Source organism: Micromonospora sp. NPDC048930 (genome assembly GCF_043197935.1).
Lineage (GTDB): Bacteria > Actinomycetota > Actinomycetes > Mycobacteriales > Micromonosporaceae > Micromonospora.
In genome coordinates this window covers 1-57,453 of the sequence record NZ_JBICUB010000029.1, presented here as the reverse complement: position 1 = coordinate 57,453, position 57,453 = coordinate 1, and the positions used below count along the sequence as shown (strand labels likewise).

Genomic DNA, 57,453 nt, shown 5'->3' with positions numbered 1-57,453 from the left:
ATGTGATCAACCTTCCGTTCGGGGGTTGGCGGCACACGCGACAGGGGGGGTGCGTGCGGGTACCGCTGGAAGAAGTCTTCGATGGGTGCCCGGCGGTCAACGGGGGTGACCTGCTCGGGCGGTCCGGGGGTGTAACCGTCGGCGGCGGGGAGTGATTCCCTCGGCCTGATCCGACGTCCCGGGGTGATGTAACGACCGGGGCTCGGGGGTGATTCCCTGGCTCACGGCTCGGACCGGTGGTGCGCGGGTCCGGGTGATGTAACGACCGGCCGGGGCCGGTCATTCCAACCGCCGCTGCCTCGCCCCGGGGGGCGGGATGCTGCGCGGCCCGCCATGTACAACGACCCCGCCCCCGGCATGATTCCGCCCCGACGGTGGCGCCGACCACCCGACCCGACCGGCCCGAAACCGGACAACACATGCCGCAACCCGCCGTCACGAACCGGACATCCACCCCAGGTGGGCGCCTCCGGAGGATAGGCGTTGCAGGGTGCACCCAGGCCGGGCGGGCTGACGAGGCGCTGAGCCCACTTGGGCCGGTCGGCAGAGCGCCCGACCGGACATTCCACTCACGCCGTCCGCTGTTCGAACGGTGAGTGGAACGCCATGGGTGTCTCGCGGGGCCTGAGATGTCCATGGCGTTCCACCGAGGCGCTGGTGGTCAGTGGGTGTCGGCCGTGGTGTCGCGGGTGGGTTGGGTGGGGATGGTGGGCGTCGCCGGCCACGGGACGTCGGGGGAGGGGTGGAAGGTGATGCCGGCGGCCGTCCAGCGCGGGCCGTGGCCGGCCAGCCGCTCGCGGAAGCCCGCCCAGTCGTGCGTCGGCCGGGGTGACCAGCCCAGCTCGGCGAGGGCGGGCAGGCGCGGGAAGAACATGAACTCCACCTCGGCCAGGGTGGTGACCGACTCGGTCCAGAGCGGCGCCTCCACCCCCAGCACGGCCTCGACCGGTACGCCGGTCAGGTGCGTGCCCGGATCCCAGTCGTACGCCCGGTGCACGTCGATGAGGCCGGCCCAGTCGTGCCCGATCGGGGTGTCCGGGGCGTACTTCATGTCCAGGTAGGCGCGGTTGCCGGGGGAGAGGATGACCCGGGCGCCGCGGCGTACCGCGTCGGCGGTCTCAGGGTCGTCGCCGTTGGTGCCCCACCACTGGAGCACCCGGCCGTCGACGTGCCCGGCCGGGGCGAGCTGGTGCCAGCCGACCACGGTCTTCCCGGTGTCCGCCACGATCCGTTGCGCCCGCTCGACGAAGCCGGTGTACGCCGCGCCCTTGACCTTGAACGCCTCGTCGCCGCCGAGGTGCAGCCAGGGGCCGGGGGTCAGCCCGGCCACCTCGCCGACCACGTCGGCGACGAAGTCGTACGTCCGCTCGTCGGCCGGGTCGACGTAGCTGAAGCCGACCTCGGTGCCGGTGTACGGCGGCGGCGGGATCTTGCCCGGCGCCAGCTCGGGGTACGCGACCAGGGCCGCGTTGGTGTGCCCGGGCAGGTCGATCTCCGGCACCACGGTGACGTGGCGACGGGCGGCGTACGCGACGATCCGGCGGTAGTCGGCGTTGGTGTACCAGCCGCCCGGCCCGCCGCCCACCTCGGTGGTCCCACCCACCTCGGCGAGTCGGGGCCAGGAGTCGACGGCGATCCGCCACCCCTGGTCGTCGGTGAGGTGCAGGTGCAGGTGGTTGAGCTTGTAGCGGGCCAGGTGGTCGACCACCCGCAGCACGTCCTCGACGCCGAAGAAGTGCCGGGCCACGTCGAGCATGGCGCCCCGGTACGGGAAGCGCGGCCGGTCGACGATCGTGCCCCCGGGCACCGCCCAGCGCTCGGTGACCGGGGTGGCGCTCTCGATGGCCGCCGGCAGGAGCTGCCGCAGCGTCTGCGCGCCGTGGAACAGCCCGGCCGGGGTCGCGGCGGTGATCCGGACCCCGTCCCGGGTGATGTCGAGGCGGTAGCCCTCGTCGCCCAGCTCCGCGCCGCTCGGCAGGCCATTGCCGGCTGCCGGGTCGGCCCACCCGCCGCCGGCAGCACCGGCCGCGTCGCCGGGAGCAGCGCCGGTGACCGGATCGGCCGCGCCGGCGGTGGTCGCGGTCGACACGGTGAGCGCCAGCGGGTCGCCGGGCTCGGCGTCCGCGGTGTCGGTGACCGGGAGCGGGTAGCCGGTGGCGGGGCGCAGCCACTCGGCGAGCTGCTCGGCGACGTCCCGGCCGGCCGCGCTGACCCGGATCGCCGCGTCCTCGGGGAGGGTGAAGTCGGTCGCCGGGTCCGGTGCCACGTGCTCGGGCGCGGGCACCACGTCACCGAGCCGGACCGGGGCGGGCGGGGCGAGCAGGTCGCCGGCCCGGCGGGCGGCGGTCCGGGCCAGGTCGGCGGCGGCCGGCTGCTGGGTGGGGAGGCCGGTGCGGTCGAGCGGTTCGGGACCGCTCTCGGACGGGGCGGTGGGGGTGGTGGGCACGGCGACGGCTCCGGGGTGTATTTGCGCGGGATATGGCAAAGGTGAGGTTCAGCGGAAACCAGTGCCGTCAAGAGTACGAGGGGAATCGGAATTGCGTGATCCTGCGCGTGGAAGCGTTCCCAAAAACCGGTACGGACGCGGATAGTGGTGATGGTTGTGCCGATTGTCACCGAACGGTCCCAGCCCACTCGATGTTCGCTTAACCTTCGCCCCACCGATCGCTGACGTGCCGGGATTACCGGTGGTCGCTCCCGGGGTATGTCCGAACTGAACCTTCGTTAAGTGTCAATGGCGCGCGTGGGAGGCTCTGGTGGCAGCGCAAGAGACGGTCGAGCACAAGTACGTCTACGACTTTGCCGAGGGCAACAAGGACCTCAAGGACCTGCTCGGCGGCAAGGGGGCCAACCTCGCCGAGATGACCAATCTCGGCCTGCCGGTCCCGCCCGGCTTCACCATCACCACCGAGGCCTGCAAGGCGTACCTGACGACCGGCCGGGAGCCGGACGGGCTGGCCGGGCAGATCGAGGCGCACCTGGAGTCCCTGGAACGGGAGATGGGCCGCAAGCTCGGCGACCCGGACGACCCGCTGCTGGTCTCCGTACGCTCCGGCGCCAAGTTCTCCATGCCCGGCATGATGGAGACCGTCCTCAACGTCGGCCTCAACGACCGGAGTGTGGTCGGGCTCAGCGCGCAGGCCGGCGGCAACGACCGGTTCGCCTGGGACTCCTACCGCCGCCTGATCCAGATGTTCGGCAAGACCGTCTGTGACGTGCCGGGCGAGGAGTTCGAGCACGCCATCGACGACGCCAAGCGGGCCAAGGGCACGGACAACGACCTCGACCTGGACGCCGACGACCTGCGCGGGCTGGTCGACTCGTTCAAGAAGATCTTCGCCAAGCACACCGGGCGGGAGTTCCCGCAGGAGCCCCGGGAACAGCTCGACCTGGCCATCCGCGCGGTCTTCGACTCGTGGAACGCCGAGCGCGCCGTGGTCTACCGCCGGCAGGAGCGGATCCCCGCCGACCTGGGCACCGCGGTCAACGTGGTGGCCATGGTCTTCGGCAACCTCGGCCCGGACTCCGGCACCGGCGTCGCCTTCACCCGCGACCCCGCCAGCGGGGCGCAGGGCATCTACGGCGACTACCTGGCCAACGCCCAGGGCGAGGACGTGGTCGCCGGCATCCGCAACACCGTGCCGCTGGAGGAGTTGCAGCGGATCGACAAGAAGTCCTACGACGAGCTGCTCGGCTACATGGCCCGGCTCGAGGAGCACTACAAGGACCTCTGCGACATCGAGTTCACCATCGAGCGCGGCAAGCTCTGGATGCTCCAGACCCGGGTCGGCAAGCGCACCGCCGCCGCCGCGTTCGTCATCGCGGGTCAGCTCGTCGACGAGGGCCTGATCGACCTGGACGAGGCGCTGCACCGGGTCAACGGGGCGCAGCTCGCCCAGCTGATGTTCCCCCGGTTCAAGCTCGACCACGAGTTCGAGCCGGTGGCCAAGGGCATCGGGGCGTCGCCGGGCGCGGCGGTCGGCAAGGTCGTCTTCACCTCCGCCCGCGCGGTCGAGCTGGCCGCCGAGGGCGAGCCGGTGATCCTGGTCCGGCGGGAGACCAACCCGGACGACCTGAACGGCATGATCGCCGCCAAGGGCATCCTCACCTCGCGCGGCGGCAAGACCAGCCACGCCGCCGTGGTGGCCCGGGGCATGGGCAAGACCTGCGTCTCCGGCGCGGACCAGCTGGACGTCAACATCCCGGCGAAGAAGTTCACCGTCGCCGGGCAGACCGTCAACGAGGGCGACGTCGTCTCCATCGACGGCACCACCGGCAAGGTCTACCTGGGCGAGGTGCCGGTCATGCCGTCCGAGGTGGTGCAGTACTTCGAGGGCACCCTCGACCCGGAGCAGACCGACGACCCGCTGGTCCGGGCCGTACACCGGATCATGACGCACGCCGACGCCACGCGGCGGCTGCGGGTCCGGACGAACGCCGACACCGGTCCGGACGCGGCGCGGGCGCGGCGGTTCGGCGCCGAGGGCATCGGCCTGTGCCGCACCGAGCACATGTTCCTCGGCGACCGGCGGGAGCTGGTCGAGCGGCTGATCCTCGCCGGCACCGACGCCGAGCGGGAGGAGGCCCTCGCCGCGCTGCTGCCGCTGCAGCGGGAGGACTTCATCGAGATCTTCCGGGAGATGGACGGCCTGCCGGTCACCATCCGGCTGATCGACCCGCCGCTGCACGAGTTCCTGCCCCCGCTGGAGCAGCTCGCGGTCAACGTGGCGGTCGCCCAGGAGCGCGGCGAGGACGTGGCCAAGGAGGAGGCGCTGCTCGCCGCCGTCCGGCGGATGCACGAGGAGAACCCGATGCTCGGCCTCCGCGGCGTCCGGCTCGGCCTGGTCATCCCGGGCCTGTTCGCCATGCAGGTCCGCGCGATCGCCGAGGCCGCCGTCACGGTCGTCCGGGCCGGCGGCTCGGCCTGCCCGGAGATCATGGTCCCGCTGGTCGGCGCCGTGCAGGAGCTGGAGACGGTACGCGCCGAGGCCGAGAAGATCATCGCCGAGGTGGTCGGGGACAGCGGTGTCGAGGTGCTGATCGGCACCATGATCGAGGTGCCCCGGGCCGCGCTGACCGCCGGGCAGATCGCCGAGGCGGCGCAGTTCTTCTCCTTCGGCACCAACGACCTCACCCAGATGGGCTGGGGCTTCTCCCGGGACGATGTCGAGGGCGCGTTCTTCTGGCGCTACCTGGAGCTGGGCATCTTCGGCATCTCGCCGTTCGAGTCCATCGACCGGGAGGGGGTCGGCCGGCTGGTCCGGATCGCCGCCGAGGAGGGCCGGGCCGCCCGGCCGGGACTCAAGCTCGGCGTCTGCGGCGAGCACGGCGGCGACCCCGACTCGGTGCACTTCTTCCACGAGGTCGGGCTCGACTACGTCTCCTGCTCGCCGTTCCGGGTGCCGGTGGCCCGGCTGGAGGCGGGTCGCGCGGCGGTGACCACCACGGGCTCCGACTCCCGCTGACCGGGTGACGAAACCGGGGCCGCCGGCGCTCAAGTCGGCGGCCCCGCTTCCGCCCGGCGGGCCATCTCCGCCCGCCGGGCGTAACCTGGGCTCGCCCGCGTACGAGTCGATCAGGAGAGGTGGCCGCATGACCAGCGTCTGGGAGAACCTGACCGTCGAGGCCCAGGACCCGTCGCGGCTCGCCCACTGGTGGGCCGAGGCACTCGGCTACCAGGTGATCAGCGAGAAGCCGGACGAGGTGGAGATCCGCCGCTCGCCCGACGCGCTGCCCGGCATCGTCTTCGTCCCGGTCGCCGCGTCCAAGGAGGGCAAGAACCGGCTGCACATCGACCTGCGCCCGGCCGACCAGGAGGCCGAGGTGGAGCGCCTGGTCGACATGGGGGCCCGGCACGTCGACATCGGTCAGGGCGAGGCGGACTGGACGGTGCTGTCCGACCCCGAGGGCAACGAGTTCTGCGTGCTCCGTGAGCGCCAGGGGTGAGCCGGGCTGACGACGGGGCGCGCCTCGTCGTCGAGGCGCCCAAGGACACCGGGTACGGGCGGTCGCCGTACGAGCGGGACCGGGCGCGGGTGCTGCACTCGGCGGCGTTCCGCCGGCTCGCCACCAAGACCCAGGTGCACACGGCTGGCACCGACGACTTCCTGCGTACCCGGCTGACCCACTCGCTCGAGGTGGCGCAGATCGCCCGCGAGATGGGCGCCCGGCTGGGCTGCGACCCGGACGTGGTGGACACCGCCGGGTTGGCGCACGACCTCGGGCATCCGCCGTTCGGGCACAACGGCGAGGACGCCCTGGACGCCCTCGCCGCCGACTGCGGCGGCTTCGAGGGGAACGCCCAGACGCTGCGGGTGCTCACCCGGCTGGAGGCGAAGGTGCTCGCCCCGGACGGCCACTCCGCCGGGCTCAACCTCACCCGGGCCTCGCTCGACGCGGTCAGCAAGTACCCGTGGCAGCGCCGTCCGGGCCGGCGCAAGTTCGGGGTGTACGCCGACGACCGTCCGGTCTTCGACTGGCTGCGCGCCGGCAGCCCGCCCGGTGAGCGGCGCTGCCTGGAGGCCCAGGTGATGGACTGGGCCGACGACGTGGCGTACTCGGTGCACGACGTCGAGGACGGCATCCACGGCGGGTACGTCAGCCTGCGCCCGCTGCTCGCCGACCCGGAGGAGCGCCGGGCGCTCTGCGCCGACGTGGCGGCCGCGTACTCCGGGGAGGCCCCCGAGGACCTGGGCGAGGTGCTGGCGGAACTGCTGGCCGAGCCGGTGCTCGCCCCGCTCGCCACGTACGACGGCAGCCACCGGGCCCTCGCCGCGCTGAAGACGACCACCAGCGTGCTCACCGGCCGGTTCGTCGCCACGGTGGTGGCCGCCACCCAGGAGCGCCACGGCCCCGGCCCGCACCGCCGGTACGCCGCCGACCTGGTGGTGCCGCGTCGGATCCGGGTCCAGTGCGCGCTGCTCAAGGGCATCGCGCTGCGCTACGTGATGCGCCGCCCCGGCGCCGGCCCCCGGTACGCCCGCCAGCAGGAGATCCTCGCCGAGCTGGTGGCCGCCCTGCTCGACCGGGCACCGGACGCGCTCGACCCGGTCTTCGCCCCGCTCTGGCGGGACGCCCCCGACGACGCCGCCCGCCTCCGCGTGGTGATCGACCAGGTCGCCTCGCTCACGGACCCGGCCGCCCTCGCCTGGCACGCCCGCCTGCTCCCCCCGGCCTGACCACCCGCCCCGGCCGGCACGGCGGGCGTCATCCATCGATGAGTGTGGTTATAATCGGCCATGCGTCGAGCCCTCGCCTGCCTGGCCGCCGTGCTCGTGGCCACCCCCGTCGTCGTCGCCGCCGAGGCGGCCTCCGCCGCGACCACGTCCCCGGCGCTCGTCATCGCCAGCGACTTCCCCGACCCGGACGTGATCAAGGTGGGTGGCACCTACTACGCCTACTCGACCAACAACGGCAACGGCAACGTGCCGGTCGCCACGGCCACCTCGCTCACCGGCCCGTGGACGCGGCGGCCGGACGCCCTGCCGACCCTGGGTGCCTGGGCCGACGGCGGCCGCACCTGGGCCCCCGACGTGTCCCAGCGCGCCGACGGCAGGTTCCTGCTCTACTACACCGCGCGCAGCCGCGCCGCCGGCCGGCAGTGCATCGGAGCGGCCCTGGCCAGCTCGCCGCTGGGCCCGTTCGCCCCGGTCGGCACCGGGCCGCTGGTCTGCAACGGCACCGAGGGCGGCGACATCGACCCGTCCAGCTTCGTCGACTCGACGGGCCTGCGCTACCTGCTCTACAAGGACGACGGCAACGCCATCGGCCAGCCGACGAGCCTCTGGCTCCAGCAGGTCGCCGCCGACGGCGTGACGCTCCAGGGCGGCCGCGTCGAGCTGTTGCGCAACGACCGCCCGGAAGAGGCCGGCGTCATCGAGGCGCCCGTGCTGACCAAGGTCGGGTCGCGCTACGTGCTCTTCTACTCCCTCGGCGGCTACGGCGGCGACGGCTACCAGACCAGCTACGCCACCGCGACCTCGCTCACCGGCCCGTACGCGAAGGCGTACCGGTCGCTGGTGACCACGGCGAGCGTGGACGGTGCCGTGCGGGGGCCCGGCGGCGCGGACGTCGTCCGGGAGGCCGGCGGCGACCATCTCGTCTTCCACGGCTGGATCAACAACTACTCCGCCCGTGGGATGTACGTGGCGGCGCTCGGCTGGGCCGGCGAGTATCCCGTGGTCCGGGGCAGCCGGGTGCGGTACGAGACCGAGCGGGGTGTGCTCAACCACTGCGCCGTGCGCAACACCAGCACCGCCTCACAGGGCCAGGTGGTGGCCTACATCGACTACGCCGACAGCTGGGTCGACGTCACCGTCTACGCCCCGCGCGCCGGTGGCTACACCGCGTACATCGCCTATGCCGCCGGGTACGGCGACGCCACGCACACGTTGACCGTCAACGGCGGCGCCGCCCAGGTTGTCAGCTATCCGAACACGGGCTGGGAGACCTGGCGGCAGGTCCGCGCCGACGTCACCCTGAACGCCGGGTTCAACACGCTGCGGCTGACCCACCGGGACCGCTGGGCCGAGCTGGACTACGTCGAGATCGCGTAGGGACGGGGCACCCCACCCCGGGCCGGCGACGTCGTCCCTGCTGCTTAGGCTAGCCTAAGTAGCATGACGGAGCGCCCGAAGAAGGTCACCGCCGCCACGGTCGTCCGGACCGAGCGGCCCACCCCGCACCTGATCCGGCTGGTGCTGGGCGGTGCGGAGCTGGCCGGCCTGCCGGTGGGCGCGTACACCGACCATTACGTGAAGCTGGTCTTCCCGCCGGCCGGGGTGGTCTACCCGCACCCGACGGACCTCGCCACCATCAAGCGGCAGTTCCCGGCCGAGCAGTGGCCGCGGCTGCGGGCGTACACCGTGCGGGCCTGGGACGCGGCGGCCGGTGAGCTGACCATCGACGTGGTGCACCACGGCGACGAGGGCCTGGCCGGGCCGTGGGCGGCCCGGCTGCGCCCCGGCGACCCGGTGCTCTTCACCGGCCCCGGCGGGGCGTACGCCCCGGACCCGACGGCCGACTGGCACCTGCTGGCCGGGGACGAGAGCGCCCTGCCCGCGATCGCCGCCGCCCTGGAGCGGCTGCCCGCCGGCGCGCGGGCGGTGGCCTTCGTCGAGGTCGACGGCCCGGCCGACGAGCTGCCGCTGGCCAGCGCCGGCGCGGTCGAGCTGCGCTGGCTGCACCGGGCCGGCCGGCCGGTGGGCGAGGCGCTGGTCGAGGCGGTCCGGGCGCTGGACTTCCCGCCCGGCCGGGTGCACGCCTTCGTCCACGGCGAGGCCACCTTCGTCAAGGAGTTGCGCCGGCTGCTGCGGATCGACCGCGGGGTGCCGCGCGACGACCTCTCCATCTCCGGCTACTGGCGGCGGGGCATGGACGACGAGGGTTGGCGCTCCACCAAGCGCGCCTGGAACGCCCAGGTGGAGGCGGAGGAGTCGGCGGTCCTGCCCGCCTGACCGGTCACGCTCCGCGCACCGCCAGCCGGTAGAGCTGCGGCAGCAGCCACGGGGCGATCCACTGCTGCACGCCCTCCGGGGTGAAGTGCAGCCCGTCGCTGCGTACCCGGACCCCGCCGGCCTCCCAGGTGAAGCGGCCCTGCGGGCAGACCCGCCGGTTGAGGTCGAGCACGGTGGCGCCGTGCCGGTCCGCCGTCGCGCGCAGCAACCGGTTCCACGCGTCCACCCGCGCCGCGTCGTCCTCCGGCCAGAGCCCGCCGTCCGGCCGCTCCGCCCGCCGGGTGTACGGCGCGGTCAGCAGCGCCACGTGCGCGCCCTTCCCGGCGGCGATGTCGATCGCCCGGTCCAGTTCGCCGGTGAGGTACCGGTCGAATGCCGGCTCGCCGACGTGCTGCCAGCGCCCGTCGAGCTTGCGGTCCATCAGCTCCCACCGGTCCAGCAGGATCACCGCGACGTCCGGGTCGTCGGCCCGGACGCCCCGCCGCCAGCGGTCGTCCCAGTGCTCGCAGCCGGGGTAGTTGGGGTGCGGCTCACCGATGTAGCGCAGCTCCGGGAGCCGGGCGATGCCGCAGCCCTGCACGGCCCGCACGCTGACCGCGAGCTTCTCCTGCTCGGGCAGGTAGCTGCCGAGCGACCAGGCCACGGAGTCGCCGAGGAAGGCCACCCGGGGCTGGCCGGGCTCGCGCCCCGGGCGGCGTACCGGGGGCACCGCGGTGGGGGAGCCGGCGGCGCCGGCCGTCGGGGTGGGGGCGTCGAGGGCGATCGCCGGGCGGGGGAGCGGGGCGGGGGGCACGGTGCCGAGGACCGCGACCGCGGCCACCCCGGCGACCGCCGTACCGGCCACCGCCGGCGCCGGGCGGGGCAGCCGCCGGGCCCGGCGGATCGGTCGCTCCACCAGCAGGTACGACCCGGTGGCGACGGCCAGCGTGACCGCGCAGCGGGCGGCGAGCAGGGCGATCCCGGCCAGCCCGGTCCGCTCGGCGGTGAGCCACTGGAACAGCGGCCAGTGCCAGAGGTAGACGCCGTACGAGATCCGCCCGAGCCAGACCAGCGGCGCCAGGGCGAGCAGCCGCGCGGTCGGGGACGCGGGGCTGACCGTGGCGTGCGCGATGACCGCGACCACCGCGAGGGCGGCCACGGTCAGGCCGCCCCGGTAGAGCCAGCCGTCGCCGCCCCCGGCGGTGGCCCAGAACCAGCCGGTCACCACCGCCCCGGCCAACGCCAGCGCCCCGAGGACCGGGTGGCGGGCCGGCCGGCCGGGTGCCGGGGCCGGATGGCTTCGCGGCGCGGGGGCGGCGGCCGGCATCCGGGCCAGCAGCACGGCGAGCGCGGCGCCGACCAGGAGGGCGACGGCCCGGGTGTCGGTGCCGTAGTAGACCCGGTCCACCGCGCCCGGGGCGAACAGCGCCGCGGCCGCGAGCGCCGAGCCGGCCGCTCCCAGCAGGACGACCGGCAGCACGGCGCGGCGCCGGAACGGGCCGGAGTCCCGCCGGGCCGTCCAGCCCAGCAGCGCGATCAGCAGCAGCGGCCAGAGCAGGTAGAACTGCTCCTCGATGCCGAGCGACCAGGTGTGCTGCAGCGGGGACGGGCTGCCGGTGGCGGCGAAGTAGTCGCCGTCCCGGTTCGCCATCCGCCAGTTGGCCACGTACCCGAGCGCGGCCAGCGCGTCCCAGCGCAGCGCGCCGAGTTCGGTGCCGGGCAGCACCTCCCGGGAGACCAGCAGCACCACGACGAGCAGCAGGAGCAGCGCGGGCAGCAGCCGGCGCACCCGCCGCCCCCAGAACGCGACCAGGTCGACCCGGCCGGTGTCCCGGTGCTCGGCGAGCAGCAGCGAGGTGATCAGGAAACCGGACAGCACGAAGAACGCGTCCACCCCGAGGAAACCGCCCGGCAGGGCGGCGACCCCGCCGTGGAAGGCGAGGACGGCCGCGACCGCGAGCGCGCGGAGACCGTCCAGGGCCGGTTGGTAGGGGACCCTGGCCCTGCTCGTACCCGACATGGGCCGGTTGTGCCCGTCGGTGACCGCCTTACACCCGGTCGCCCCGCCGCGGCGCGTATCTCAGGGGCGGGCCGGCGGGGGGCCGCCCGCGGGCTCGCCGCCGGCCGGGGCGGGGTCCGGGACGGCGAGGGCCCGGCGGTCGAGCACCGCACCGACGTGCCCGGCGGAGCGGGCGACGCGGCGGCGGATCACCCGCAGGTGTACGGCGACCGAGCCGGGCGCGACCAGCGCCGCGACCAGCGCGGCCAGCCAGGCCGGGCCGGCGAGCAGCACCGCCAGCGTGGCGGCCAGGCCGACCAGCGCGCTGTTCACCAGCGCGATCATGCCGGCCTGGCTGACCAGGTCCCGGAACCAGTGCCGGTGGAACGGCTCGGGGGCGAACGGCCCCGGGTCGTCCAGCGTCGGCATGACGATGAACGGGGTCAGCCCGGGCGCGCGGCGGGCCAGGTAGGTGCGGAGCACCGTGGCGGCGACCGCGTACCGGCGGCCCCGGTCGTTCAGCTCGACCTGACGGGCGAAGACGAAGACCCCGAGCAGCAGGACCAGCAGCCCGAGCCCGGCCAGCACGGCCGGCCCGACCCGGTCGCCGGGCCGCCCGGTGGTGATCAGGCCGGCCGACACCGCGGTCGCCCCGGACGCCACCGCCAGGAAGAAGGTGAACCGGGCGGTGGACTGGTCGTGCACCGTGCGGCTCAGCTCGCGCAGGTGCTCGTACTCGGCGAGCGCGATGGTCAGCTCCGTGTCGTCGGCCATCCGGCGTCCCCTTCCCGGTCGCGGGGCCCACCGTAACCAAGATCCGCCACCGGTCCCGCCCCGGCCGCGAGAGTGGGTGTACCTCGACATGTAGTAGAGATGCTACATTTCGCGGCATGACTGCGGTCGAACTGCCGGGAGTCGTCAGTGCTCCCCACCCGCCCGACGAGGACCTGGTCCTCGACGTCCGCGACCTGCGCATGCGGTACGGCACCGTCGACGTGCTGCACGGGGTCGACCTCACCGCCCGGCGCGGCGAGGTTCTCGCCCTGCTCGGGCCCAACGGGGCCGGCAAGACCACCACGATCGAGATCCTGGAGGGCTTCCGGATGCGCTCGGCCGGGGAGGTCCGTGTCCTCGGCGTCGACCCCGCCCGCGGCGACGAGGGCTGGCGCGCCCGGATGGGCGTGGTGCTCCAGTCCTGGCGGGACCACGGCAAGTGGCGGGTCCGCGACGTGCTCGTCCACCTCGGCACCTTCTACGCCCCGTACGCCACCGACCGGATCCGCCGGCCGTGGCCGGTCGACGAGCTGCTGGACGCCGTCGGGCTGACCGCGCAGGCGGAGAAGCGGGTGCACCAGCTCTCCGGCGGCCAGCGCCGCCGGCTCGACGTGGCGGTCGGCATCGTGGGCCGCCCGGAGCTGCTCTTCCTGGACGAGCCGACGGTCGGCTTCGACCCGGCCGCCCGGCGGGAGTTCCACGAGCTGGTGCACCGTCTCGCCGACCTCGACGAGACCACCATCCTGCTCACCACGCACGACCTGGACGAGGCGGAGAAGCTGGCCGACCGGATCCTCATCCTGGCCGGCGGCCGGATCGTCGCCGACGGCTCGCCGGACGAGCTGGCCCGCCGGGTCGCCGGGGACGCGGAGATCCGCTGGACCCGGGACGGGGAGCGCTTCGTGCACTCCGCCGCCGACGCCACCGGCTTCCTCCGCGACCTGCTCCGCCAGTACGGCGACGCGGTGCAGGAGCTGGAGGTCCGCCGGGCCAGCCTGGAGGACGCGTACATGGCACTGGTCTACGAGGAGGAGTCGGGGGTCCGGACCGGCCGGGCCGCCCGGGTGTGGCAGGGGAGCGACCGATGAACCCGACCGTGACGGCCGTCCGGGCCGGTCTCCAGCGCGGCGTGATCGAGCTGCGCAACACCTTCACCAACGGCCAGGACCTGTGGAACTACTTCTTCCCGACCGCGGCCCTGCTGGTCACGATGTTCTTCATGCGCGGCTCCACGGTGCCCGGGACCTCGTTCTCCCTCGGCGCCCGTACGCTGCCCAGCGCCCTCGGCATGGGCCTGGCCTTCGGCGGCATGCTGGTGCTCGCCTCGCAGCTGGTGATCGAGCGGGAGGACGGCACCCTGCTGCGCGCGAAGGCCACCCCGAACGGGATGCTCGGCTACCTGATCGGCAAGATCACGCTGATGTCGACGGTGGCGCTGGTGAGCATGCTCCTCCAGCTCGTCCCGGCGCTGTTCTATCTGGACGGGCTGCGGGTCACCAGCGCCTCCGCCTGGCTCACCCTGCTCTGGGTGGCGGTGCTCGGCCTGGTCGCCACCCTGCCGATGGGCGCGGTCCTCGGCTCGCTGATCGAGAACCCGCGCAACCTCGGGCTGGTCATGCTGCCGAACATGGGACTGATCGCCCTCTCCGGCATCTTCTACCCGATCAACGGCTACCCGGGCTGGCTGCAGGCCGTCGCCCAGGTCTTCCCGATCTACTGGCTAGGGTTGGGGATGCGTTCGGCGTTGCTGCCCGACAGCATGGCCGCGGTGGAGCTCGGCGGCTCCTGGCGGCACCTGGAGACGCTCGGCGTGCTCGGCGCCTGGGCGGTGCTCGGGCTGGTGCTGGCGCCGGTCGTGCTGCGCCGGATGGCCCGTCGGGAGTCCGGCTCGCGGGTGGCCGCGCGCCGGGAGCGCGCCATGCAGCGGGTCGGATGAGAGGGCGTCGATGAGCGAGACCGTGCACAACCGGATCGCGGTGCTGCGCGCCGAGCGGGGCATCTCCCGCCGGCAGCTCGCCGACGCGCTGGGCGTGCACTACCAGACCGTCGGCTACCTGGAGCGGGGTGAGTTCCGGCCCAGCCTGCACCTGGCGCTGCGGATCGCCGCGTACTTCGAGGTGCCGGTCGAGGTGGTCTTCTCCATCGAGCCCTTCCCCCGGATCGGCGAGGCTGACCGAGCCGTGGCGCACGGCGGTGCGACCAGCGACGCGGGCCGCTCCGCCTGACGACCGACCGCCGTGCCGGCCCGCCCGGCGCGGCGGTCGACGCGCGGTGTCCGCCACACGCCCGTCCCCCCGATCGCCGGATCGTCGGTCCGGCAGGGCAGGATGTACGCCGAGGAGGTGGCGGAGATGGCTGGCCGGATCCGGGACGAGGACATCGCGCTGGTCCGCGAGCGCACCTCGATCGCCGAGGTCATCTCCGACACGGTGACCCTCAAGTCGGCCGGCGGCGGCAACCTCAAGGGGCTGTGCCCGTTCCACGACGAGAAGAGCCCGTCGTTCAACGTCTCGCCGGCCCGCAACGTCTGGTACTGCTTCGGCTGCGGGGCCGGTGGCGACGCGATCAAGTTCCTGATGGACGCCGAGCACCTGAGCTTCGTCGAGTCCGTCGAGCGGCTGGCCGCCCGCGCCGGCATCCAGCTGCGGTACGTCGAGGACGACCGCGCGGCCCCGCGTACCCGGCCGCACCAGGGGCAGCGGCAGCGGCTGGTCGCCGCGCACGCCGCCGCCGTGGAGTTCTACCGCGCGCAGCTCACCACGGCCGGCGCCCGGCCGGCCCGGGAGTTCCTCGCCCAGCGCGGCTTCGACCGGGCCGCCGCCGAACGGTACGGCTGCGGCTTCGCCCCCGACGCCTGGGACCTGCTCACCCGGCACCTGCGCCAGCAGGGCTTCAGCCATGACGAGCTGGTCACAGCCGGGCTGTCCCGGCCGTCCCGTTCCGGCACCCTGATCGACCGGTTCCGCCGACGGTTGCTCTGGCCAATCCGCGACCTCACCGGGGACGTGATCGGGTTCGGCGCCCGCAAGCTCTTCGACGACGACGACGGCCCGAAATACCTGAACACCCCCGAGACCCCGATCTACAAGAAGTCGCACGTCCTCTACGGCATCGACCAGGCCAAACGAGAGATCGCCAAGCAGGGCAAGGTGGTCGTGGTCGAGGGCTACACCGACGTGATGGCCTGCCACCTGGCCGGCGTGACCACCGCCGTGGCGACCTGCGGCACGGCCTTCGGCTCGGACCACATCGGCGTGCTGCGCCGGCTGCTGATGGACACCGACGCGGTGGCCGGCGAGATCATCTTCACCTTCGACGGGGACGCCGCCGGGCAGAAGGCGGCGCTGCGCGCCTTCGAGGACGACCAGCGCTTCGTCGGGCGTACCTTCATCGCGGTCAGCCCCGACAACATGGATCCCTGCGAGCTGCGGCTGGCCAAGGGCGACCTGGCGGTCCGCGACCTGGTCGCCCGCCGGGAGCCGCTGGTCGACTTCGCGCTCCGCCACGTGATCAACCGGTACGACCTGGACACGGTCGACGGCCGGGTGGAGGCGATGCGCCGCGCGGCCCCGCTGGTCGCCAAGATCAAGGACCGGGAGAAGCGCCCGGAGTACGTCCGCAAGCTCGCCGGTGACCTCGGCATGGAGATCGAGCCGGTGCAGCGCGCCGTGCTGGCCGCCGCGAACGGGCAACCGGCCGGCGAGGCGGCCGCCCGGGCCCGGCCCGGCCCGGCCGCCCCGGCCGTGGACAGCCCGCAGTCGATGGTCGAGCGGGAGGCGTTGAAGCTCGCCCTGCAGGAGCCCGTGCTCGCCGGCCCGATGTTCGACGCCGTCGAGGCGGCGGAATACCGGCACCCCGTGCACCAGGTGGTCCGGGCGGCGGTCGCGGCGGCCGGCGGGGCGGCGACGGCCACCGGCGGCGCGGTCTGGATCGAGCAGGTCCGGGACGCCTGCGACGACCTGGCCGCCCAGGCGCTCGTCGGCGAGCTGGCGGTCGAGCCGCTGCGCATCGACGGCGAGCCCGACCCCCGGTACGTCTCGGTCACCATGGCCCGCCTCCAGTGGGGCTCGGTCACCGGCCGGATCAAGGACCTCAAGTCGAAGATCCAGCGGATCAACCCGGTGAGCAACAAGGACGAGTACTTCGCGCTCTTCGGGGAACTGCTCTCGCTGGAGCAGCACGCGCGGGCGCTGCGCGAGCAGGCCGCCGGAGGGCTGTGATGGGACTGTTCAACCGCAAGCCGAAGCTGCCACCGGCCGACCGGCCGCCGCTGGCCCCCGACGAGCGGGTGCTCGCCTGGGCCGCCGCCGGCAACGGCGAGGGCGACGGCGTGGTGGTGGCCAGCAACCTCGGGCTCTGGCTGCCCGGCCGGGGGCACCGGATCGGCTGGCACGACATCCTCAAGGCCGTCTGGTCCGGCCGGGAGCTCACCGTCACCCCCGCCGAGCGGGTCACCGAGCGGGACGGCTACCTCGTGGTGGCGGACTGCCCGGCCGAGACCTACCTGCTGCTCGACCCGGGCGACCTGCCGCACCAGGTGCGGGCGCGGGTCACCCGCTCGGTGGCGTACACCGCGCACCACCCGGTGCCCGGCGGCGCCGGCCGGATCGCCGCCCGCCGGGTGTCCGGCGTCGACGGGCTGACCTGGACGGTCCGGTACGACGCGGGCACGCCGGCCGACGACGAGGCGGTGGCCGCCGAGACGGACCGGCTGATCGCCGCCGCCCGCGCCGCCACCACCCCCGCCGACGTCTGAGCGTCAGCCGCTCCGGTAGTAGCGGTCCGCGCCCGGGTGCAGCGGGATCGGGCCCGTCCCGGACGCGCTCTCCCGGGTGAAGTTGGCCGCCTCCGGATGCACCTTGATCAGCTCACCCTGGTAGGTGAAGAGCAGCCGGGTCAGGTCGTACGCGAGCTGGTCCGGCATGTCCGCCCGCACCAGGATCACGTTCGACACGGTGATGGTCGGCGTGGCGCTCGGGGTGCCGTAGACCTCCTTCGGCAGCGACGACGTGGTGTAGACCGTGCCGTAGCTGGCGGCCAGCGGCTCGATCAGGTCGGCGATGGGCAGCAGCCGGAACGTGCCGGGCGCGCTGGAGAGCAGGTCCTTGATGCCCGGGGTGGGCAGGCCGCCGGAGAAGAACATCGCGTCCAGACTGCCCGCTCGCATCCGTTTCACCGTCTCCGGCAGCGACAGGTTCAGCCGCTGGATGTCCCGGTCCGGGTCGATGCCGCCGGCGGTCAGCAGCCGGCCCGCGATGATGTCCGTGCCGGACTTCGGCGAGCCGGTGGAGACCCGCTTGCCGCGTAGCTGGGCGAAAGTCTTGATCTTCCCGTCGGCCCGGACGATCACGTGGGTGTAGTTGCTGTAGATGCGGGCCAGCGCCCGCACCGGCTGCGACTGCCCGTCGAACGCGCCCCGGCCGGCGACCGCGTCCGCCGCCGTGTCGGCCAGGCTGAAGGCGATCTCCATGTCGCCGCTGGCCAGCCGGTTGATGTTCTCCACCGAGGCGCCGGTCGGCTCGGCCCGGGCCTCGTAGCCGGGCAGGTGGCGGCTGATCACGTCGGCGTAGCCGCCGCCGAGCTGGTAGTAGACCCCGGTGGTGTTGCCGGTGGCCAGGAAGATCCGCCCGCCGTGCCACCCCTGCGGGCCGGCGCTCGCCGCGCCGCAGCCGGCGACGACGACGGCCAGCAGGAGCGCGGCCACCAGCCGCAGGGGGCGGCGGATCACCGGCGGACCGCCGGTTCCAGTGCCTCGGCCACCCGCTGCACCAGCGTCGCCGTCTCGTAGCCGATCTGGCCCAGGTCGCAGCCGGGTGCGGCGAGCACGCCGAGGAGGGCCCGCTCGCCCACCGCCATCACCAGCATCACGCCGCCGTCCATGTCGACGATCTGCTGGCGTACCCGGCCGGCGGACATCAGCCGGGCGGCGCCCACGGTCAGGCTCGCCAGGCCGCTGATCACCGCGGCGAGCTGGTCCACCTGGTCGGGGGAGAGGTCCGGCGAGGCGGCCAGCCGCAGCCCGTCCTCGGACACCGCGAGGGCGTGCGACACGTCCGGCACCTGCTCGGCGAAGTTCGCCAGCAGCCAGTCGAGTCCGGCGGTCACGGATGAGGTCATCTGGGTCTCCCGTTGGGTGTGGTGTTCGGGGCACGGCGCATCGCGGTGGCCACGCCTTCGGCGAGGGCGGACAGGCGAGCCCGTACCACCTCGGGGTCGAGCAGGTCCGCCTCGGGGCGGGGCGGTGCCGCGGTGTTGGGCAGGGGAGCGGGGAGCTGGCCGCCCCGGGTGCGTCGGGGCAGGCCGGTCGCGGTGCTCTGCGGCAGCCCGGGGGCGTCCGCGGGGCGGACCCGGGTGGCGTGGGGCGCCAGCAGCGCGCCGCCGGCCGATCGCACGCTGGCCACCCCCCGGGCGGCGGCGGCCGGGGCGGCCCCGGCGATCGGCATGGGCACGGTGGGGCTGTGGTGCAGGGCGGCCGGGGTGGGTGGGGTGCTCACCACGTCGCGGCCGTCGGCGCGCGGGCGGAACCAGGGCACGCCCCGCCCGGTGAGCTGGCGGCGCTGGGCGGCCGGCCGCCGGGTGACCGACTCGACCCGGGTCAGCGCGCTCTCGGGCACCTCCACCTGCGCGACGATGCCGTTGCCGGTGTCGTGCAGCTGCACCCGGATCCCGTGCCGGGCGGCCAGGTGCGCCACCACGTGCAGGCCCATGCTGCCGGCCGCGGCGCTGGAGAGGGTGGCCGGCGAGGCCAGCCGCTCGTTGATCGCCGCCAGCCGGCTCTCGCTGATCCCGATGCCCTGGTCGTGCACCCGCAGGGTGAGCCCGTCGACCGTACGCCGGCCGTCCACCAGCACCGTCGAGTCGGGCGGCGAGTAGACGGTGGCGTTCTCCAGCAGCTCGGCGAGGAGATGCACCAGGTTGCCGACGGCCGTGCCGTGCACCGCCGCGGTCGGCACGTCGACCTCCACCCGGGGGTAGTCCTCGATCTCGGAGGCCGCCGCGCGGACCACGTCGTCGAGGCGCAGCGCGCCCTCGTGCCCGCGGCCCGGCTCGCCACCGGCCAGGACCAGCAGGTTCTCGCCGTTGCGGCGCAGCCGGGCGGCGAGGTGGTCCAGCGCGAAGAAGCGGGCCAGCGCGTCCGGGTCGGTCTCCTCGCGCTCGAACTCGTCCAGCAGGCGGAGCTGGCGGGTGATCAGGGTACGGATCCGCCGGGCCAGCGCCTCCGCCATCCGGGTCACGTCCAGCCGCAGCTCGGCCTGCTCGCCGGCGAGCCGCAGCGCGGCCTTGTTCACCGTGTCGAACGCCTCGGCCACCTGGGCCACCTCGTCGCGGCCCCGGCGGATGCCGGCGGTCAGCTTGCTCGCCGTGCCGTCCCCGGGACAGCCGTCGCCGGCGGCGATCGCGGTGATCCGTTCCGGCAGCTCGCGGTTGGCCATGGTGAGCGCGGCGACCCGCAGCCGGCGCAACCGGCGGCTGGTGCGGACCGCCAGCAGCAGGGCGGTGACCAGCGAGCCGAGCGCGACCGCGCTGGTCAGGGTGGCGGTGAGCAGCCCCCGCTGCCGGGCGGTACGGGCCAGCGCGCCGGCGTCCCGGTCCAGCTTCTCGGAGAGCTCCCGGCCGAGCAGGTTGTACCGGCGGATCGTCCCGCTCTGCGCCACGTACCAGGCGTCACCGTCGGCCTTCACCGCCGCCGCGGCGCCGTCGGTGTCCAGCACCCCGTCGCGCATCCGGCGCGCGGCCTCCACGTCGGCGCCGGACACCACCCGGTACCAGGCGGCGTCGGCCCCGCCGGTGGCGATCCGCAGGAACTCGGCCTGCCGCTGCTCCCGGGCGCCGCGCAGCCGGGCGAGCCCGGCCAGCTCGCCCGGGGCGAGGCTGCCCCGCACGAAGACGCCGCGCAGCAGGTCCCGTTCCAGGGACGCCAGGTGTTCCTGGGCGGCCACGGCGGCCACCTGCCGGGCCCCGTTGGCCAGGTCGGCGTCGCGCAGCTGGGCCGGGAGGGCGTCGGCGACGGCGAGCAGCGACTCGACCAACGTCACGTACGTCGGGTCGGCGCTGTCCCCGGCCAAGGCGAGCCGGCGGTTCGGTTCGAGCTGCTCGAGCTGGCCGTCCGCGTCGTTCAGCACGGGCCTCAGGTCCGGCGCGGCCCGGCGCGCGTCGGCGCTGGCGCTGCGGTACCGGTCGACGGCGGTGTCCACCCGGCGCCGCTGGGCGTCCACCAGCGGCCGGCCGGCCGTGCCGCCGCGCTGGCGCAGGGCCGCCGTCTCGCCCAGCTCGCGTTCCAGCTCGTGCACCAGCCGGACGGTGGCGGTGGCGGTGCCGGCGAGCACCCGGGCCCGGTCGGCGTCCCGGGAGGCGTCGAGCGCGGCGTCGGTCTGGGCGGCGCCGAGCACCACCAGGCCGACCGTGGCCACCAGGATCGGCGTGAGCAGCTGGGTGCGTACCGACCAGAGGCGTTCGGTGCGGTCCGCGGAGCGGTGGTGCCGGCGTACGCGGGCCGGGCTGGGCAGCGGCACGGAGGTCTCCCGGATCGGCGTGGGGGTGCCGGGCCCGGACGCGTCGTCCGGGCCCGGCGTCGTGGGATCAGGCGGCGCCCAGGTCCTTGAGCGCCTTCTCCGCCCCCCGGTGCAGCTTCACCGGGTCGGTCTTGCGGGCGTTCTCCAGGCTGATGCCCTTCGCGGCCGGGTTGGCCTGGGCGAGCGCGTCCTTCTTCTCGAAGACCGTCCGGGTGATCGCGCAGGCCACGTTGGCGTCGAGGTTGTCCCGGACCAGCAGCACGTTCGGCACCACGATGGTCGGCGTGTCGGCCGGGGTCTTGTACACGTCCTTGCCGATGGTGCCCGCCTGGTACGCCGGGTTGAGCTCGGCCATCTTCGGCAGCAGCGGGCTGATGTCCAGGAACTTGACCTTGTCGCCGGCGGTGGTGAAGAGGTCGGTGACCCCGCCGGTGGGCACCCCGCCGGACCAGAAGAAGGCGTCGATGCTGCCGTCCTTCATGCCGTCGACGGTCTTGGTCAGGTCGAGGCGCTGCGCCTGGATGTCCTTGGCCGGGTCGAGGCCGGCGGCGGTGAGCAGCCGGTTCGCGATCACCTCGGTGCCGGACTTGGGCGAGCCGGTGGAGACCTTCTTGCCCTTCATGTCGGCGACTGAGTTGATCCCCGCGTCGGCCCGGACGACCACCTGCGTGTAGTTGTCGTAGATCCGAGCGAGGGCCTGCACCGGCTGCGGCGAGGTGAAGCTGCCCTTGCCCTGGACCGCGTTGACCGCGGTGTCGAAGAGCGAGAAGGCGACGTCGTACTGGCCGGCGACGAGCTGCTCGACGTTCTGCACCGAGGCGCCGGTCTCGGCGGCGGTCCCGGTGAGCTTGCCGTCGGTGGCCCCGGAGAGCTGGCCGGCCAGCGCGTTGCCGACCACGTAGTAGACCCCGGTCGCGTTGCCGGTGGCGATGCCGACCCGGGTGTCCTTGGTGACCTTGCAGGTGATCTCGCTGGCGGCGTCGTCCGTGGCCGCGCCGTTCTGCCGGCCCCCGCACCCGGCGGTGCCCGCCGTGATCAGGGCCAGTACCCCGATGCCCGCGGCTATCCGTACGTCGATCCGACTCACTGAATTTCCTCCCCAGGGGTTCCGGATGGGACTGCCGGGGACGCGCCGGCCCGGCCGGCGGTCCTCCGTCGTACGAACACGCCCGCGACCAGCACGACGGCCAGCAGCGCGCCGATGGTGACGGGCACGGGCTCCAGCCAGAGCAGGGACAGCCCGGCGAGCGCGCCGACGATCCGCTCCGGCACGCCGGCCGGTCCGATCCCGGGCAGCCAGCCGCCCGCCGCGACCGCCAGCAGGGTGACGCCGACCGCGGAGACCACCGCGGCCACCGCGATCCGTTCCGGCCCGCCGATGCCGAGCAGCCCGAGGCCGGTCGGCGTGATCACGAAGGCGATCGGGATGAGGTACGCGGGCAGCGCGTACCGCAGGGTCTGCCACATGGTCGGGACCAGCCGGCCGCCGGTCACCGCCGCGGCGGCCACCGCGGCGAGCGCGGTCGGCGGGGAGACCTCGGACAGCACCGCGAAGTAGAAGACGAACATCGCGGCGGCGGGCGCGGTGACGCCGAGGTTCAGCAGCGCCGGGCCGATGATCACCCAGCCGATCACGAAGGAGGCGGTGACCGGCACGGCCAGGCCGAGCAGGGTGAGCGCGACGGCGGCGAGCAGCGCGGTGAGCGCCAGCACCACGGCCGGCTCGGAGCTGACCGCCTGGGCGCCGCTGACCAGCAGCGCGGCGGCCTGCGGGCCGAGCCCGGTCTTGGTGGTGGTGGCGGTGATGATGCCGGCGGCGGCGCAGACCGCGCTGACCGCGAGCACCCCGCGTACGCCGCCGCTGAGCGCCTCGACCAGGCGGGCCGGGGTGAGCCGGTGCCGCCGGTCCAGGAAGGACAGCGCGGCGGCGAGCACGGTGGCGACCACCACGGCCCGGGTCGCCGAGGCGCCGGTCGCGAGCACCACGATGATCACGATGAGCGAGAGGAAGTGGTAGCCGAAGCGGGCCAGCAGCCGCCAGGCCGACCCGGTGGCGATCACCACGGGGCGTACCCCGGAGCGCCGGGCGTCGATCTCCACCGAGAGCAGGATGCCCAGGTAGTAGAGGATCGTCGGGACGGTGGCCCAGCCGAGCACCTGCAGGTACGACACGCCCAGGTACTCGGCGATGATGAACGCGGCGGCGCCCAGCGTCGGCGGGGAGAGGATCGCGCCGACGCCGGCCGCGGCGAGCATCCCGCCGGCCCGCTCCGGCGGGTACCCGGCGCGCCGCAGGATCGGCCAGGTGACCGCGCCGATGCTGACCGTGGTGGCCGCGCCGGAGCCGGAGACGGTGCCGAGCAGGAAGCCGGAGGCGACCGCGGTCCGACCGGGGGCGGTGCGGGAGCGGCGGAACGCGGCGGCGGAGAGCTCCACGAAGAACCGCCCCGCGCCGGAGAGGTCCAGCACCGCCCCGTAGATGGTGAACAGCACGATGTACGAGGCGGCGACGTCCAGCGGGGTGCCGTAGAAGCCGCTGTCGGAGTTGTAGAACGCGTCCACGAGCTGCCCGAAGTCGAGCCCGGCGTGGGCCACCGGCCAGGACTGCGGCAGCAGGCCGCCGTAGTAGCCGTAGGCCAGGAAGAGCAGGCAGACCGCCGGGAGGATCCAGCCGGTGGTCCGCCGGCACGCCTCCAGCAGCAGGAGCAGCAGCGCGGTGCCCATCGCCACGTCCAGCGGGTCCAGCAGGCCCTGCCGGTCGAGGAAGGCGTCGTACCCGCCGCCGCCCGCGCCGATGGTCACCGGCAGCACCGGGTACAGGCAGCTCACCAGCGCGGCGAGGGCGAGCAGCCAGTCGACCGGGGTGGGGCCGCGCCGCTCCGCCGGGCCGTCCGGTGACCCGCCGGCGTCCGCCGCGTCGTCCGCCGCCGGGGCGCTCGCCGAGCGCCGGGGCAGGCGCACTCCCGAGGGGTACGCCAGGAACACCATCGGCAGTACGCCGGCCAGGAAAAAGATCAGGTAGTACTTGCTGCCCTGCGGAAGCGGAAAGAAGACCTGCCAGAGGGCGAGCAGGGCGATGGCGACAGTGACGCCGGTGAACAGCAGCCCGACCGGTCCGGACAGCACCCGGCCCGGTTTCTCGTCCTCGAACCGGGCCGCCAGTTCCCGGGTGTCGTGGTGCGCGCCAATCGGTCCGTCGTCGGCCCAGACCGGGTCGCCGACCGTTCCCTCGTCGGGCGGTAGCGACACCGGGTCGACGTCCACGTCGGACGCCGGGGTCTGCGCACCGGTTGACCGGGGCGTCGGAGGGGAGCCGTCGGAGGAGCGAACGGGCGACACGAGGGGGCACGATACGCGAATCGCACACACGATGGGAACATTGTCGATTGCGATTGCATTACGTGACGAAAATAGCGCTCCCATTACTCAGCGCACTCGTATTCAGAGTGGTTTTCGCGATACGGGGAGGGCGAATGCTCTTCACTTCTTGAATCACGCCACGTCCGAAAAGGATCTGTCCACAATGCCCGATTGATCCGGCATTGACTGCGGCCGTTGGCGGATACGCATCGTAACCGAAGTTACTCTCAGTGTGCGGTGCGGGCATGGGCGGTTAACCGGTCGAGGCTGTCGGACCGGGCGGCTAGGGTCGGCCGGTGACCACTGCGCAGCCACTCATCCAGGCCCGGGGGCTGGTGAAGCGGTTCGGCGACTTCACCGCCGTCAACGGCATCGACGTCGAGGTGCGCCCCGGTGAGGCGTTCGGCTTCCTCGGGCCGAACGGTGCCGGCAAGTCCTCCACGATGCGGATGATCGGCTGCATCTCCCCGCCCTCCGGCGGTGAGCTGCGCATCCTCGGCATGGACCCGGTCCGCGACGGGTCCGCGATCCGGGCCCGGCTCGGCGTCTGCCCGCAGCTCGACAACCTCGACCCCGAGCTGAACGTCCGGGAGAACCTCACCACCTACGCCCGCTACTTCGGCATTCCGCGCCGGGTGGCCCGGGAGCGGGCCGCCGAGCTGCTCGACTTCGTCCAGCTCGCCGAGCGCGCCGAGAGCAAGGTGGAGCCGCTCTCCGGCGGCATGAAGCGCCGGCTGACCATCGCCCGCGCACTGGTCAACAACCCGGAGATCGTGCTGCTCGACGAGCCCACCACCGGGCTCGACCCCCAGGCCCGGCACCTGGTCTGGGAGCGGTTGTTCCGGCTCAAGCAGCAGGGCGTCACCCTGGTCCTCACCACCCACTACATGGACGAGGCGGAACAGCTCTGCGACCGGCTGGTGGTGATGGACGGCGGCCGGATCGTGGCCGAGGGGTCGCCGCGCGCCCTGATCGAGGAGCACTCCACGCGGGAGGTGGTGGAGCTGCGCTTCGCCGCCGACTCGCAGGAGGCGTTCGCCGGCAAGCTGGACGGGCTGGGGGAGCGGGTCGAGGTGCTGCCCGACCGGATCCTGCTCTACGTGGCCGACGGCGACGCGGCGGTGGCCGAGGTGGCCGCGCGCGGCCTGGTCCCGGCCAGCGTCCTGGTCCGGCGCAGCAGCCTGGAGGACGTCTTCCTGCACCTCACCGGCCGCACCCTGGTGGACTGAACACCGCCAACGATCACCGGGTCCTCGCCCAGCTGACGAAGCGGTCGGAGAGGTTCTCCGGGGCGGCGCCGTGCAGGGCGGCGAGGTCGGTCATCGCCTCGCCCATGAGCGTGCCGAGGTAGATCAGCAGGTCGGTCCGGTTCTCGCGGTACTCCCCGAGCAGCGCCAGGCGGGCCGGGGAGCACGGCCACGCGGCGCCGCACACCCGGCAGCGCCAGGACGGGCGCGCCGCGACGTGCGGGCGGTAGCGGGGCATCAGCTCATGCCCTCCTCGCCGCGACGCGGCGACGGCACCCGGCGACCGCCGTTCGCCCGCCACTCCTGGGCGCGGGTCAGCCGTCCCGGGCGTCCGGGGCCGTCGACCGGGAAGACCTCCGTCGGGGCGGTCGCCCACGTCGGGCGCTGGTTGGGCGTACGCCGGGGGAGCGGAGTGGGCGGTGCCGGGCGCCGGCAGCGCCAGAATCTGAGTCGCATCGAGGTGGGCCTCCGGGTCAGGTGGGATGGGGGCGCCTGCGGACCTCGTTGTGCGCCGGCGCCCCCGGCCTGGTTCCGCCCGCCGTCCGATCCCGGGAGCGGTTCCGCTGCGTGACAGTCTGCTGAGGACCCGACTACGGTGGGAGGTCCCGCGCGCCGACGACCAGCGCGTACGGCGGCCCACGCCAGGCGGTACGAAGATGTACGGAGGCTGTCCGTGGAACTCTCGTCCATGCTGGACCACTTCGCGGAGGAGCTACGGCTCGCGCGGGCCACGAGCGGCATGTCCCAGACCGCGCTGGCCGAGGCCCTGAGCTATTCGGGCGCCCTGGTCGCCAAGGTGGAGACCTGCGAGCGCCGGCCGAGCCTGGACTTCGCCCGCCGGTGCGACGCGGTTTTCGGGGCGGACGGCCGGTTCGAGCGCATCCAGCGCCGGATCAGCCGGGAGACGGTCGTGCCCTGGTTCCGCGACTGGGCCGGCATCGAGCAGGAGGCCACGGCGCTGCGCACGTTCGAGCCGCTGTGCGTTCCCGGTCTTCTGCAGACCGAGGGATATGCACACGCCATCCATGCTGGCGGCGGGCTGTTCGCTGCGGACGAGATTGAGCGGCAGGTGGCGACCCGCCTGGACCGCCAACCAATACTCACCCGCGACCGGCCGCCGCTGCTCAGCGTCGTCGTGGACGAGTACGTGCTGCGCCGTCGCGTCGGTGGGCCTGACGTGATGCGCGAGCAGTTGCGGCACCTGGTGAAGCTGGGCTCAAACCTGCCCCGGGTCCGAATCCACGTCGTGCCGATGTCGGCTGGCGCGTACCCTGGGCTCGCCGGACCCTTCGTGATCGCCACCTTGCCCGGCGGCGACGACGTGGTCTACCTGGAGGGGCAGCGGCACGGGCAGGTGATCGACCGGGCCGACTTCGTGCAGCAGATGGTCGAGGTGTGGGAGTCGATCCGCGGCGAGGCACTATCGCAGCAGCAGTCCCTTGAGTTGATAGCGGAAGTGGCGGAGACATGGACCTGACCGGTGCCCAGTGGCGCAAGAGCACCCGCAGTAGCGGCCAAGGCGGCAACTGCGTGGAGGTGGCCGACAATCTCCCCGGCGTGGTCGCCGTACGCGATTCCAAGGACCCGGACGGGCCGGTGCTGGCCTTCGCCCCCGGCGCGTGGCGCGTGTTCGTCGCCCGGGTCGCCGAGCGGCCGTAGCGGCGATCGGTCCCGTTGCCCTCCCCGGCGCAGGACCGCTGCCTGTCCCTTGACGCAGAGTGACATGGCCGCCATCCGCGCCGACTTGCACACAGCGTGATCGTGCGGCGCTGCCAAGGATCAGGACATACCCGGCCCACCCGCCTCGCAGTCCCGCTGAGCTGCGTGTTTCTGACCGACCTCCGCCAGCCGGCACCACCCCTCACGCCGCCTTTGCTCTGCAGCCACGGACGCAGCACCTCACTCTGCGTGCCTGCTGCGTCCGTGGCTGCAGAGCAAAGGGAGCGGCAGCACCTGTCGTTCGTCGACTTTCAGGTGACGGACTGTGACCGATCGCGGTCGACCGTCCGAGGTGGTGTGCGTCGCCGCGCCGGGGGCCCGCGGCCGGCCGGGCGGTGGCTGGCGGTGGTCGGCGAGCCGGACCCGGCGGGGACGCTCGTCGGGTGAACCGGCGGTCCCGGGGGAGAGGCCGTTCCCAACACCGGACCCGGCCCGCCGGGAAAACCGGCACGACGGTCGCCGGGTGCACGTCGTAGGGTGGCCGGCGGCCTGTCGTACCCCGGCGGTAGGAAGGCCGGAGTGGGCGGCGAGCGGGGGTGGTCTGAGGTGAGCGTGGCGGAGCGGGCCGGGCCGGGCGTGGCCCGGGTGCCGGCGCTGGCGGTGCTGGCGCACTACCTGGTCGGCTACCGGCGCACCTGGCGGGCCGGCGTCTTCTCCTCGTTCCTGCTGCCGGTGCTCACCGTGGTCGGGTTCGGCGTCGGCGTCGGGGCGTACGTGGACCAGGGCGTCGGCGGGGTGCCCTACCTGGACTGGCTCGTCCCCGGGCTGATCGCCTCGACCGCGCTCCAGGTCGCGGTCTCCGAGTCGACCTGGCCGGTGCACAGCAACTTCAAGTGGATCAGGACCTACCACGCCCAGGTCGCAGCGCCGCTGCGGATCGGCGACATCGTCGCCGGCCACCTCGCCTTCGTGCTGTTCCGGGTGCTCACCAGCACGGTGGCGTTCCTGCTGGTGACGGCGCTCTTCGGGGCGGTGCGGTCGCCGTGGGCGCTGGCCGTCCCGGCGGTGGTCCTGCTGCTCGGCCTGGCGGTGGCCGCGCCGACCTTCGCGTTCAGCGCCGCCGTGCCCAGCGACAGCTACCTGGCGCTGCTGTTCCGCTTCGCGATCATCCCGATGACCCTCTTCGCCGGGGTGTTCTTCCCGGTGGAGCAGTTGCCGGGCGGTCTGCGCCAGCTCGCGTACCTGACCCCGCTCTGGCACGGCGTGGACCTGTGCCGGGCCGCCACGCTGGGCGTGGCTCCGCAGTGGTCGGTCACCGGTCACCTGCTCTACCTCGTCGCCTGGTCCGTCGCCGGCTGGCTGCTGGCCCGGCGGGTGTTCCGTCGCTCGCTCGTCGTCTAGGGGAGGGTTCCGTGGTCGGTCTCGTCCTGCCCCGGCTGGTCAGCTTCGAGGGGGCGCCGCGCCGCTCCGCGTCGGTGGCCGAGCGCAACCTGACCGCGCTCAGGAGCGCCTACTGGCTGGTGCTGCTCTCCGGCTTCCTTGAGCCGGTGCTCTACCTCTTCTCGATCGGCGTCGGGGTGGGCGCGCTGGTCGGCGACCTCACCCTGCCCAGCGGGCAGGTGGTGTCGTACGCGGCGTTCGTGGCCCCGGCGATGCTGGCCTCGTCGGCGATGAGCGGTGCGCTGTCGGAGACCACCTTCAACTTCTTCGGGAAGATGAAGTACATGAAGCTGTACGACGGGATCATCGCGACCCCGGTGCAGCCGTTCGAGATCGCGCTCGGCGAGCTGGGCTGGGCGATGATCCGGGGCAGCCTCTACTCGGCCGCCTTCCTGGTGATCATGGTGGTGCTGGACCTGACCACCGCGGCCCGGGCGGTCGCCGCCTTCCCGGCCGCGGTGCTGGTCGGCTTCGCCTTCGGCGCGCTCGGCATGACGGTCTCCACCCTGATGCGCAGCTGGCAGGACTTCGACCTGATGGGGTCGGCGCAGTTCACCCTCTTCCTCTTCTCCGGCACGTTCGTGCCGGCCGAGGCGTACCCGGCGGTGCTGCGCTGGGTGGTCGAGCTGACCCCGCTGTACCGGTCGGTGCACCTGATCCGGGGCATCTGCGTGGGCGCGTCCGGCTGGTCCTGGCTGCTGGACGTCGCCTACCTGGTCGTGCTGACCGGCGGGATGCTGGCGCTCGCCTCCCGGCGGATGGGGAGGTTGCTCTACAAGTAGGTGGTTAACCGGCCTGGTCGTCGGGCATCTCGGGAAGCGACACCGACGACGAGGGAGGGGCGATGGCCGCCGACGAGTCTTCCGCCCGGGACGGGCGCGACCGGGACCGGCCGGTCGGGCCGGACGAGGGGCCGGAGAGCCCGACGGAGCTGTCCGGCACCGGGTGGGTGGCGACGCTGAAGCGTACGGTCCGGGAGTTCCAGGAGGACAGCCTGATCGACTGGGCCGCCGCGCTCACCTACTACGGGGTGCTGTCGATCTTCCCGGGCGTGCTGGTGCTCATCTCGGTGCTGGGCCTGCTCGGCGACCGGGCCACCGAGGGCGTCAAGGACACCGTCAACCAGGCGGTGCCGGAGGAGAACATCCAGCGGATCATCGACACCGCGATCGAGCAGGCCGGCAGGTCCGGCGGCCTGGCCAGCCTGGCGGCGGTCATCGGTCTGCTGGCCGCCTTCTGGTCCGCCTCGGGCTACATCGCCGCCTTCATGCGGGCCTCCAACACCATCTACGACGTCCCCGAGGGGCGGCCGATCTGGAAGACCCTCCCGATCCGGCTCGGGGTGACCGCCGTGATCGGCGTGCTGCTGCTGGCCAGCGCCGTGATCGTGGTCTTCACCGGCGGCCTCGCCGAGCAGGCCGGCAACGCGATCGGGCTCGGCTCCACGGCCGTCACCGTCTGGAACATCGCCAAGTGGCCGGTGCTGCTCATCCTGGTCAGCCTGATGTTCGCGATCCTCTACTGGGCCTCGCCGAACGCCCGGCACGGCGGCTTCCGCTGGGTCAGCCCGGGCGGCGTGCTCGCCGTGGTCATCTGGCTGGTCGTCTCCGGCCTCTTCGCCCTGTACGTCGGCAACTTCGGCGCGTACAACAAGACCTACGGCGCGCTGGCCGGCGTGATCATCTTCCTGGTCTGGCTCTGGCTGAGCAACATCGCCATCCTGCTCGGCGCCGAGTTCGACGCGGAGCTGGAGCGCAGCCGGGCGATCGAGGCGGGGCACCCCGCCGGGAAGGAGCCCTACGTCGAGCTGCGCGACGACCGCAAGCTGAGGAAGAAGCGCAACTCGGCCACCCGCCGCTGACCCTCACGCCCCGCTCCGCCCCTGCCGCGCGCCCGCGTGACGGGGGCGGAGTGTTTTTCTAGATCCACTCCTGCTTTTGCTCAGATTGACAAAAGTTTGGACTGGATGTGCCGAAGCTATGGACACGTCGCCCCGAAGCCTCCTACTGTGTCGGACACGACACATCGCCATTGCGTCGATGTGAACGACTCCGATGCGGAGGTGAGTCCCGGTGCGGACGGTGGACCCCCTGCACGTACAGCTCCTGCGACTGCTCCGGGACGAGGGCGCGGTCTCCCGCGCCGAGCTCGGCGACCGGTTGCAGATGCCCCGCCCGCGCCTGCTCGCCGAGCTGGAGCGCCTGGTCGGCCTCGGCTACGTCGCCGAGGCCGGACTGGCGGCCTCCCGGGGCGGCCGGCGGTCCACTCTGGTCGAGCTGAGCCCGCACCTGCGCTTCGCCGCGGTGGACCTGGGCGCCAGCTCGATCGACGTCGAGGTGGTGAACGGCCGGCTGGAACCGGTGGTCGCCTACACCGAGCCGGCCGACATCCGTTCCGGGCCGAAGGTGACCCTCCAGCGGGTCAGCGAGCTGCTGCACAAGGCCAAGGTGGACGGTGCGTACGAGCGGCTCGACGCGGTCGGCATCGGCGTGCCGGGCCCGGTGAGCTTCCGGGACGGGGTGCCGGTGTCCCCGCCGATCATGCCCGGCTGGGACCGCTTCCCGGTCCGCGAGCTGCTCACCCGGGAGCACGGCTGCCCGGCGGTGGTCGACAACGACGTGAACATCATGGCGATCGGCGAGCGGCACGGCGGCGTCGCGCACTCGGTGGACGACTTCCTCTTCATCAAGATCGGCACCGGCATCGGCTGCGGCATCTACCTGAACGGGGAGGTCTACCGGGGGACCGACGGGTGCGCCGGCGACATCGGCCACATCCAGGTCGACCCGAACGGCCCGATGTGCTCCTGCGGGAACCTTGGCTGCCTGGAGGCCGTCTTCAGCGGCGCGGCGCTGGCCCGGGAGGCCACCGCCGCGGCCCGCGCCGAGGTCTCCCCGGCGCTCGCCGAGCGGCTGGCGGCGCGCGGCGCGGTGACCGCGCTGGACGTGGCGCAGGGGGCGGCCGAGGGGGACGTCACCTGCATCCAGCTCATCCGGGACGGTGGCCGGCGGGTCGGCAGTGTGCTGGCCGGCCTGGTCAGCTTCACCAACCCGTCGATGATCGTGATCGGCGGCGGGCTCGCCCAGCTCGGGCACATCCTGCTCGCCGAGATCCGCAGCGTGGTCTACCGCCGCTCGCTGCCGCTGGCCACCGGCAACCTGCCGGTCGTCCTGTCTGAGCTGGGCCCGCGTGCCGGCGTCGCCGGCGCCGCCGTGCTCGCCAGCGACCTGGCATTCGGGGAGGCGTCATGAGCGGGACGCCCACGGACCACGGGGGACCGAGCGGCCCGGGACGGCGCGGGACTGGCAGTGCCGGCCAGGGGGAGCGCGCCGTCCCGGGACCGACCGACCGCAGCGAGGAGGGCGACGTGACGAAGGCGCCGCTGGTGGAGGCCCCCGCCGACACCGTCGCGGGCGAGGTGGTGCTGCGTCTCACCGACGTGGTCAAGACCTTCCCCGGCGTACGCGCGCTGGACGGGGTGCAGCTGGAGGTGCGCGCCGGCGAGGTGCACTGCCTGCTCGGGCAGAACGGCGCCGGCAAGTCCACCCTGATCAAGGTGCTGGCCGGGGTGCACCGGCCGGACTCCGGCGAGGTCGAGTGGCGCGGCCAGCCCGCCGCGTTCGCCAACCCGCAGGCCGCGATGCGGGCCGGGATCGCCACCATCTACCAGGAACTCGACCTGGTCGAGGACCTGTCGGTGGCGGAGAACGCGTTCCTCGGCCACGAGCCGCGCCGGCTCGGCTTCGTCCGCCGCGGCCACATGGCCCGACGTACCCGGCAGATCCTGGCCCGGCTCGGCCACCCGGAGATCCCGCTCGGCCGGCTGGTGCGGCACCTGCCCGCCGCCGGCAAGCAGATCGTCAGCATGGCCCGGGCGCTCTCCCACGAGGCCCGACTGATCATCATGGACGAGCCGAGCGCCGTGCTCGCCCACGACGAGGTCGGCAACCTGTTCCGGATCATCCGGGAGCTCACCGCGCAGGGCATCGCGGTCATCTACATCTCGCACCGGATGGAGGAGATCCGCGAGATCGGCGACCGGGTCACCGTACTCAAGGACGGCCGGACCACCGCGGCGAACCTGCCGGCCCGCGACACCCCGACCCGGGACCTGGTCGCCCGGATGACCGGGCGGACCATCGAGTACGTCTTCCCGGACCGCCCGGCCGAGGACCGCCCCGGCGCGGAGCTGCTGCGGGTCGACGGGCTGACCCGGCACGGCGAGTTCGCCGACGTGTCGCTGACCGTGCGGGCCGGGGAGATCGTCGGCATCGCCGGCCTGGTCGGCTCGGGCCGCTCCGAGCTGCTGGAGACCATCTACGGCGCGCGGCGGGCGCAGGCCGGCACGGTCCGGATGGACGGCCGGACGCTGCGCCCGGGCAGCGTGGGCGCGGCGGTCCGGGCCGGCATGGGGATGGCCCCGGAGGAGCGCAAGAGCCAGGCGCTGCTGCTCGGCGAACCGATCTACCGCAACGTCACCCTGGCCACCTTCGGCCGGTACGCCCGCCTCGGCTTCACCGACGCCGGTCGGGAACGGGCCGAGGCGGACCGGATCGCCGACTCCCTCGAACTGCGGCCCCGGGACGTGCGCCGCCCGGTGCGCACCCTCTCCGGCGGCAACCAGCAGAAGGTGGTGGTCGGCCGGTGGCTGCTCGGGGACACCCGGCTGCTGCTGCTCGACGAGCCGACCCGGGGCGTCGACGTGGGCGCCCGGGCCGAGCTGTACCAGGTCGTCCGGGCGCTCGCCGCCCGGGGCGTCGGGGTGCTGCTGGTCTCCAGCGAGGTGCCCGAGGTGCTCGGCCTGGCCGACCGGGTGCTGGTGATGCGGGAGGGCCGGGTGGTCCGGGAGGCCCCGGCCGGCGAACTCGACGAGAACACCGTGCTCGACCTCGTCATGGCGGGGTCCCTCATGGAAGGCGCGCCGGCATGACCGAGCGATGCGCAGACAGCGACACGTGGACGGAGGCCGCGGCATGACCGACACGACACCCACCGCGACGCCGGAACGGGCGGCGGGGCTGCCGGCCCAGTCGCCGCCGGTCGACCCGGCCGAGACCGCCAAGGCCGACGCGCCGGCCCGGCTCTCCTGGTGGCGCGGCGACGGCGGGGAGGGCGCCAAGCGCAACCTCGGCCTGCTGGCCACCCTGGTGGTGCTGGTCGTCATCGGCGTCCTCACCCGACCCGACCTCTACGGCGACGCGAGCTGGGTGTGGGGCAACACGCTCACCATCCTCAAGCTCGCCTCGGTGGTCGGCGTGGTCACCGTCGGCATGACCTTCGTGATCATCGGCGGCGGCATCGACCTGTCGGTCGGCGCGATCGTGGCGCTCGCCGGGGTCTGGTGCACCACGGTCGCCACCCAGAGCTACGGCGCCGGCGGCATGATCTTCAGCGCGCTGACCGTCGGCCTGGCCGTCGGCGTGGTCAACGGCCTGCTCATCTCGTACGGGCGGCTGGTGCCGTTCATCGCCACGCTGGCCATGATGGTGGCCGCCCGCGGCCTGGCCGCCGAGATCTCCGACAAGCAGACCCAGGTCTCGAACAACCAGTTCATCAACGGCATCGCCAGCACGAACGTGCTCGGCATCCCGCTGCTGGTCTACATCCTCGCCGCGGTGGTGATCGCCGGCTGGGTGCTGCTCAACCGGACCACCTTCGGCCGCCGTACGGTGGCGGTCGGCGGCAACCCGGAGGCGGCCCGGCTCGCCGGCATCAACGTCCGCCGGCACACCCTGCTGCTCTACGGGCTCTCCGGCCTCTGCTGCGGCATCGCCGCGATCATGCTGACCGCGCAGGCCACCTCCGCCCAGGCGGCGATGGCGAACCTCTACGAGCTGGACGCGATCGCCGCCGCGATCATCGGCGGCACGCTGCTCAGCGGCGGGCGGGGCACCATCATCGGGTCCCTGCTCGGGGTGGTCATCTTCTCCACCATCACCAACCTCTTCGCCATCAACGGCCTCTCCACCGAGGCCCAGAACATGGTCAAGGGCGGCATCATCGTCGCCGCCGTCCTCGTCCAGCAGGTGCAGTTCGGCAGTCTCAAGCAGTTCCTCGCCCGTAACCGGGTCACCACCACCTGATCCCACCGCACGACCGGCGGCCACCTCGACAGCGACGGTGGCCGGGCCCAGCACACCCTTTTTCACCCCACCACCTCATCCAGGAGGCCGTCATGACAACGCAGGGTCGCGACCTGTCGCGCCGCCGGCTGCTCTTCGGCGGGGCCGCGCTCGGCGCCGGCGCACTGCTCACCGCGTGCACCAGCAACGAGCAGACCCCCACCGCCGCGCAGACCAAGGCGGCGGCGACCGGCGGCAACAGCGAGCCGGGCAAGAAGGTGACCATCGGCTTCTCCGCCCCGGCCGCCGACCACGGCTGGATCGCCGCCATCACCAACAACGCCAAGGCGCAGGCCGGGGCGTACTCGGACGTGGAGCTCAAGTCGGTGGAGGCCGGCGCGGACGCGGCGGCCCAGCGCGCGGCGCTGTCCACCCTGCTCTCCCAGAAGCCCGACGTGATCGTGCTGCTGCCGCACGACGGCAAGGAGCTCAACGCCTTCGGCCTGGAGGCGATGAAGGCCGGCATCCCGGTGGTCAACCTGGACCGGGCCTTCCCCGACGCGCGGGCCTACCGGCTCCAGATCAAGGGCGACAACTACGGCATGGGCGTGGCCGCCGCCACCTACATCGCCGAGCAGCTCAAGGCCAAGGGCGTCAGCAACCCGGTGATCGGGGAGATTCCTGGCATCGACTCGCTGGAGCTGACCCAGGAACGCTCCAAGGGCTTCGCCGACACCCTCGCCTCGTACGGGCTGAAGGTGGCCAACCGCCGCCCGGCCGAGTTCACCGCCGACTCGGGGCAGCAGGCCGCCACCGGCCTGTTCCAGGCGCTGCCCAAGATCGACGCGCTCTGGAACCACGACGACGACCAGGGCATCGGGGTCCTCGCCGCGGTCAACCAGGCCAACCGCAAGGAGTTCTTCATGGTCGGCGGCGCCGGCTCGAAGAAGGCCATGGAGGACATCCAGGCCGACAACACCGTCCTGAAGGCGACCGTCACCTACAGCCCGTCGATGGCCTCCTCGGCCATCTCGCTGGCCCGGCTCATCGGCCAGAACAAGGGCATGTCCGACCTGGTGGAGCTCCAGGTTCCGAAGGAGATCGTGCTCGCCTCCGAGACGATCACCAAGGAGAACGCGAGCAACTACCTGAAGCTCGGGTTCTGACACACGGGGGGAGACCCACCTTGTCCACTCACGACAACCTCCTGCGGGTCGGCATGGTCGGCTACGCGTTCATGGGCGCCGCGCACTCCCAGGCGTGGCGCACCGTGAACCGGGTGTACGACCTGCCGGCGCGGGTCCGGATGGCGCTCATCTGCGGCCGGGACGGCGGGAAGGTGGCCGAGGCCGCCGACCGGCTCGGCTGGGAGGGGCACACCACGGACTGGCGCCGGCTGGTCGAGTCCGACGAGATCGACGTGGTCGACATCTGCACACCGGGGGACAGCCACTGCGAGATCGCCATCGCCGCCCTGGCCGCCGGCAAGCACGTGCTCTGCGAGAAGCCCCTCGCCAACACGGTGGCGGAGGCCCGGGAGATGGCGGCCGCGGCCGCCCGCGCCCGGACAGCCGGAGTACGCGCGATGTGCGGGTTCAACTACCGGCGAGTGCCCGCAGTCACGATGATGCGGCAGCTCGTGGCCGACGGGCGGCTCGGCGAGATCCGGCACGTCCGGGCGGTGTACCTGCAGGATTGGATCGTCGATCCGCAGTTCCCGCTGGTCTGGCGGTTGCAGAAGGACAAGGCGGGCTCCGGCGCGCTGGGTGACATCGGTGCGCACATCATCGACCTCACCCAGTACGTCACCGGACAGCTGATCACCGGGGTCAGCGCGGCGACCGAGACCTTCGTCAAGGAACGGCCGTTGCCGGCCGGGTCGAGCGGCCTGGCCGCGCAGGCCGACGGCAACGGCCGGGCGATGGGCCAGGTCACCGTGGACGACGCGGCGGTCTTCGTGGCCCGGCTCGACGGCGGCGCGCTCGCCACGTACGAGGCGAGCCGGTTCGCCACCGGCCGCAAGAACGCCCTCCGGGTGGAGATCAACGGATCGCTCGGCTCGGTGGTGTTCGACCTGGAACGCCTCAACGAACTGGAGTTCTACGACGCCACCCGGCCGGCCGCCGAACAGGGCTTCACCCGGATCCTGGTGACCGAGGCGGAGCACCCGTACATGTCGGCCTGGTGGCCGCCCGGCCACATCATCGGCTACGAGCACTCCTTCACCCACGAGATGCGCGACTTCGTCGAGGCGGTCGCCACCGGCACCGACCCGACGCCGTCGTTCGCCGACGCGTTGCAGGTCCAGCTCGTGCTGGACGCGGTGGTCCGCTCCGCCGAACTGGCCGCGTGGACGGAGGTGGAGCCGACGCTGGCCGAACTGGCCGCCTGACCCGGCGCGGCGCCCCCGGCGCCGCCCGACCAGCCTCCCGGAGTCGACCGGCGAGGGCCCGCCGTGGTTGCGCCCCACGGCGGGGACGAGGTCGACCGCTCCGGGATGCGTGCCGCCGGAAGCCTCCGGACGGCACGAACCAGCACGGCCGTCCGGTGCGGCCGGACCGGGATTCCCCGGCCGCACCGGCCGACCGGCCCGACGAGGACCTGGGGAGGAAGCACGATGCGTACGGGTGTCTGGCTGGTGGGAGCGCGTGGCTCGGTCGCGACCACCAGCATCGTCGGGGCGCTGGCCCTGCGGGCCGGGCTCACCGGCCCGACCGGCTGCGTCACCGAGCTGCCGGAGCTGCGCGGGCCGGCCCTGCCCGCCTTCACCGACCTCGTCCTGGGCGGCCACGACGTGGTCGCCACCCCGCTGGCCAAACGGGCCGAGACGCTCGCCGCCGCCGGGGTGCTGCCCGGGCGGCTGGTCGACGCCCTCGCGGGTGAGCTGGCCGCCGTCGAGGAGGCGCTGCGGCCCGCCCCGACCGGCGGCACCCAGGCCGACCGGATCGACGCCGTGGCCCGCGACCTGACCGCGTTCCGGAGCCGGCACGGGCTGGACCGGGTGGTGGTGGTCAACGTCTCCGCCACCGAACCGGCCCCCGCCGCGCACCCGGCCCACCACGACCTCGCCGCGCTGCGGGACGCGCTGGCCGGCCCCGCCGACGTGCTGCCGCCCAGCTCGGCGTACGCGTACGCGGCGTTCACCGCCGGCTGCCCGTACGTCGACTTCACCCCGTCCACCGGCGCGCGGCTGCCGGCCCTGGCGGCGCTCGCCGCCGAGCGCGACCTGCCGTACGCGGGGCACGACGGCAAGACCGGGGAGACCCTGATCAAGTCGGTGCTCGCGCCGATGTTCGCGATGCGACACCTGGCCGTGCGCACCTGGTCCGGGGTGAACCTGCTCGGCGGCGGGGACGGCGCCACGCTCGCCGAACCGGCCGCGAACGCCGCCAAGGTGGCCAGCAAGCAGCGGGTGCTCGGGGAGACCCTCGGCTACGTCCCGCAGGGCGACACCCGGATCGACCACGTCGCGGAGCTGGGCGACTTCAAGACCGCCTGGGACCTGGTCACCTTCGCCGGCTTCCTCGGCACCGGGATGCGGATGGAGTTCACCTGGCACGGCTGCGACTCCGCGCTGGCCGCGCCGCTGGTGCTCGACCTGGCCCGGCTCACCGCCGCCGCGCACGCCGCCGGCCGGACCGGGCCGCTGGCCGAGCTGGCCTTCTTCTTCAAGGACGGGATCGACGCGCCCACCCACGCGCTGGCCGAGCAGTGGACCCTGCTCCGGGAGTTCGTCGCCGCCCTGCACGCCGGGGCGGCCCGATGAGCCGCCTCGCCGACCTCGCCGAGCTGGTCCGGGCGCCCGCCGCGCTCTCCGTACCCGGGGACGTGCTGGCCGGCGCGGCGGCGGCCGGCACGCTGGACCGGCGTACGCCCGCGCTGGCCGGAGCGTCGGTGCTGCTCTACTGGGCCGGCATGGCCGGCAACGACTGGGCCGACCGGCGGCTGGACGCCGTCGAGCGCCCCGAGCGGCCGATCCCGTCCGGCCGGGTCCGCCCGGCCGCCGCGCTCGGCCTCGCCGCCGGCCTGACCGCCGCCGGGGTCGCCCTCGCCACCGCCGCCGGCGGCCGCCGCGCCGCCGCCGTGGCGGTCCCGCTCGCCGCCGCCATCTGGGGGTACGACCTGCTGGCCAAGGACACCGCGGCCGGCCCGGCCGTGATGGCCGCCTGCCGGGGCCTGGACGTCCTGCTCGGCGCGAGCCCCGGGCCGGGTGGGTCCGGCCGGGGCACCGGTTCGGGCCGGTCGCGCCGTTCCGGCCGGAGCGTGGCGCGGACCGCCGGGCGGGCGGTCCCGGCCGGGCGCGGGCTGCTCCGGGCGGTGCCGGCGGCGCTGACCGTGGCCGCGCACACCTGGACCGTCACCGCGCTGTCCCGGCGCGAGGTCTCCGGCGCGGACCGGCGGTTGCCGCAGGCAACCCTGGCCGGCACCGCCCTGGTGGCGGCCACCGCGCTCGGCCGCGCCGACCCGGTCCCGATGGCGCTCGCCGCCGGCTACGCCACCCGCTACGGGGGCGCCCAGGCCCGGGTGCTCGCCGACCCGTCGCCGCCCCGGGTGCGTGCCGCCGTCGGCGCGGGCATCACCGGGCTGCCCGCGTTGCAGGGCGCGCTGACCGCCCGGGCCGGCGCCCGGCTGCTCGGCCTCGCCGTCGCCGCCGCCGCGCCGCTCGGCCGCCGCCTGGCCCGACTGATCTCGCCCACATGACCGGCTCGCCGCCTCCCGGACCGGACCGGCCGCCGCTCAGCCCGGCCGCCCTCCGCTTCGGGTACGGCACCAACGGCTTCGCCAACCACCGGCTCACCGACGCGCTCGCGGTCCTGGCCGACCTCGGCTACCACGGCGTCGCGCTCACCCTGGACCACGACCACCTGGACCCGTTCGCCCCCGGGCTGGCCCGCCGGGTCGCCGCCGTCGCCGGCCGGCTGAGCGCCCTCGGCCTCGGGGTGGTGGTCGAGACCGGGGCCCGCTACCTGCTCGACCCGTGGCACAAGCACGCCCCGACACTGCTGCACGACGACCCCGCCCTACGCATCGAGTTCCTCCGCCGGGCCGTCCGGATCGGCGCGGACCTGGGCGCCGAGGCGGTCTCCTTCTGGGCCGGCGTACGCCCGCCGGAGGTGCCGGCGGACGTTGCCCGCGACCGCCTGGTCGCCGGTTGCGCCACGGTGTGCGCCGCGGCGGAGGCGGCCGGCGTGCCGCTCGGCTTCGAGCCGGAGCCGGGGATGCTGGTCGAGGACATCGCCGGCTGGCGGTGGCTGCGGGACGCGCTCGGCGCGCCGCCGGCGTTCGGGATCACCCTCGACATCGGGCACTGCCGCTGCCTGGAGCCGGCACCGGTGCCCGACTGCGTGGCGGCGGTCGCCGCCCACCTGGTCAACGTGCAGATCGACGACATGCGCCGGGGCGTGCACGAGCATCTGGAGTTCGGCACCGGCGAGATCGACTTCCCGCCGGTGCTGCGCGCCCTCGCCGACGCCGGCTACCGCGGGCTGGTGGCGGTGGAACTGCCCCGGCACTCGCACGCCGCGCCCACCGTCGCCGCCCGCTCACTCGACTTCCTGCGCACCGCCGCCAAAGGCGGTGGCTGACCACCTGCCACCCGGCTCAGAGGGGAGACGGCATGACACCCGACCGACTGCGCGCCGCGCTGCACGGCGTACCCGATCCGCAGTGGCTGGACGCGGCGCTGCGCCGCGTCGCGACCGAACCCGTGGCGATCCCGCGGCTGTTCGCCGCCGCCGCCCGGCGGTGCGGTCGGGGGCCGCTGCCGGACCCGTCCGGATGGACCGTCGACGAGGCGGCCCGGGCGCTGCTGCTGGCCGCGCTCCCCGCCGACCACGCGGTGGTGGCCGACTCGCTCTACCGGCACGGCGACGCCGCCGAGAAGCGGGCCGTGCTGCGGGCCCTGCCGCTGCTGCCGATCGGGGCGGAGTGCGTGCCGCTGCTGCACGACGCGATCCGCACCAACGACACCCGGCTGGTCGCCGCCGCGCTCGGCCCGTACGCCCGGCACCTGGAGCAGCCGGCCTGGCGGCAGGCCGTGCTGAAGTGCGTCTTCACCGGCGTGCCGCTGGCCGTCGTCGACGACCTGGACGCCCGGGCGGACGGCGAGCTGGGGGCGATGCTGGCCGGGCTCGCCGCCGAACGGCACGCGGCCGGCCGGACCATGCCCGCCGACGCCACCGCCCTGCTCGACCGGCTCGGCGCCGGCTCGCACCCCACCACCGCCAGGGAGGCGTGATGCGCATCTTCGATCCGCACATCCACATGACGTCCCGGACCACCGACGACTACGAGCGGATGGCCGCCGCCGGGGTACGCGCGGTGGTGGAGCCCGCCTTCTGGCTCGGCCAGCCGCGCACCAGCGTCGACACGTTCGTCGACTACTTCGACTCGCTGATCGGCTGGGAGCCGTTCCGGGCCGGGCAGTTCGGCGTCCGGCACCACGCCACCGTGGCGCTGAACCCGAAGGAGGCCAACGACCCGCGCTGCCGCCCGGTGCTCGACCTGCTCCCGCGCTACCTGGACAAGGACGGCGTGGTCGCGGTCGGCGAGATCGGCTACGACTCGATGACCCCGGCCGAGGACGCCGCCTTCGCCGGGCAGCTCGCCCTGGCCGTCGGGCACGACCTGCCCGCCCTGGTGCACACCCCGCACCGGGACAAGGCACGCGGGGTCGAGCGCACCCTGGCGGTGGTCGCCGAGTCCGGCATCGACCCGGGCCGGGTGCTGGTCGACCACCTCAACGAGGTCACCGTGAAGCTGGTCCGGGACACCGGGTGCTGGCTGGGCTTCTCCATCTACCCGGAGACGAAGATGTCGCCGCCCCGGATGGTCGAGCTGCTGAAGACGTACGGGACCGAGCGGATGCTGGTCAACTCGGCCGCCGACTGGGGGCGCTCCGACCCGCTGCTCACCCGGGCCACCGGGGAGGCGATGCTGCACGCCGGCTTCACCGAGGACGACGTGGACCGGGTGCTGTGGCGCAACCCGGTGGAGTTCTACGGCCAGTCGGGCCGGCTGGACCTCACCGACCTGGACGCGCCGGCGCCCACCTTCGCCGGCAACTCCATCCTGCGCGGGGGCGAGTGATGCGGTTCCGGCACGCCGACGGCAGCACCGTCCACCTCGGCTACTGCACCAACGTCCACCCCGCCGAGGACCTGGCCGGCGTCCTCGCCCAGCTCGACACGTACGCGGTCAACGTCCGGCGGGCGCTCGACGTGGACCTGCTCGGCCTGGGACTGTGGCTGGCCGCCCCGGTCGCCGCCGAACTGGCCGCCGACCCGGCGGCCCGCCGCCGGCTCCGGCACGAGCTGACCGTACGCGGGCTCGAGGTGGTCACCCTCAACGGCTTCCCGTACGCGGCCTTCCAGGCGCCGGTGGTGAAGGGCGCGGTCTACCACCCGGACTGGACCACCCCGGACCGGCTCGGCTACACGCTGAACCTGGCCCGGGTGCTGGCCGACCTGCTCCCCGACGACGCGGCCCGCGGCTCGGTCTCCACCCTGCCGCTGGCCTGGCGTACCCCCTGGGACGCCGATCGGGCCGACGCCGCCCGACGCCGCCTCGACGAGCTGGCCGCCGGACTCGCGGCGGTGGAACGGGAGACCGGCCGGACCGTCCGGGTCGGCTTCGAGCCGGAACCGGGCTGTCTGGTGGAGTCCACGGGACAGGCGTCCGAGGTATTGTCAGCCATGGATACCGACCGGCTCGGGATCTGCGTGGACCTGGCGCACCTCGCCTGCGCCTGGGAGGAGCCGGTCGAGGCGCTGGGCCGGCTCCGCGCCGCCGGGCTGCCGGTGGTGAAGGTGCAGGTCTCCGCCGCCCTCGCCGCGACCGACCCGGCCGGGTCCGCCGAGGCGCTGCGCCGCTGGGTCGAGCCGCGCTTCCTGCACCAGACCCGGACCGCCGGCTGCGCGGGCGCCGCCGACCCGGCCCACCCGGCGTACGCGGCGGACGACCTGGACGCCGCCCTGGACGCACGCCTGCCCGGGCCGTGGCGGGTGCACTACCACGTACCGCTGCACGCCCCGCCCGAGCCGCCGCTGACCTCCACCATGCCGGTGCTGCGGGCGGCCCTGGCCGCGCTCTACGCCGGACCGGTCGCCGGCTGCGACCACCTCGACGTCGAGACGTACACCTGGGGCGTGCTGCCGGAGTCGCGGCGGCCGCGTACCGGCGGGGAGCTGGCCATCGGCATCGCCGCCGAGCTGGCCTTCACCCGCGCGGAGCTGGCCGCCCTCGGGCTGGCCACGACCGTGGGGGTGGGCCGGTGAGCGAGCGTCAGCGAGCGAACCTTCGACACAGCGTCGTCGTGCCTCAGGCCGGCGCCGAGCGGAGCGAGGTGCCGGCATGAGCAGGCGACTGGTGGTGCTGGACGTGGTGGGGCTGACCCCGCGGCTGCTGGCGCACATGCCCCGGCTGCGCGCGGTCGCCGAGTCCGGCTTCACCGCCGAGCTGGGCACCGTGCTGCCCGCGGTCACCTGCTCGGTGCAGTCCACCTTCCTCACCGGCGAACCGCCCTCCGGGCACGGCATCGTCGGCAACGGCTGGTACTTCCGCGACCTCGGCGAGGTGCTGCTCTGGCGGCAGCACAACGCGCTGGTCGGCGGGGAGAAGCTGTGGCAGGCGGCCCGGCGGGTGGAGCCCGGCTACCGGGTCGCGAACGTCTGCTGGTGGTACGCGATGGGCGCCGACGTGGACTGGACGGTGACGCCCCGCCCGATCTACCACGCCGACGGCCGCAAGGAGCCGGACTGCTGGACCGACCCGCCCGAGCTGCACGACACCCTGACCGACGCGCTCGGCACCTTCCCGCTCTTCACCTACTGGGGGCCGGGCGCCGGGCTGCCCTCGTCCCGGTGGATCTGCCGGGCGGCCGAGAAGATCCTCACCGAGCAGTCGCCCGACCTGACCCTGGTGTACGTGCCGCACCTCGACTACGACCTGCAACGCTTCGGGCCGTCCGGGCCGGAGGCCGCCGCCGCGGCGGCGGAGCTGGACGCGGTGCTGGCCCCGCTGCTCGACGCCGCCCGGGCACAGGACGCGACGGTGGTGGCGCTCTCCGAGTACGGCATCACCGACGTCTCCCGCCCGGTCGACGTCAACCGGCTGCTGCGCGCCGAGGGGCTGCTGCGGGTCTACACCCAGGCCGGCATGGAGTACCTGGACCCGTGGACGTCCCGGGCGTTCGCGGTCGCCGACCACCAGGTGGCGCACGTGTACGTCAAGGACCCGGCGGACGTGCCGGCGGTGGCCAAGCTGTGCGCGGCGCTGCCCGGGGTGGCCGAGGTGCTGGACGCCGCCGGCCAGGCCGGGTACGGGCTGGACCACGCCCGCTCCGGCGAGCTGGTGCTGGTGGCGGAGCCGGACGCCTGGTTCACGTACTACTACTGGCTCGACGACGCGCGCGCGCCCGACTTCGCCCGCCTCGTGGAGATCCACCGCAAGCCGGGTTACGACCCCGCCGAGTTGTTCTTCGACCCGGCCGCCCCGGGGGCCGCGAAGCGGCGGGCGGCGGTGGCCCTGGCCCGCAAGAAGCTCGGCATGCGGTACCTGATGAGCGTGGTCGGGCTGGACGCCGGGGCGCGGGCGGTCCGCGGCTCGCACGGCCGGCTGCCCGCCGACCCGGCCGACGGGCCGGTGCTGCTCTGCTCCGACCCCACCGCGGCCCGGGACCGGCTCGCCGCCACCGACGTGAAGGCCCTGCTGCTCCAGCTCGCCGGACTGGCCTCGGAGGCGCCATGACCCTCGCCGTCGCACCGACCGACCCGACCCTGCTGCGGGAACGCTTCGACGACGCGCTCGCCGCGTTCCTGCGCGAGCGGCGGACGGGTCGGTCGGACGACGGGACGCCGGCCGTCCACGCCGTGCTCCGCCGGTTCGTGCTGGCCGGCGGCAAGCGGCTGCGGCCGCTCTTCTGCTACTGGGGCTGGCGGGGCTTCGGCGGCCCCGACGGCCAGCCGATCGTGGTCGCGGCGGCGGCGCTGGAACTGTTCCACGCCTTCGCCCTGATCCACGACGACATCCTCGACGGCAGCGACCGGCGGCGCGGCGAGCCCACCGTGCACCGGGTCTTCGCCGACCTGCACGCCCGCTCCGGCTGGCGCGGCGACCCGGAGACGTACGGCCGGGACGCGGCCCTGCTCTGCGGCGACCTCTGCGCCGCCTGGTCGGGGCAGATGTTCCACGGCTGCGGGCTCGACCACGAGCGGATCCGGCGGGGACACGTCCTCTTCGCCCGGATGCGGGCCGAGGTGATCGCGGGGGAGTACCTGGACGTGGTGGGCACGGCCGGCGAGAGCTCGGTGGCCGACGTGCTCACCGTGATCCGGATGAAGACGGCCCGCTACACGGTGACCCGGCCGGTGCAGATCGGCGCCGCCCTGGCCGGCGCCGAGCCGGACACGGTGGCGGCGCTGGCGGACTTCGGCGACCCGCTCGGCGAGGCCTTCCAGCTCCGCGACGACCTGCTCGGCGTCTTCGGCGACCCGGCGGTCACCGGCAAGTCCAACCTGGACGACCTGCGGGAGGGGAAGTCCACGGTGCTGCTGGCGCTGGCCCGGGCCGCCGCCGACCCGGCGCAGGCGGCCCGCCTGCGGAGCCTGGTCGGCGACGCGGCGCTGGGAGCGGCGGGCGCGGCCGAGGTACGCGGGATCATCGAGGCGACCGGGGCGCGGGAGCGGATCGAGGGGATGATCCGGACCCGGGTCGAAGAGGCCCGTGCCTTGCTGGACCGGCTGCCGCTGGCCGAGCCCGCCCGCTCGGCGCTTGCCGACCTCACCACCCGCGCCGCCCACCGCCGCCACTGAGGTGCAAGGAAGGGCCCCCGGTTAACGCCTGGCGTGGTGAAGGGGCCCCTTCTTCACACCCCGCTCCAGTAGCCCCTTCCGCTTGCGGGGCAGCGGAAATAGAGTGGGGGCGGCGACCGCGAGGTGGCCGGTGACCCGCCGGGAGGCGCAACCCGACGGGCCCAGGCGCGACCGCGCCCACCGGTGCTCCGACGGGGTCGCCCGCACCCGGCCGCCCTCGCCCCGGTCCGCTACGGAATCCCCCATCACATCAGGGGAGAAGGACAATGGCGCGACCCATCACGCTCTTCACCGGCCAGTGGGCCGATCTTCCGTTCGACGAGGTCTGCCGGCTCGCCGCCGAGTGGGGGTACGACGGCCTGGAGATCGCCTGCTGGGGCGACCACTTCGAGGTCGACAAGGCGCTCGCCGACGACTCGTACGTGGACCGGAAGCGGGCCACCCTCGCCAAGCACAACCTCCAGGTCTTCGCCATCTCCAACCATCTCGTCGGGCAGGCGGTCTGCGACCACCCCATCGACGAGCGGCACCAGGACATCCTCCCCGCCCGGATCTGGGGTGACGGTGAGCCGGAGGGCGTCCGGCGCCGCGCCGCCGAGGAGATGAAGGACACCGCGCGGGCGGCGGCGAAGCTCGGCGTGAAGACGGTGGTCGGCTTCACCGGCTCGTCGATCTGGCACACCCTGGCGATGTTCCCGCCGGTGCCGCCGGCCATGATCGAGCGCGGCTACCAGGACTTCGCCGACCGCTGGAACCCGATCCTCGACGTCTTCGACGAGGTGGGGGTGCGCTTCGCCCACGAGGTGCACCCGAGCGAGATCGCGTACGACTACTGGACCACCAAGCGGACCCTGGAGGCGATCGGCCACCGGCCCGCGTTCGGGCTGAACTGGGACCCGTCGCACTTCGTCTGGCAGGAGTTGGACCCGGTCAACTTCATCTTCGACTTCGCCGACCGGATCTACCACGTCGACTGCAAGGACGCGAAGGTCCGTACCGGGGACGGCCGGCGCGGCCGGCTCTCCTCCCACCTGCCCTGGGCGGACCTGCGCCGCGGTTGGGACTTCGTCTCCACCGGTCACGGCGACGTGCCCTGGGAGGACTGCTTCCGGGCGTTGAACGCGATCGGCTACGACGGCCCGATCTCGATCGAGTGGGAGGACGCCGGCATGGACCGCCTGGTCGGCGCCCCCGAGGCGCTCCAGTTCGTCCGCCGGCTGGCCTTCGACGCCCCGGCGGCGGCCTTCGACGCCGCCTTCAGCAGCAGCCGGGACTGACCGCACGGCGCCGCGTGGGCGACCCGGCGGTGTCCGCGGGACCGGACACCGCCGGGTCGCCGATCCGCGCCTCAGCAGGGCGCGAAGACCTGCTCGCTGACCAGGCGGGCCGCGCCGATCAGGCCGGCCCGGTCGTCGAGGTCGGACAGGACGATCGGCATGCTCCCGGTGGCCAGCGGCGTCGAGCGCCGGTAGACCACGCCGCGGATCTCCGCGAGCAGGACCGGGCCGATGCCGGGCGCCGCCCCGCCGATGATCACGATGGCCGGGTTCACGAAGCTGACCAGGCCGACCAGCACCTGCCCGAGCCGCCGGGCGGCGTCCCGGATCAGGGTCTGGGCGCATCCGTCCCCGCCGGTCGCCGCGCCCGCCAGGTCGGCCATGGTCAGCGTGCCGGCCGCGGCCAGCCGCTCGGCGAGCGCCGCCGAACGCCCGGCCCGCGCGGCGGTCACCGCCTCGCGCAGCAGGGCGGCGTCCCCGCAGTACGCCTCGACGCAGCCGGAGTTGCCGCAGACGCAGAGCGGCCCGTCCTCGGTGAGCTGGAGGTGGCCGATGTCGCCCGCCCCGCTGGTCGCGCCCCGGTAGAGCGCCCCGCCGAGCACGAGCCCGCAGCCGACGGCGTCGCCGAGCTTGACGTAGAGGAAGTCGTCGAACGGCCGGCCGGTGCCGGCGTGCCGCTCGCCGAGGGCCATCACGTTGGCGTCGTTGTCGACCTGCACCGGGCAGCCCAGCTCGGCGGCGATGGTGTCGCGGACCGGGAACTGGTGCCAGCCGGGCAGGGCGGGCGGGGCGACCGGCGCGCCGTCGCGGACCGCGACGGGCGCGGGCAGGGCCACCCCGACCCCGGTCAACCGGGCCAGCCCCGCCTCGGCCCGCAGCTTGCCGAGGAGTTCCACCGCACGGCCGACCACCACCTCCGGCCCGAGCCGCACGTCGACCGGCTCGGTGTGGCGGGCGAGCACGGTCAGCTCCCCGTCGGTGAGCGCGACGTCGAGCCGTCCGCCGCCGAGGACGACCGCCCCGAACCGGACCTGCTTGCCGAGCCGGAGCAGCGACGACCGCCGGCCGCCCCGGGACGCTGCCGGCCCGGCGCTCTCCACCAGGCCGAGCCCGGTCAGCCGCTCCAGCTCGGCGGCGAACCGGGCCCGGGGCAGGCCCAGGACGTCGGCGAGCTCCACCCGCGAGCGCGGGCCGTCGTCGCGCAGCAGGCACAGCAGCCGCGCCTGGTCGGCGTTCTCCGGTCCGACCATGCTCATCGCGATCACCTCCCCCCGGAATGTGCCACACCCGCGTCACGACCGCGTGACGCGGAGGGGCCGCCCCCGGTTTCCCGGGGACGGCCCCTACGGTTCCGCGGGGTCGGTCAGCCCCGCAGGCTCGCCATGTGCTGGTAGCTGATCTCGGCGTAGCGCAGCGACCGGCCGGGGTCGGCGCTGCCGCCGGGCGCGGTGTCCTGCTCCCACATCGGGTTGTGGTAGCCCTTGGCGCCCATGTTGGCGAAGAAGCCGCCGTAGTCGATGTCGCCCTGGCCGAGCGGCACCATGTCGTACCCGTTGGTGGTGTTCGTGTTGATCTTGCCGTCCTTGGCGTGGAACAGCGGGAACCGGATCGGCTGGGCGGCGACCACGGCCAGCGGGTCGAAGATGCTGGTCTGGGTCACCCCGTCCGGGTCGGTGTAGCTGCGGTGCCGGTACTGCGCCACGTGCGCCCAGTAGATGTCCATCTCGAACCAGACCCACTCCGGGTTGGTCCGGGCGATGAAGTACTCCAGCTTGCGGACGCCGGAGGACCGGGTCGGCCGGCCCGCCGCGTCCAGCGGGCCGCTGTCCAGCAGGAAGTTGTACGCCGCGTCGTGGTTGTGGGTGTACAGCTTCAGCCCCCGGGCGGCGGCCATCTCGCCGAAGGTGTTCCACCGGTCGACGGCGGCGTCCCAGTCGGCCTTGTAGTTGCTGCCGGTCGGGTCGCTGCCGGTGCCGATGTGCGACATGCCGAGGATCTCGGCGGTGTCCAGGGTCTGCTCGAACTGCGCGATGGTGGTCGCGTTGACCGTGCCCGGGACCGAGGCGTGCGAGCCGTTGGCGCGCAGCCCGTTGTCGTCGAGGATCTTGCGGATCTCCTGTGGGGTGATCTGCCGGCCGAGGATCGAGGTGTGCTGGGTGTACCCGGCGAACTCGACCTCCTGGTAGCCGATCTCGGCGAGCCGGCCGAGCACCCGCTCGAAGCCGAACGGCACGCCGCTGCCGTCGTCGGCGGCGCCGATCCGGTCGCGGACGCTGTAGAGGATGATGCCGCGCTTGCCGGTCGGGACGAGCAGGCCGTTGCCTTCCGCTGCGGCGGAGGGGGCCCAGCCGGCCGCGCCGACGGCGACCGCGCCGGCCGCCCCGGCGAGGGTGCCGAGCATCCGGCGGCGGCTCATCCCGTGCTGTGTGTCGGTCATGTCGTGACAGCCTTTCGGAGGTGATGGTGGGTGTCGGGGGAGTCGGTGCGGGTGGGGGCCGCCACCGGCGGCCCCCACCCGGGCGTCACGGGGTGACGCCGATGCCCTGGCCGGTGAACTCGACCCAGTTGAGGTTGCCGAAGCCGCTGGCCGGACCGCCGCTGACGGTGGTGAAGACCAGGTAGAGCTTGTGCGTCCCGCCCGGGTCGGTGATCGGCACCGTGGTGCTGGTGAAGGCGTTGTTGCCGCTGGTCGCGTTGACCGTGGCGGTGGTCAGCAGCGGACCGGTGGGGGAGTCCAGCCGGAACTGGACGGCGAACCGGGGCTGCCCGGCGGTGGCGGCGCTGCCCCCGGAGGTGCGCAGCGTCACCGACTGCATGTTCGTCAGGTTCACGGTGTTGTTGATCGCGATCCAGTCGCCGTTGTCGAGGCTGCCGCGCTGCTGCCCGCCCCCGGTGTCCGCGCTGGTGCCGACCGTGGTGCCGGACTCGTCGGCGGCGAACTCGACCTCCTGCCGCTTGGCCTGGATGATCTGCTGGTCCACCGTGGTCAGCGCCGGCTGGCCGTTGGCCCCCTTGTCGGTGTACGACGCGCTGACCACGCCGTAGATGTAGCCGCCGTGGGAGGCGTCGTCCGCGTCCGTGGGCAGCACGCCCGAGCAGCCGAACTGGTTGGCCTCACCGTGCCCGTGGCTGTCGTGGCCGAGCACGAAGGTCACCTCGACCTTGCTGCAGTCGACCGGCCCGTCCTCCGGGTCGGTCACCGTGACCGTCCACGGGATGTCGTCGCCCCAGCTGAAGAAGCCGCCCTCGAGCGGGGTGTTGACGGTGACGGTCGGCGCGGTGTTGCCGACTGTGATGGTGGTGTTCGCCGACGCGGTCTTGCCGCTGGAGTCGGTCACCGTCAACCGGGCGGTGTAGACGCCGTTGGTGGTGTAGGTGAACGACGGGTTCGGGTCGATCGAGTCGGTGGTGCCGTTGCCGTCGAAGTCCCAGGCGAACCTGATGGAGTCGGCCGGGTCCGGGTCCTTCGAGCCCTCGCTGGAGAAGGCGACGGTCAGCGGCGCGATGCCGTTGGTCGGGGTCGCGCCGAGCACCGCGGTCGGTGCCCGCAGGCCCTTGACGTAGCTGAACTTCAGCATCGCCGCGTCCGGGTTGATGTTGAAGAACCCGTCGCCGTACGTCAGCAGGTAGAAGTTGCCGTCCTTGCCCCAGCGCATGTCCATCGGGTTGTCGCAGAGGAACGGCTTGGCCGGGGTGGTCGGCGCCTGCCCGCAGTTCAACACATTGTTGATCTTCAGGATGTCGCCCTTGTCGTCCAGCCGGATCTCCTTGAGGGTGTCCCGGGTGAACTCACCGAAGAAGATGGCGCCGTCGTAGTACTCGGGGAACTTCGTCTCCGACCTCAGCTCCGGGTCGTAGTCGTACTTCGCCGCGCCGTGCGGGCCGACGCCACCCGTGCCCAGCTCGGGGAAGAGCACGGGACAGGTCTGCGTGGGCGTGGACAGGTAGGACTCCGGGCACGGCGTCGGCGCCTGGAACGAGTACCACAGCTCGGACTTCTCCACCGGCTTCAGATCGGTCAGGCCGGTGTTGTGCCGCGAGGTGTTCTTCGGCGCCGCGCAGTCGAAGGGCGCGACCGGGGAGATGGGGCTGGTGGTCCAGTTCATCTCGATGTACGGCAGGTTCGGCTGCACGCACATCGGCCAGCCGTAGTTCGCCGGCTTGTCGACCACCATCATCCGGCCGGTGCCGGCCGGTCCCCGCCCGACCTGCGGGGTCGAGGAGTCGGGGGAGTAGTCGGTGATGTAGGCGACGTCGTTCTTGTCCAGGGTGATCCGGAACGGGTTCCGGAAGCCCATCGCGTAGATCTCCGGCCGGGTCTTGTCGGTGCCGGGCGGGTACAGGTTGCCCGCCGGGACGGTGTACGACCCGTCCGCGCCGACGGTGATCCGCAGGATCTTGCCGCGCAGGTCGTTGGTGTTGGCCGAGCTGCGCCGGGCGTCGACGAACGGGGCCTGGTAGACGCCGGTGGCGCTGACCGAGTCGTTGTGCGGCGAGAAGCCGCCGGACCCGCCGCCGCCGGCCGGGGTGTCGTCCCCGGTGACCAGCCAGAGGTTGTTCTTGGAGTCGAACGCGATGTCACCGGCCACGTGGCAGCAGGCGCCCCGGTCGACCGGCACCTGGAGGATCTTCTGCTCGGTGCTCAGGTCCAGCGAGGGCGTGTCGCCGTCGACGAACTTGAAGCGGGAGAGCTGGAAGTAGCCCTTCCACACGTCCCAGGCGTGCGGGTCGGTGCTGGTGGTCGGCGCGCCGCCGGTCGGGGTGTCCAGCGGGGGCGCGTAGTAGAGGTAGACCCACTTGTTGGTGGCGAAGTCGTTGTCGATCGCCGGGCCGTACATCCCGTCCTCGCTGTGGGTGTACACCGGGATCTGGGCCAGGACAGTGGTCTCGTTCGTCTCCGGGTTGTGCAGCCGTACACCGCCGCGCCGGTCGGTCTGGATCACCCGGCCGTCGGGGAGCACGTCGAAGCCGATCGGCTCGTTGACGTTGGGCTGCGCCCCGATGACCGTCATCTGGTAGTTGGCCAGCACGGTCGCGCCGCAGTCGCCGTTGGTCACCCCGGCCGCCCACTGGATCGCGCCGCCCAGGTGGGCCCGCAGGTCCGCGCTGTCGTAGCTGTCCGGGGTGGCGCCGAGTCCGGTGTAGAACGACCGGCCGCCCTGGTAGTCCTTGCACCAGGTGATCGGGTGGTCGAAGCCCATGGTGCCGCCGGTGTACGTCTTCTCGTCCACCGTGGCCAGCACGTGCGAGACGCCCCGGACGTTGGCCGCGAAGTTGTACCACCGGTCGGTGGTGCTCCACCGCTGCGGCAGTTCCTTCGAGGCCGGGTGGACCCGGTCGGCGACGGTGACGGTGGCCGTGCTGGCCGCCGACGGCGCGCCGGTGGCCCGGGTGCCGAGCACGTTGGTGAGGAAGGACCAGTCCGGTTCGGCCTCGATGGCGGAGTTGACGCCGACGAAGCCGCCGCCGTCGCGGTAGTACCGCTCGAAGGCCGCCTGCTGGGCGTCGTTGAGCACGTCGCCGGCGGTGTTGAGGAACACCACGGCACGGAACTGCTTCAGGTGCGACTCGTCGAACTTGCGGGGGTCGTTGGTGACCTCGACGGTGAAGCGCCGTTCCTGCCCGAGTTGCTGGATGGCCTGTACGCCGGCCGCGGTGGCGGCGTTGTTGCCGCTGGCCGACCGGGTGAAGATCAGCACCTTGTACTGGATGCCGTTGCTGTTGGGTGCGGGGGCGTTGAGCACCGGCGCGGCCTGCGCCGGGGTCGGAGTCTGCTCGGCCGTCGCGACGAGCGTCGCGCCGACGAGGGCGAGCAGGCTGAGATGGGTGGCGGCCCTGCGGCCGAACGATCTGCGCATCGAACCTCGCTCTGGTCGGGCGGGTCCGCCTCAGCGCCGGGACGAGGCTGAGGAGGTCGCTGGGGAGGTGACGAGAGCCTGGCCAGGTTCTACGCGAGACGATATTTGCGGACGGGACCAAAGAGAAGAGGTTGAAGCCAGAAGTTTTCGCCGAACCAGCTCCACTTTTGTTCAGGATGAGCAAAAGTGGGAGCGGGTGGGTGCTGTTCGGACAGATGGAAGCGGGCCGGTCGCCCGATGGCGACCGGCCCGCTGCCCGGATGTGTCAGAGGTTGCTGCCGCTGCTGCTCGTGCCGGACGACTTGGTGCTCGTGCTGGTGGTCGTCGAGCCGGTCGCGCTGGTCGACCCCGTGCCGGTCGAGCCGGACTTCGCGCCGACCGCGGCCGGCGTACCCGCGAACGGTTTGTCGGCGGCGGTCAACCCCTGCTTGTTGCCGTTGCCGCTGCTCAGCTTCTCGCCCAGCTTGGTCTGCCCCAGCTTGTCCTTGCCCTCGGCGTAGAGCCGGGTCGCCTGGGCCTGCGCGACACCGGCCGCCTCCTGGACGGTCGGATGGTCGAGCACCTTGCGGCCGCGGACCACCAGCTCCTCGTACTTCTCCCGGCCGGCACGGGCGCCCAGGACGAATCCCGCAGCCAGCCCGCCAAGAAACATGATCTTTCCGCGCATGGCGGCTCCTTCCGTACCTGACGCGCCGCCGTCCCCACCGGAGGCGTCCGGCGGGCACGACCATCTCGCGCCTGAGTCCTCTGTCGGCGGCTAACTACCCATCCTGCTCTCCGCTCATGCCTCCTTGTGCCGAGACGACGATTTGTCCGTATTGTCGGCGGGTCGCCGGGCTTGCCGGGCGGTCCCGGTGGATGGGGTAACCCCCTGGCGCGCCACCCCCCGATGTCCTGTACTCTTGTCCCCGTCGCACGGCGCGGAGAGATCCGGCAGCCGGGCGGTGCACGGTCCCCTGTAGCTCAATTGGCAGAGCAGCCGGCTGTTAACCGGCAGGTTATTGGTTCGAGTCCAATCGGGGGAGCTTCACTCCACACGACGCCCGTCGGCCTTCGCCGACGGGCGTTTCTCGTACGACCTCCCGCTCCCGCTCCCGGCCGGGTGGTTTCTGCCCGCCCGCGCCCTTCCGCCCGGCAGGATGGGCGATGTCGGCTTGGCACTCCCCTGCGTCGGTCGGTGCGTCGATTCGAGGTGGGTGGAGATGGCCGGAGGACTGAGCCGCTGGACGGCGACGCTGGTCGCCCTCGCGGTCGTGCTGGGCTGGCTCGTCGTCGGCGGGATCGCCGGGCCGTACTCGGGGAAGCTCGGCGACGTCGCCACCAACGACAATGCCTCCTTCCTGCCCGCGAACGCCGAGGCCACCCGGGCCCAGAACCTCTCCGCCGGCTTCGTCGCCAAGGAGACCACCCCGGCTCTCGTCGTCTACCAGCGCACCGCCGGGATCACCCCCGCCGACCAGCAGCGCGTCCAGGCCGACGCCGCCCGCTTCGCCCAGGTGCCGGGCGTGGTCGGCCCGCTGCCGCCGCCCATCGTCAGCCAGGACCGCCAGGCCGTGCAGGTGATCGTCCCGATCGACAGCTCCGAGGGCGAGCGGATCCGTGCGGTCGTCGACCGGCTGCGGGAGATCACCGGTACGGACCGGGATGGGCTCACCGTCGACGTGGCCGGGCCGGCCGGGCTGCTCGCCGACCTGATCCAGGTCTTCACCGCCATCGACGGGCCGCTGCTGCTCGTCACCCTCTTCGTGGTGCTGATCATCCTGCTGGTCGTCTACCGCAGCCCGGTCCTCTGGATCTTCCCGCTGCTCGCCGCCGGCATGTCGTACGGGCTGGCCTCGCTCTTCGTCTACCACCTCGCCAAGAACGACGTCATCAAGCTCAACGGGCAGGCACAGGGCATCCTCACCGTGCTGGTCTTCGGCGCCGGCACCGACTACGCGCTGCTGCTGATCGCCCGCTACCGGGAGGAACTGCACCGGCACGAGCGGCCCTGGGACGCGCTGCGGATCGCCTGGAAAGGCGCCGCCCCGGCCATCTTCGCCTCCGGCGCCACCGTCATCGTCAGCCTGCTCTGCCTGCTGCTGTCCAGCCTGAACTCCAACCGGGCGCTCGGCCCGGTCGCCGCCGTCGGCATCGCCGCCACCCTGCTGGTCATGCTCACCTTCCTGCCCGCCCTGCTGCTGCTCGGCGGTCGGTGGGCGTTCTGGCCGCGCCGGCCCCGCTTCGACCACGCCGACCCGCGCGCCGAGCACGGCATCTGGGGGCGGGTCGCCGGCTTCGTGGCCCGGCGGGCCCGGGCCGTCTGGCTGGTCACCGCGGTCGTCCTGGCCGCGCTCGCGGTCGGGGTCACCCAGCTCGGCGCCACCACCCTCGGCCAGTCCGACCTGTTCACCCACCGGCCCGACTCGGTGGCCGGGCAGGAGGTGATCGCCCGGCACTACCCGGCCGGCACCGGCAGCCCGGCCACCATCTTCACCGACCAGGCCGCCGCCCGGCAGGTCGCCCAGGTGGCCCAGGGCGTACGGGGGGTGTCCTCGGTCCGGCCGCTCACCGAGCAGGGCCAGGCCGGGCCGGTCGACCCGACCGCGCCGCCCAAGGTCGTCGACGGGCGGGTGCAGCTGCTGGCCACCCTTTCCGACCCGCCGGACAGCGACGGCGCCGAGCGGACCGTCCGCGACCTGCGCGCGGCGGTGCACAAGGTGCCCGGCTCGGACAGCGTGGTCGGCGGCTTCACCGCCATCAACGTGGACACCGCCGCCGCCGCCACCCGGGACCGCAACGTCATCATCCCGGTGGTGCTGCTGGTCATCGCGGTCATCCTGGCCCTGCTGCTGCGCGCCCTGGTCGCCCCGATCCTGCTGATCGCCACCGTGGTGCTGTCGTTCCTGGCCACCCTCGGCCTCTGCGCGCTGATCTTCCGGTACGTCCTCGACTACCCCGGCGTCGACCAGTCGTTCCCGCTCTTCGCATTCGTCTTCCTGGTCGCCCTCGGCATCGACTACAACATCTTCCTGATGAGCCGGGTCCGCGAGGAGTCGGTCCGGCGCGGCACCAGGGCCGGGGTGCTCACCGGGCTCGCCGTCACCGGTGGCGTGATCACCTCCGCCGGCATCGTGCTCGCCGCCACCTTCTCCGCGCTCGCCGTCCTGCCGCTGGTGGTGCTCGTCGAGCTGGGCGTGGCGGTCGCCGCCGGGGTGCTGCTCGACACCATCGTCGTCCGGTCGCTGCTGGTGCCCGCGCTCGCGTACGACATCGGGCCGAAGATCTGGTGGCCCGGCCGGCTGTCCCGGTCCAACCGCGACCGCGACCGGGCCGGCGCGGAGGTGGCCCATGCCCGTTGAGACCGACGTCGTCATCGTCGGCGGCGGCCTCGCCGGCCTGGCCGTCGCCCGCCGGCTGCACCGCGCCGGCGTGCCCTGGCGGCTGCTGGAGGCCGCCGACCGGCTCGGCGGCCGGGTGGCCACCGACGAGGTCGACGGCTACCTGCTGGACCGCGGCTTCCAGGTGCTCAACACCGCGTACCCCCGGCTCGGCGGCCTGCTCGACCTGGGCCGGCTCGATCTCGGCTGGTTCACCCCCGGGGTGCTGGTCCGCCGCGGCGACCGCCTGGACCGGCTGGTCAACCCGCTGCGCGACCCCGCCGGGGCGGCCGGCACGGTGACCGCCGGGATCGGTTCGGTCCGCGACCGGCTGCGCTTCGCCGCGCTGGCCACCGGCTGCGCCACCCTGCCCGTGGGCCGGCTGCTCGGCGCGCCGGAGACCACCAGCGAGGCGGCGCTGCGCCGGGCCGGGCTCTCCGACCCGTTCATCGAGGAGCTGCTCCGGCCGTTCCTCTCCGGCGTACTCCTCGACCGTGAGCTGGCCACCTCCAGCCACGTCCTCGCGGTGCTGCTGCGCGCGTTCGCCCGCGGCCGGATCGGCCTGCCCGCGCGGGGGATGGCCGCACTGCCGAGGGCCATCGCCGACCCGCTGCCCGCCGAACTGATCGAGCTGGACACCCCGGTCACCGAGGTCGCGCCCGCCCGGGTCCGCACCCGGGACGGCGAGATCGCCTGCCGCGCCGTCGTGGTCGCCGCGGACCCGCCGGCGGCGACCACCCTGCTGCCCCGCCTCCAACGAGTACGCATGCACGGCTACACGACCTACTACCACAGCGCCGACACCCCGCCCCTGGCCGAGCCGATCCTGCTGCTCGACGGGGAACGCCGGGAGTTGGTCGCCAACACGGTGGTGCTGAGCAACGCTGCACCCACGTACGCGCCGGCCGGGAAGCACCTGGTGGCCACCTCGGTGGTCGGCCCGCAGGCCCCGCCCGAGCCGGTGGTGCGGCGCGAACTCGACCGCCTCTACGGGCGCTCCACCGCCGACTGGACCCACCTCACCACCGTCACCGTCCCGGCCGCCCTCCCCGCCGCGCCGCCCCCGCAGGGCCGGCTGCGCAAGCCGGTCGCCCTCGGCGACGGGCTCTTCGTCGCCGGGGACCACCGGGACACCCCGTCGATCCAGGGGGCGCTGGCCAGCGGCTGGCGTACGGCGGGCGCGGTCCTGGCCGAGCTGCGCGCCGCGGGCTGAGCGGTGCCGCCCCGGGCGGGGACCACGGCGGGGATCGGCCTGCTGCGCGCTGTTATCCTCGCGTTGCCCATCGTGTCGGGCCGATCATCACGGCCGGCCCGTTCGGTGGTGGCCGGTGATCCGTTGGGCGGGTTACGATCCGGCGCGGTAGCGGGGCGGTAGCTCAGCAGGTTAGAGCAGGGGACTCATAATCCCTCGGTCGCGGGTTCGAGTCCCGCCCGCCCCACCACGCTGCACTGGCAGACATCGACCCTGGTAGCGGACTGGTCGGTGGTGTCGGGTGGCGTCACAGCTCGGCGATGGCTTCGGCGGTGGTGGGCGGCGTGCCCACGGCCTCGATGGGGATACGAGCGGCGGGCTGGGTTGTCAGGTGTGCGGCGCTGACGCGGTCGAGGCGGAGCCAGCGGATCGCTTGACGAAGGTGGCAGTGCCCGACGAGGTACCAGT

General features: G+C 73.6%; 47 protein-coding genes and 2 tRNA genes. 34 read left to right on the top strand and 15 right to left on the bottom strand.

Annotated features, from left to right (window positions below):
• Positions 1-661: 661 nt before the first annotated feature.
• On the bottom strand, positions 662-2,446 hold the full coding sequence (locus tag ACGFI9_RS36480; protein ID WP_393185527.1) for a beta-N-acetylhexosaminidase: 1,785 nt from the start codon (positions 2,444-2,446) through the stop codon (positions 662-664).
• Positions 2,447-2,756: 310 nt separating this feature from the next.
• Between ACGFI9_RS36480 and ppdK the strand changes: the two genes are divergently transcribed.
• The 5 genes from ppdK to ACGFI9_RS36455 all read left to right on the top strand — a co-directional run bounded on the left by ppdK (position 2,757) and on the right by ACGFI9_RS36455 (position 9,455).
• Positions 2,757-5,465: a pyruvate, phosphate dikinase gene (ppdK, locus tag ACGFI9_RS36475; protein ID WP_393185525.1), complete on the top strand. Its 2,709-nt coding sequence runs from the start codon at positions 2,757-2,759 to the stop codon at positions 5,463-5,465.
• A 127-nt stretch (positions 5,466-5,592) separates the two neighbouring features.
• Positions 5,593-5,946: a VOC family protein gene (locus ACGFI9_RS36470; protein ID WP_393185523.1), complete on the top strand. Its 354-nt coding sequence runs from the start codon at positions 5,593-5,595 to the stop codon at positions 5,944-5,946.
• Complete coding sequence (locus tag ACGFI9_RS36465; protein WP_393185521.1) at positions 5,943-7,178, top strand: deoxyguanosinetriphosphate triphosphohydrolase; 1,236 nt, start codon at positions 5,943-5,945, stop codon at positions 7,176-7,178. The genes ACGFI9_RS36470 and ACGFI9_RS36465 overlap by 4 nt, the downstream gene beginning before the upstream one ends.
• Positions 7,179-7,238: 60 nt before the next feature.
• Positions 7,239-8,555, top strand: coding sequence for a family 43 glycosylhydrolase (locus ACGFI9_RS36460; protein ID WP_393185519.1), 1,317 nt, complete (start codon positions 7,239-7,241; stop codon positions 8,553-8,555).
• Between the two features lie 63 nt (positions 8,556-8,618).
• Entirely contained in the window at positions 8,619-9,455 is an 837-nt protein-coding gene (locus ACGFI9_RS36455; protein ID WP_393185517.1) for a siderophore-interacting protein, read from the top strand.
• A 4-nt stretch (positions 9,456-9,459) separates the two neighbouring features.
• Here ACGFI9_RS36455 and ACGFI9_RS36450 read toward each other — a convergent pair whose 3' ends face one another.
• Positions 9,460-11,454, bottom strand: a complete 1,995-nt coding sequence (locus ACGFI9_RS36450; RefSeq protein ID WP_393185515.1) for an acyltransferase family protein — start codon at positions 11,452-11,454, stop codon at positions 9,460-9,462.
• 60 nt (positions 11,455-11,514) lie between these two features.
• Complete coding sequence (locus ACGFI9_RS36445) at positions 11,515-12,207, bottom strand: hypothetical protein (RefSeq protein ID WP_393185513.1); 693 nt, start codon at positions 12,205-12,207, stop codon at positions 11,515-11,517.
• Positions 12,208-12,323: 116 nt separating this feature from the next.
• Between ACGFI9_RS36445 and ACGFI9_RS36440 the strand changes: the two genes are divergently transcribed.
• The 5 genes from ACGFI9_RS36440 to ACGFI9_RS36420 all read left to right on the top strand — a co-directional run bounded on the left by ACGFI9_RS36440 (position 12,324) and on the right by ACGFI9_RS36420 (position 16,963).
• Positions 12,324-13,295: an ABC transporter ATP-binding protein gene (locus ACGFI9_RS36440; RefSeq protein ID WP_393185511.1), complete on the top strand. Its 972-nt coding sequence runs from the start codon at positions 12,324-12,326 to the stop codon at positions 13,293-13,295.
• Complete coding sequence (locus tag ACGFI9_RS36435) at positions 13,292-14,143, top strand: ABC transporter permease (protein WP_393185510.1); 852 nt, start codon at positions 13,292-13,294, stop codon at positions 14,141-14,143. The genes ACGFI9_RS36440 and ACGFI9_RS36435 overlap by 4 nt, the downstream gene beginning before the upstream one ends.
• 10 nt (positions 14,144-14,153) lie before the next feature.
• Positions 14,154-14,432: a helix-turn-helix transcriptional regulator gene (locus ACGFI9_RS36430; RefSeq protein WP_393185508.1), complete on the top strand. Its 279-nt coding sequence runs from the start codon at positions 14,154-14,156 to the stop codon at positions 14,430-14,432.
• Positions 14,433-14,534: 102 nt separating this feature from the next.
• The gene (gene dnaG, locus ACGFI9_RS36425; protein WP_393185506.1) at positions 14,535-16,427 is read left to right on the top strand and encodes a DNA primase; all 1,893 of its coding nucleotides are present in this window, start codon (positions 14,535-14,537) and stop codon (positions 16,425-16,427) included.
• Positions 16,427-16,963 (top strand): hypothetical protein, encoded by a 537-nt coding sequence (locus tag ACGFI9_RS36420; RefSeq protein WP_393185504.1) that lies wholly within the window; start codon positions 16,427-16,429, stop codon positions 16,961-16,963. Before dnaG ends, ACGFI9_RS36420 begins: the two co-directional genes overlap by 1 nt.
• Positions 16,964-16,966: 3 nt before the next feature.
• Here ACGFI9_RS36420 and ACGFI9_RS36415 read toward each other — a convergent pair whose 3' ends face one another.
• From ACGFI9_RS36415 to ACGFI9_RS36395, 5 genes are all read right to left on the bottom strand, one after another.
• Positions 16,967-17,935, bottom strand: a complete 969-nt coding sequence (locus ACGFI9_RS36415) for a TAXI family TRAP transporter solute-binding subunit (protein WP_393185502.1) — start codon at positions 17,933-17,935, stop codon at positions 16,967-16,969.
• Positions 17,932-18,324: a roadblock/LC7 domain-containing protein gene (locus ACGFI9_RS36410; protein ID WP_393185500.1), complete on the bottom strand. Its 393-nt coding sequence runs from the start codon at positions 18,322-18,324 to the stop codon at positions 17,932-17,934. Before ACGFI9_RS36410 ends, ACGFI9_RS36415 begins: the two co-directional genes overlap by 4 nt.
• Positions 18,321-20,720 carry a nitrate- and nitrite sensing domain-containing protein gene (locus ACGFI9_RS36405; protein ID WP_393185498.1) on the bottom strand — a complete coding sequence of 800 codons (2,400 nt, stop codon included), beginning with the start codon at positions 20,718-20,720 and terminating at the stop codon, positions 18,321-18,323. Before ACGFI9_RS36405 ends, ACGFI9_RS36410 begins: the two co-directional genes overlap by 4 nt.
• A 67-nt stretch (positions 20,721-20,787) precedes the next feature.
• The gene (locus tag ACGFI9_RS36400; RefSeq protein ID WP_393185497.1) at positions 20,788-21,807 is read right to left on the bottom strand and encodes a TAXI family TRAP transporter solute-binding subunit; all 1,020 of its coding nucleotides are present in this window, start codon (positions 21,805-21,807) and stop codon (positions 20,788-20,790) included.
• Entirely contained in the window at positions 21,804-23,984 is a 2,181-nt protein-coding gene (locus ACGFI9_RS36395; protein ID WP_393185531.1) for a TRAP transporter permease, read from the bottom strand. The genes ACGFI9_RS36400 and ACGFI9_RS36395 overlap by 4 nt, the downstream gene beginning before the upstream one ends.
• A 392-nt stretch (positions 23,985-24,376) precedes the next feature.
• Here ACGFI9_RS36395 and ACGFI9_RS36390 point away from each other — a divergent pair, with 392 nt between their 5' ends.
• Positions 24,377-25,309, top strand: coding sequence for an ABC transporter ATP-binding protein (locus ACGFI9_RS36390; RefSeq protein ID WP_393185495.1), 933 nt, complete (start codon positions 24,377-24,379; stop codon positions 25,307-25,309).
• 13 nt (positions 25,310-25,322) lie between these two features.
• On the opposite strand, the gene ACGFI9_RS36385 is transcribed toward ACGFI9_RS36390, so the two are convergent.
• Together ACGFI9_RS36385 and ACGFI9_RS36380 are read right to left on the bottom strand one after the other, a co-directional pair.
• Complete coding sequence (locus ACGFI9_RS36385; protein WP_393185493.1) at positions 25,323-25,565, bottom strand: flavin reductase; 243 nt, start codon at positions 25,563-25,565, stop codon at positions 25,323-25,325.
• Positions 25,565-25,783: a hypothetical protein gene (locus ACGFI9_RS36380; protein WP_393185491.1), complete on the bottom strand. Its 219-nt coding sequence runs from the start codon at positions 25,781-25,783 to the stop codon at positions 25,565-25,567. The genes ACGFI9_RS36385 and ACGFI9_RS36380 overlap by 1 nt, the downstream gene beginning before the upstream one ends.
• A gap of 217 nt (positions 25,784-26,000) precedes the next feature.
• Here ACGFI9_RS36380 and ACGFI9_RS36375 point away from each other — a divergent pair, with 217 nt between their 5' ends.
• The 19 genes from ACGFI9_RS36375 (at position 26,001) to ACGFI9_RS36285 (ending at position 46,576) form a co-directional block, all read left to right on the top strand.
• Positions 26,001-26,804 carry a Scr1 family TA system antitoxin-like transcriptional regulator gene (locus tag ACGFI9_RS36375; protein WP_393185489.1) on the top strand — a complete coding sequence of 268 codons (804 nt, stop codon included), beginning with the start codon at positions 26,001-26,003 and terminating at the stop codon, positions 26,802-26,804.
• Positions 26,795-26,986 (top strand): DUF397 domain-containing protein, encoded by a 192-nt coding sequence (locus ACGFI9_RS36370; RefSeq protein ID WP_393185487.1) that lies wholly within the window; start codon positions 26,795-26,797, stop codon positions 26,984-26,986. Before ACGFI9_RS36375 ends, ACGFI9_RS36370 begins: the two co-directional genes overlap by 10 nt.
• A gap of 606 nt (positions 26,987-27,592) precedes the next feature.
• Positions 27,593-28,387, top strand: a complete 795-nt coding sequence (locus ACGFI9_RS36365; RefSeq protein WP_393185485.1) for an ABC transporter permease — start codon at positions 27,593-27,595, stop codon at positions 28,385-28,387.
• 11 nt (positions 28,388-28,398) lie between these two features.
• Entirely contained in the window at positions 28,399-29,208 is an 810-nt protein-coding gene (locus tag ACGFI9_RS36360; protein WP_393185483.1) for an ABC transporter permease, read from the top strand.
• A 62-nt stretch (positions 29,209-29,270) separates the two neighbouring features.
• Positions 29,271-30,287, top strand: a complete 1,017-nt coding sequence (locus tag ACGFI9_RS36355) for a YihY/virulence factor BrkB family protein (protein ID WP_393185481.1) — start codon at positions 29,271-29,273, stop codon at positions 30,285-30,287.
• A 211-nt stretch (positions 30,288-30,498) separates the two neighbouring features.
• Positions 30,499-31,677: an ROK family transcriptional regulator gene (locus ACGFI9_RS36350; RefSeq protein WP_393185479.1), complete on the top strand. Its 1,179-nt coding sequence runs from the start codon at positions 30,499-30,501 to the stop codon at positions 31,675-31,677.
• Positions 31,678-31,793: 116 nt separating this feature from the next.
• Positions 31,794-33,356, top strand: coding sequence for a sugar ABC transporter ATP-binding protein (locus ACGFI9_RS36345; RefSeq protein WP_393185477.1), 1,563 nt, complete (start codon positions 31,794-31,796; stop codon positions 33,354-33,356).
• Between the two features lie 43 nt (positions 33,357-33,399).
• The gene (locus ACGFI9_RS36340) at positions 33,400-34,509 is read left to right on the top strand and encodes an ABC transporter permease (protein ID WP_393185475.1); all 1,110 of its coding nucleotides are present in this window, start codon (positions 33,400-33,402) and stop codon (positions 34,507-34,509) included.
• A 92-nt stretch (positions 34,510-34,601) separates the two neighbouring features.
• A complete protein-coding gene (locus ACGFI9_RS36335) occupies positions 34,602-35,654 on the top strand; it encodes a substrate-binding domain-containing protein (RefSeq protein WP_393185473.1) in 1,053 nt (350 codons plus the stop codon).
• A 20-nt stretch (positions 35,655-35,674) separates the two neighbouring features.
• On the top strand, positions 35,675-36,880 hold the full coding sequence (locus ACGFI9_RS36330; RefSeq protein WP_393185471.1) for a Gfo/Idh/MocA family protein: 1,206 nt from the start codon (positions 35,675-35,677) through the stop codon (positions 36,878-36,880).
• Positions 36,881-37,105: 225 nt separating this feature from the next.
• Positions 37,106-38,254, top strand: coding sequence for an inositol-3-phosphate synthase (locus ACGFI9_RS36325; protein ID WP_393185469.1), 1,149 nt, complete (start codon positions 37,106-37,108; stop codon positions 38,252-38,254).
• Positions 38,251-39,189, top strand: coding sequence for an SCO3242 family prenyltransferase (locus ACGFI9_RS36320; RefSeq protein WP_393185467.1), 939 nt, complete (start codon positions 38,251-38,253; stop codon positions 39,187-39,189). The genes ACGFI9_RS36325 and ACGFI9_RS36320 overlap by 4 nt, the downstream gene beginning before the upstream one ends.
• Positions 39,186-40,073: a sugar phosphate isomerase/epimerase family protein gene (locus ACGFI9_RS36315; RefSeq protein WP_393185465.1), complete on the top strand. Its 888-nt coding sequence runs from the start codon at positions 39,186-39,188 to the stop codon at positions 40,071-40,073. Before ACGFI9_RS36320 ends, ACGFI9_RS36315 begins: the two co-directional genes overlap by 4 nt.
• Before the next feature lie 32 nt (positions 40,074-40,105).
• Entirely contained in the window at positions 40,106-40,726 is a 621-nt protein-coding gene (locus ACGFI9_RS36310) for an EboA domain-containing protein (RefSeq protein WP_393185463.1), read from the top strand.
• Positions 40,726-41,577, top strand: coding sequence for a TatD family hydrolase (locus ACGFI9_RS36305; RefSeq protein ID WP_393185461.1), 852 nt, complete (start codon positions 40,726-40,728; stop codon positions 41,575-41,577). The genes ACGFI9_RS36310 and ACGFI9_RS36305 overlap by 1 nt, the downstream gene beginning before the upstream one ends.
• Positions 41,577-42,764 carry a metabolite traffic protein EboE gene (gene eboE, locus ACGFI9_RS36300; RefSeq protein WP_393185459.1) on the top strand — a complete coding sequence of 396 codons (1,188 nt, stop codon included), beginning with the start codon at positions 41,577-41,579 and terminating at the stop codon, positions 42,762-42,764. Before ACGFI9_RS36305 ends, eboE begins: the two co-directional genes overlap by 1 nt.
• A gap of 76 nt (positions 42,765-42,840) precedes the next feature.
• Positions 42,841-44,235, top strand: a complete 1,395-nt coding sequence (locus tag ACGFI9_RS36295; protein ID WP_393185457.1) for an alkaline phosphatase family protein — start codon at positions 42,841-42,843, stop codon at positions 44,233-44,235.
• Positions 44,232-45,299: a polyprenyl synthetase family protein gene (locus ACGFI9_RS36290; RefSeq protein WP_393185455.1), complete on the top strand. Its 1,068-nt coding sequence runs from the start codon at positions 44,232-44,234 to the stop codon at positions 45,297-45,299. Before ACGFI9_RS36295 ends, ACGFI9_RS36290 begins: the two co-directional genes overlap by 4 nt.
• A 266-nt stretch (positions 45,300-45,565) precedes the next feature.
• A complete protein-coding gene (locus tag ACGFI9_RS36285; protein WP_393185453.1) occupies positions 45,566-46,576 on the top strand; it encodes a sugar phosphate isomerase/epimerase family protein in 1,011 nt (336 codons plus the stop codon).
• Between the two features lie 71 nt (positions 46,577-46,647).
• Here the strand turns inward: ACGFI9_RS36285 and ACGFI9_RS36280 are convergent, their stop codons facing one another.
• The 4 genes from ACGFI9_RS36280 to ACGFI9_RS36265 all read right to left on the bottom strand — a co-directional run bounded on the left by ACGFI9_RS36280 (position 46,648) and on the right by ACGFI9_RS36265 (position 53,101).
• Positions 46,648-47,832: an ROK family protein gene (locus ACGFI9_RS36280; RefSeq protein ID WP_393185452.1), complete on the bottom strand. Its 1,185-nt coding sequence runs from the start codon at positions 47,830-47,832 to the stop codon at positions 46,648-46,650.
• 107 nt (positions 47,833-47,939) lie between these two features.
• Complete coding sequence (locus tag ACGFI9_RS36275) at positions 47,940-49,013, bottom strand: sugar phosphate isomerase/epimerase family protein (protein ID WP_393185450.1); 1,074 nt, start codon at positions 49,011-49,013, stop codon at positions 47,940-47,942.
• Positions 49,014-49,098: 85 nt separating this feature from the next.
• Positions 49,099-52,434: a ThuA domain-containing protein gene (locus ACGFI9_RS36270; protein WP_393185448.1), complete on the bottom strand. Its 3,336-nt coding sequence runs from the start codon at positions 52,432-52,434 to the stop codon at positions 49,099-49,101.
• Positions 52,435-52,699: 265 nt separating this feature from the next.
• The gene (locus ACGFI9_RS36265) at positions 52,700-53,101 is read right to left on the bottom strand and encodes a hypothetical protein (RefSeq protein ID WP_393185446.1); all 402 of its coding nucleotides are present in this window, start codon (positions 53,099-53,101) and stop codon (positions 52,700-52,702) included.
• Positions 53,102-53,386: 285 nt separating this feature from the next.
• Between ACGFI9_RS36265 and ACGFI9_RS36260 the strand changes: the two genes are divergently transcribed.
• From ACGFI9_RS36260 to ACGFI9_RS36245, 4 genes are all read left to right on the top strand, one after another.
• Positions 53,387-53,459, top strand: a tRNA-Asn gene (locus ACGFI9_RS36260).
• Positions 53,460-53,636: 177 nt separating this feature from the next.
• Positions 53,637-55,775: an MMPL family transporter gene (locus tag ACGFI9_RS36255; RefSeq protein ID WP_393185445.1), complete on the top strand. Its 2,139-nt coding sequence runs from the start codon at positions 53,637-53,639 to the stop codon at positions 55,773-55,775.
• Entirely contained in the window at positions 55,765-57,006 is a 1,242-nt protein-coding gene (locus tag ACGFI9_RS36250; protein ID WP_393185444.1) for an NAD(P)/FAD-dependent oxidoreductase, read from the top strand. The genes ACGFI9_RS36255 and ACGFI9_RS36250 overlap by 11 nt, the downstream gene beginning before the upstream one ends.
• 152 nt (positions 57,007-57,158) lie before the next feature.
• Positions 57,159-57,235 (top strand) — tRNA-Ile (locus tag ACGFI9_RS36245).
• 57 nt (positions 57,236-57,292) lie between these two features.
• Here ACGFI9_RS36245 and ACGFI9_RS36240 read toward each other — a convergent pair.
• On the bottom strand, positions 57,293-57,453 hold a 161-nt coding region (locus ACGFI9_RS36240; RefSeq protein ID WP_393185529.1), incomplete at its 5' end, for a WYL domain-containing protein.

Bases quoted from the DNA above. Each gene is read 5' to 3' on its own strand.
- ACGFI9_RS36470 (WP_393185523.1), top strand. From the start codon at position 5,593: ATGACCAGCGTCTGGGAGAACCTGACCGTCGAGGCCCAGGACCCGTCG.
- ACGFI9_RS36460 (WP_393185519.1), top strand. From the start codon at position 7,239: ATGCGTCGAGCCCTCGCCTGCCTGGCCGCCGTGCTCGTGGCCACCCCC.
- ACGFI9_RS36455 (WP_393185517.1), top strand. From the start codon at position 8,619: ATGACGGAGCGCCCGAAGAAGGTCACCGCCGCCACGGTCGTCCGGACC.
- ACGFI9_RS36450 (WP_393185515.1), bottom strand. From the start codon at position 11,454: ATGTCGGGTACGAGCAGGGCCAGGGTCCCCTACCAACCGGCCCTGGAC.
- ACGFI9_RS36445 (WP_393185513.1), bottom strand. From the start codon at position 12,207: ATGGCCGACGACACGGAGCTGACCATCGCGCTCGCCGAGTACGAGCAC.
- ACGFI9_RS36440 (WP_393185511.1), top strand. From the start codon at position 12,324: ATGACTGCGGTCGAACTGCCGGGAGTCGTCAGTGCTCCCCACCCGCCC.
- ACGFI9_RS36435 (WP_393185510.1), top strand. From the start codon at position 13,292: ATGAACCCGACCGTGACGGCCGTCCGGGCCGGTCTCCAGCGCGGCGTG.
- ACGFI9_RS36430 (WP_393185508.1), top strand. From the start codon at position 14,154: ATGAGCGAGACCGTGCACAACCGGATCGCGGTGCTGCGCGCCGAGCGG.
- dnaG (WP_393185506.1), top strand. From the start codon at position 14,535: ATGTACGCCGAGGAGGTGGCGGAGATGGCTGGCCGGATCCGGGACGAG.
- ACGFI9_RS36420 (WP_393185504.1), top strand. From the start codon at position 16,427: ATGGGACTGTTCAACCGCAAGCCGAAGCTGCCACCGGCCGACCGGCCG.
- ACGFI9_RS36410 (WP_393185500.1), bottom strand. From the start codon at position 18,324: ATGACCTCATCCGTGACCGCCGGACTCGACTGGCTGCTGGCGAACTTC.
- ACGFI9_RS36385 (WP_393185493.1), bottom strand. From the start codon at position 25,565: ATGCCCCGCTACCGCCCGCACGTCGCGGCGCGCCCGTCCTGGCGCTGC.
- ACGFI9_RS36380 (WP_393185491.1), bottom strand. From the start codon at position 25,783: ATGCGACTCAGATTCTGGCGCTGCCGGCGCCCGGCACCGCCCACTCCG.
- ACGFI9_RS36370 (WP_393185487.1), top strand. From the start codon at position 26,795: ATGGACCTGACCGGTGCCCAGTGGCGCAAGAGCACCCGCAGTAGCGGC.
- ACGFI9_RS36355 (WP_393185481.1), top strand. From the start codon at position 29,271: ATGGCCGCCGACGAGTCTTCCGCCCGGGACGGGCGCGACCGGGACCGG.
- ACGFI9_RS36340 (WP_393185475.1), top strand. From the start codon at position 33,400: ATGACCGACACGACACCCACCGCGACGCCGGAACGGGCGGCGGGGCTG.
- ACGFI9_RS36335 (WP_393185473.1), top strand. From the start codon at position 34,602: ATGACAACGCAGGGTCGCGACCTGTCGCGCCGCCGGCTGCTCTTCGGC.
- ACGFI9_RS36325 (WP_393185469.1), top strand. From the start codon at position 37,106: ATGCGTACGGGTGTCTGGCTGGTGGGAGCGCGTGGCTCGGTCGCGACC.
- ACGFI9_RS36320 (WP_393185467.1), top strand. From the start codon at position 38,251: ATGAGCCGCCTCGCCGACCTCGCCGAGCTGGTCCGGGCGCCCGCCGCG.
- ACGFI9_RS36315 (WP_393185465.1), top strand. From the start codon at position 39,186: ATGACCGGCTCGCCGCCTCCCGGACCGGACCGGCCGCCGCTCAGCCCG.
- ACGFI9_RS36310 (WP_393185463.1), top strand. From the start codon at position 40,106: ATGACACCCGACCGACTGCGCGCCGCGCTGCACGGCGTACCCGATCCG.
- ACGFI9_RS36305 (WP_393185461.1), top strand. From the start codon at position 40,726: ATGCGCATCTTCGATCCGCACATCCACATGACGTCCCGGACCACCGAC.
- eboE (WP_393185459.1), top strand. From the start codon at position 41,577: ATGCGGTTCCGGCACGCCGACGGCAGCACCGTCCACCTCGGCTACTGC.
- ACGFI9_RS36295 (WP_393185457.1), top strand. From the start codon at position 42,841: ATGAGCAGGCGACTGGTGGTGCTGGACGTGGTGGGGCTGACCCCGCGG.
- ACGFI9_RS36290 (WP_393185455.1), top strand. From the start codon at position 44,232: ATGACCCTCGCCGTCGCACCGACCGACCCGACCCTGCTGCGGGAACGC.
- ACGFI9_RS36285 (WP_393185453.1), top strand. From the start codon at position 45,566: ATGGCGCGACCCATCACGCTCTTCACCGGCCAGTGGGCCGATCTTCCG.
- ACGFI9_RS36280 (WP_393185452.1), bottom strand. From the start codon at position 47,832: ATGAGCATGGTCGGACCGGAGAACGCCGACCAGGCGCGGCTGCTGTGC.
- ACGFI9_RS36275 (WP_393185450.1), bottom strand. From the start codon at position 49,013: ATGACCGACACACAGCACGGGATGAGCCGCCGCCGGATGCTCGGCACC.
- ACGFI9_RS36270 (WP_393185448.1), bottom strand. From the start codon at position 52,434: ATGCGCAGATCGTTCGGCCGCAGGGCCGCCACCCATCTCAGCCTGCTC.
- ACGFI9_RS36265 (WP_393185446.1), bottom strand. From the start codon at position 53,101: ATGCGCGGAAAGATCATGTTTCTTGGCGGGCTGGCTGCGGGATTCGTC.
- ACGFI9_RS36255 (WP_393185445.1), top strand. From the start codon at position 53,637: ATGGCCGGAGGACTGAGCCGCTGGACGGCGACGCTGGTCGCCCTCGCG.
- ACGFI9_RS36250 (WP_393185444.1), top strand. From the start codon at position 55,765: ATGCCCGTTGAGACCGACGTCGTCATCGTCGGCGGCGGCCTCGCCGGC.